Consider the following 54,123-nt stretch of genomic DNA (forward strand, 5'->3'; position numbering starts at 1 on the left):
GCCGCTCGAAGCCCGTGGCGATGGCCTGCCCGGTGAACGCCGTCGACATCACGGCCAGCGCGAGGACACCGGGCGCCAGGAAGTCCACCGGCTCGCCACCGCCCGTGTCGACGATGTCGACCGTCGAGAACAGCACCAGCAGCAGCGAGGGGATGATCACGGTGAGCAGTAGCTGCTCGCCGTTGCGCAGCAGCATCTTCGTCTCGAAGACGGCCTGGGCGGCGATCATCCGTCCGACCGGTGCCGCACCCGGCTCGGGCGTGTAGGTCCCGGCGCTCATGAACGCAGCTCCTTGCCGGTCAGTTCGAGGAAGACGTCTTCGAGGGTGTGGCGCTCGACCGCGATCCCGTCGGGCATCACCCCGTGCTGGGCGCACCAGCTCGTGACCGTGGCGAGCAGCTGGGGGTCGACGGTGCCGCTGATGCGGTACGCGCCCGGCGTCAGCTCGGCGGCCGCGGTGCCGTCCGGGAGGGCCTTCAGCAGCGAGCCGAGGTCGAGACCGGGGCGGCCGGTGAAGCGGAGGGTGTTCTCCGCGCCGCCCCGGCAGAGTTCCTCGGGGCTGCCCTGGGCGGCGACCCGGCCCGCGTCGATGATCGCGACGTCGTCGGCGAGCTCCTCGGCCTCGTCCATGTAGTGCGTGGTCAGGACGGTGGTGACACCGTCGGCACGCAGTTCGCGGACCAGCTCCCAGGTGGAGCGGCGGGCCTGCGGGTCGAGCCCGGCGGTCGGCTCGTCGAGGAAGACCAGCTCGGGGCGGCCGACGACGGCCATCGCCAGCGCCAGGCGCTGCTGCTGGCCGCCGGACAGCCGCCGGTAGGTCGTCCGGCCGCAGGAGCCGAGGCCCAGGCGCTCGATCAGTGCGTCCACGTCGAGCGGGCGGGCGTGCAGCCTGGCCATGTGGCGGAGCATCTCGTCGGCGCGGGCGCCGGAGTAGACGCCGCCGGACTGGAGCATCACGCCGATGCGGGGCCGCAGCCGGGCGGCGTCGGCGACCGGGTCGAGGCCCAGCACCCGGACGGTGCCGGCGTCGGGGCGGCGGTAGCCCTCGCAGGTCTCGACGGTGGTGGTCTTGCCGGCCCCGTTCGGCCCCAGGACGGCGGTGACGGTGCCCGCCCGGACGTCGAGGTCGAGGCCGTCCACCGCGGTCTTGGTCCCGTACCGCTTGACCAGGCCCCGGACCTGGACGACGGACTCGTTTCGCATGGGCGGAAGTCTAGAGAGCTGCTCGGGACCACCCGTCCGGCGGGTGGACCCCGGGACGGGTGGGACTCGGGCGCGGGCCGGGCGGAGTCCTTCGCCCGGTCTCCCGCCCGGGGGCCCGACGCCGCCGCGGCCGGGCAAAACGGGCAGGTCAGACCGGGGGTGCGGGGCCCGAAGTGGTCGGTTCCCTGCTCGTTTCCCCAGGTCAGGTTAGGTTTCCCTTAGTGATGCACGGCACCGTCCACCCCTCAGGACGTCGCTTGTCAGGTTCTGAGGAATTACGCAACAATGGCGTTGTGAAAAACGTCGGTGAGGCTCCCGCGGCTCCAGCGGAGGAACTCGCGACCGGGGAGCGCTCCACGCGCAACCGGGTCGCGCGGTCCATCCTGGATCACGGCCCGTCCACCGTGGCCGAGCTCGCCAAGCGGCTCGGCCTCACTCAGGCCGCCGTCCGCCGCCATCTCGACGCCCTGGTCGCCGACGACGTCGTCGCCCCGCGCGAGCAGCGCGTCTACGGGGCCCGCACCCGTGGCCGCCCGGCCAAGGTGTTCGCCCTGACGGACTGCGGCCGGGACGCCTTCGACCAGTCGTACGACACGCTCGCCGTCGACGCCCTGCGCTGGATCGAGCGGTCGGCCGGCGGCGGTGCCGCCGGGGAAGCCGCCGTCGCCGCGTTCGCCCGGGACCGCATGGAGAACCAGGCGGAGGTGTACCGCGAGGCCGTCGAGGCCGCGGCGCCCGAGGAGCGGGCCGAGGCACTCGCCAGGGCCCTGAGCGCGGACGGGTACGCTGCCACGGCGCGCAACGCGCCGGTCGGACAGCAGCTCTGCCAGCACCACTGCCCGGTCGCCCACGTCGCCGAGCGGTACCCGCAGCTGTGCGAGGCTGAGACGGAATTCTTCAGCCGCCTGCTCGGCACCCATGTGCAGCGACTGGCCACCATCGCCCACGGCGACGGGGTCTGCACGACGTACATCCCGCACACCACACCCACAGCATCCGCAAGCACGGCCGGGAGGAACCCCGCATGACCACCGAGATCAGCCACCCCGAGCTCGAGGGCCTGGGTCGGTACGAGTACGGCTGGGCCGACTCGGACGCGGCCGGTGCCGCCGCCAAGCGAGGTCTCTCCGAGGACGTCGTCCGCGACATCTCCGCGAAGAAGAACGAGCCGGAGTGGATGCTGAAGCTGCGGCTGAAGGGTCTGCGCCTCTTCGACAAGAAGCCCATGCCGAACTGGGGCTCCGACCTGTCGGGCATCGACTTCGACAACATCAAGTACTTCGTCCGCTCCACCGAGAAGCAGGCCGGTTCCTGGGAGGACCTGCCCGAGGACATCAAGAACACGTACGACAAGCTCGGCATCCCCGAGGCGGAGAAGCAGCGCCTCGTCGCCGGTGTCGCGGCCCAGTACGAGTCCGAGGTCGTCTACCACCAGATCCGCGAGGACCTGGAGGAGCAGGGCGTCATCTTCCTGGACACCGACACCGCGCTCAAGGAGCACCCGGAGCTCTTCCAGGAGTACTTCGGCACGGTCATCCCGGTCGGCGACAACAAGTTCGCGTCGCTGAACACCGCGGTGTGGTCCGGCGGCTCGTTCATCTACGTCCCCAAGGGCGTGCACGTCGAGATCCCGCTCCAGGCCTACTTCCGCATCAACACCGAGAACATGGGCCAGTTCGAGCGGACGCTGATCATCGTCGACGAGGACGCCTACGTCCACTACGTCGAGGGCTGCACCGCCCCCATCTACTCCTCGGACTCGCTGCACAGCGCCGTCGTCGAGATCATCGTCAAGAAGGGCGGCCGCTGCCGCTACACGACGATCCAGAACTGGTCGAACAACGTCTACAACCTGGTCACCAAGCGCGCCGTGGCCTACGAGGGCGCGACCATGGAGTGGGTCGACGGCAACATCGGCTCCAAGGTGACGATGAAGTACCCGGCCGTCTACCTGATGGGCGAGCACGCCAAGGGCGAGACCCTGTCCATCGCCTTCGCGGGCGAGGGCCAGCACCAGGACGCCGGCGCCAAGATGGTCCACATGGCCCCGAACACCTCCTCCAACATCGTCTCCAAGTCGGTGGCGCGAGGCGGCGGCCGCACCTCCTACCGCGGTCTCATCGAGATCGGCGAGGGTGCCCCGGGCTCCAAGTCGAACGTCCTGTGCGACGCGCTGCTCGTCGACACGATCTCCCGCTCCGACACGTACCCGTACGTCGACGTCCGCGAGGACGACGTGTCCATGGGCCACGAGGCGACCGTCTCCAAGGTCTCCGAGGACCAGCTCTTCTACCTCATGAGCCGCGGTCTGTCGGAGGACGAGGCCATGGCGATGATCGTGCGCGGCTTCGTCGAGCCGATCGCCAAGGAGCTGCCCATGGAGTACGCGCTCGAGCTCAACCGGCTGATCGAGCTCCAGATGGAAGGCGCGGTGGGCTGACCCGCCCCGCCCCTGTCGATCACGTCCCCCGGCTCACCCGGTGTGAGCCCCGTGAGCCGCCCGCAGGGCGACCGGCCGACGGCCGGAGCCGCCCCGCGGGCAGCGAACGCACCGAACGCAGAAAGCGAGCAGACCGACAGCCATGGCTGAGGCCCAGAACATCCCGGTGGGCTCCACCACCGCCGGCTCCATCGCGGTGGCCGCCGAGTCCACCGTCGCGACCCGCATGAGCGCGCCCCCCTCCTTCGACGTCGCGGACTTCCCCGTCCCGCACGGCCGTGAGGAGGAGTGGCGGTTCACGCCGCTGGAGCGGCTCCGCGGGCTGCACGACGGCACCGCGGTCGCCACCGGCGACGGCGTGCGCGTCGAGGTGGAGGCGCCCGAGGGCGTCACCGTCGAGACCGTCGGCCGCGACGACGAGCGGCTCGGCAAGGCCGGCACCCCGGTGGACCGGGTAGCCGCCCAGGCGTACTCCGCCTTCGAGAAGGCCTCGGTCGTCACCGTCCCCAAGGAGACCGTGCTCACCGAGCCGGTCCGGATCTCCGTGCACGGCCAGGGCGGCACCGCCTTCGGCCACCAGGTGATCGAGCTCGGCGCGTTCGCCGAGGCCGTCGTGGTCATCGACCACACCGGTGACGCGGTCCTCGCCGCCAACGTCGACTTCGTGCTCGGTGACGGCGCCAAGCTGACCGTCGTCTCCATCCAGGACTGGGACGAGAAGGCCGTCCACGTCGCCCAGCACAACGCGCTGGTCGGCCGGGACGCCTCCTTCAAGTCGGTCGTCGTCACCTTCGGCGGTGACGTCGTGCGTCTGCACCCGCGCGTGAGGTACGCCGGCACCGGCGGCGGGGCCGAGCTCTTCGGCCTGTACTTCACGGAGAAGGGCCAGCACCAGGAGCACCGCCTCCTCGTCGACCACAACACCCCGCACTGCACGTCGAACGTCGCCTACAAGGGCGCGCTCCAGGGCGAGAACGCCCACGCGGTGTGGATCGGTGACGTCCTCATCCAGGCCGCGGCCGAGGGCACCGACACGTACGAGATGAACCGCAACCTGGTGCTGACCGACGGCGCCCGCGTCGACTCCGTGCCGAACCTGGAGATCGAGACCGGCGAGATCGCCGGCGCCGGCCACGCCTCGGCCACCGGCCGCTTCGACGACGAACAGCTCTTCTACCTCATGGCCCGTGGCATCCCGGAGACCGAGGCCCGCCGCCTCGTCGTTCGCGGCTTCTTCGCCGAGCTGGTCCAGCAGATCGGTCTGCCGGACGTCGAGGAGCGGCTGATCGCCAAGATCGAGGCCGAGCTGGAGGCGTCCCTCTGATGCCCTTCGTCCGAGCCTGCGGGCTGAGCGAGCTGGAGGAGGACACCCCGAAGCGGGTGGAACTCGACGGCACGCCCATCTCCGTCGTCCAGACCGAGGGCGAGGTGTTCGCGATCCACGACATCTGCTCGCACGCGAACGTCTCGCTGTCGGAGGGCGAGGTCGAGGACTGCCAGATCGAGTGCTGGCTGCACGGGTCGGCCTTCGACCTCCGCACCGGCAAGCCGTCCGGCCTTCCCGCGACGCGCCCCGTCCCCGTATACCCCGTCAAGATCGAAGGGGACGATGTGCTCGTCTCCGTCACCCAGGAGTCCTGAGTCACCCATGGCTACGCTTGAAATCCGCGACCTGCACGTCTCCGTCGAGGCCGACAACGCCACGAAGGAGATCCTCAAGGGCGTCGACCTGACCGTGAAGCAGGGCGAGACCCACGCCATCATGGGCCCCAACGGCTCCGGCAAGTCGACGCTCGCGTACTCCCTCGCGGGTCACCCCAAGTACACGATCACCGGCGGCACCGTCACCCTCGACGGCGAGGACGTCCTGGAGATGTCCGTCGACGAGCGCGCCCGCGCCGGCCTGTTCCTCGCCATGCAGTACCCGGTCGAGGTCCCCGGCGTCTCGGTGAGCAACTTCCTGCGCACCTCCGCCACCGCCGTCCGCGGCGAGGCCCCCAAGCTCCGCACCTGGGTGAAGGAGGTCAAGGAGGCCATGCAGCGCCTCAACATGGACCCCGCCTTCGCCGAGCGCAACGTCAACGAGGGCTTCTCCGGCGGTGAGAAGAAGCGGCACGAGATCCTCCAGCTCGAGCTCCTCAAGCCGAAGGTCGCGATCCTCGACGAGACCGACTCCGGCCTGGACGTCGACGCGCTGCGCATCGTCTCCGAGGGCGTCAACCGCGTCCGCGAGACCGGCGAGGTCGGCACCCTGCTGATCACGCACTACACGCGGATCCTGCGGTACATCAAGCCGGACCACGTCCATGTCTTCGCCGGCGGCAAGATCGTCGAGTCCGGTGGCCCCGAGCTCGCCGACAAGCTGGAGGCCGAGGGCTACGAGTCCTACACGAAGGGTGGCGCATCCGCGTGACACAGCTGCCGGGCCTCCTCGACACCGAGGCGCTCCGCAAGGACTTCCCCATCCTCGACCGGGTGCTCCACGACGGCAAGAAGCTCGTGTACCTGGACAACGCGGCGACCTCCCAGACGCCGCGCCAGGTCATCGACGTGCTCAGTGAGTACTACGAACAGCACAACGCCAATGTGCACCGCGGCGTGCACGTGCTGGCCGAGGAGGCCACGGCGCTGTACGAGGGGGCGCGCGACAAGGTCGCCGCCTTCATCAACGCGCCGAGCCGCAACGAGGTGATCTTCACCAAGAACGCCTCGGAGTCGCTCAACCTGGTCGCCAACATGCTCGGATGGGCCGACGAGCCCTACCGGGTCGACCACGAGACCGAGATCGTCATCACGGAGATGGAGCACCACTCCAACATCGTTCCGTGGCAGCTGCTGTCGCAGCGCACCGGCGCGAAGCTGAAGTGGTTCGGCCTGACCGACGACGGCCGCCTCGACCTGTCGAACATCGACCAGGTCATCACCGAGAAGACGAAGATCGTCTCCTTCGTGCTGGTCTCCAACATCCTCGGCACCCTCAACCCGGTCGAGGCGATAGTGCGACGCGCCCAGGAGGTCGGCGCGCTGGTGCTGATCGACGCCTCGCAGGCCGCCCCGCACATGGTGCTGGACGTCCAGGCCCTCCAGGCCGACTTCGTCGCCTTCACCGGCCACAAGATGTGCGGCCCGACCGGCATCGGCGTCCTGTGGGGCCGCCAGGAACTGCTGGAGGACCTCCCGCCGTTCCTCGGCGGCGGCGAGATGATCGAGACCGTGTCGATGAACTCGTCGACCTACGCCCCCGCGCCGCACAAGTTCGAGGCGGGCACGCCCCCGGTCGCCCAGGCCGTCGGCCTCGGCGCCGCCGTGGACTACCTCACCTCCATCGGCATGGACAACATCGCGCGCCATGAGCACGCGATCACCGAGTACGCGGTCCGCCGCCTCCAGGAGGTCCCGGACCTGCGGATCATCGGCCCGGTGACGGCCGAGGACCGCGGCGCGGCGATCTCCTTCGTCCTCGGGGACATCCACCCGCACGACGTGGGCCAGGTCCTGGACGAGCAGGGCATCGCCGTCCGGGTCGGCCACCACTGCGCGCGGCCGGTCTGCCTCCGGTACGGAATTCCTGCGACCACGCGGGCGTCGTTCTATCTGTACTCCACCCCGGCCGAGGTCGACGCCTTGGTCGAGGGCCTGGAGCACGTCCGGAACTTCTTCGGCTAGGAGCGGGTGTGAAGCTGGATTCGATGTACCAGGACGTCATCCTGGACCACTACAAGCATCCGCACGGGCGGGGCTTGCGGGACGGCGACGCCGAGGTGCACCACGTCAACCCGACGTGCGGCGACGAGATCACGCTGCGCGTGAAGTACGACGGATCGCGGATCGCGGACGTGTCGTACGAGGGCCAGGGCTGCTCGATCAGCCAGGCGTCCGCCTCCGTCCTGAACGAACTCCTCGTCGGCAAGGAGCTCGCCGAGGCGCAGCGGATCCAGGCCACCTTCCTGGAGCTGATGCAGTCCAAGGGCAGGATCGAGCCCGACGACGCGATGGAGGAGGTGCTGGAGGACGCGGTCGCGTTCGCCGGCGTCTCCAAGTACCCGGCCCGGGTGAAGTGCGCCCTGCTGAGCTGGATGGCCTGGAAGGACGCGACCGCCCAGGCGATGGGTGACGGCGCGGAGAGGAAGACGGCATGAGCGAGAACCAGACGGCCCAGATGAAGCCCGCGTCCGAGGAGGAGGTCCGCGAGGCGCTGTACGACGTCGTCGACCCCGAGCTGGGCATCGACGTCGTCAACCTCGGCCTCATCTACGGCATCCACATCGACGACTCCAACATCGCGACCCTGGACATGACGCTGACGTCGGCGGCCTGCCCGCTGACCGACGTGATCGAGGACCAGGCGAAGGCCGCGACGGACGGCATCGTCAACGAGCTGAAGATCAACTGGGTCTGGATGCCGCCGTGGGGCCCGGACAAGATCACGGACGACGGCCGCGAGCAGCTCCGCGCGCTCGGCTTCAACGTCTGAGACCACCGGTACCGTCCGGCTGCGACGGCCATGCCCTCCCCCTGCTCGAAGAGCTTGGGCGGAGGGCATGGCCGTCTCTCCGTACGTCTCCCCGTACCCGATCGGGGAGCGGCCGGCCGGCGGACGCACCGGCGTCGAGCCGGCCTACGAACTCCCCCCTCGCCGCCCCGGAACGCCGGGCCGGCCGCTCGCGTGAACCCCCACCCGGCCTGCGGGGAACAGCGGGTGTGACCACACCCGCCGCAGACGGAGACCCCGTGACCGGACCGCCGGACGCCCACCACGACGACGCCCATGACGACTCGGCCGTCGTGACACGCTCCCTCGACCGCCCCGAGGCCTTCGCCGAGCTGTACCACCGGTACGCCGCCGACATCCACCGGTACGCCGCCCGGCGGCTGGGCGACGCGGCCGCCGACGACATCACGGCCGACACGTTCCTCGCCGCGTTCCGCGGCCGCGCCCGCTACGACCCGGCCCGCGCCAACGCCCGCCCCTGGCTCTACGGCATCGCCGCCAACCTGATCGGCAAACAGCGCCGCACCGAGGTCCGCGCCCTGAACGCGCTGGCCCGCACCGGGCACGACCCGGTCGCCGAGTCCTGGGTCGACCACGCCGACGACCGGCTCACCGCCCAGGCCGCCCACGGCCCCCTGGCCGGCGCCCTCGCGTCCCTGTCGGGCGGCGACCGGCACGTGCTGCTGCTGGTCGCCTGGGCGGACCTCACGTACCAGGAGGTCGCCGAGGCCCTCTCCATCCCGGTCGGCACGGTCCGCTCCCGGCTCAACCGGGCGCGCAAGAAGGTCCGGTCCGCCCTCGGCGACAGCGACCCCACCCTCGTACACGACTTCACCACGGAGGTCACCCATGGATGAGATGCGGACGCTCCAGGACTTCCGCGCGGACGCCCCGACGCCCGACCGGGCCCGCCTCGCCCCGGGCCACGCCCGCCTCCTCGACGAGGCCGCCCGTCCCCGGCGGCGCCTTTGGGGCGGGTGGCGGCTCGCGGTGGCGGGCGCCGCGGCGGCGGTCACCGCGGTGGCGACGCTCGCCACGCTGCTCCCGGCCGGTCACGAGCCGGCGGCGCCGGCGGCGCCGGCGGCCAAGCCGCGGGCGGACCAGTGGATCTACCGCAAGACCGAGTGGCGGATGGTGAACTGCGAGGCCGGGGGAAGCGGCGGCCGGGGCATGGAGATGCTCGGCTTCAACCTCTACTTCACGCAGGGAAGGCCCTGTGACCTGGGCAGCCTGCGGTCCCGCACCGACGAGGACTGGACCCGGTACGACGGATTCGACGAGCGGATGGGCGCCGAGACGCCTCCTCCGCAGACCCGCACGGGCGCCACGTACGGAGGGACGGGCAATGGTCACACCCTCACTCCCCGGCAGGCGGACGCCTTGGTGGAGGACCTGCCGGACGACACCGACGGCGCCCTCCGCCTGATCCGCAAGCGGTCCATCCCCAGCCGGGTGTCCAGCGCGTGGCGTCTGACCCAGGCGCAGCGCGACTTCGAGGAGATCGCGGAAGTGCTGGCGGTGACGCCCAGCATGCCGGAGGAGAAGGGGAAGCTGCTGATCCGGACCGCCGGAGAGCTACCGGGCGCGAAGCTGACGTCCACGGTCGTGCCGGACGGGAGGGAGACCCTCATGGCGCTGGGAGTCGAAGGCAACTACCGCGACTACTCCTACGAGCGGAACACCTTCGAGGTGCTGTTCGATCCCCGGACCCAGGCATTCCGGGGATTCCGGCTCGTGGCCGGGATCGGCTACTACGTCGGCGGCAAGAAGTCCGGTGGCCCCTTCGTGACCAAGGGCACCGTGCTGGCCACCGCCATGCGCGTCACGACCGAGGTCGTCGACGCGCCCGGCACGCGTCCCTGAACCGCCGCTCCGGTCGCCGCCCCGGCACGGGGGTGCGGGGCGGCGACCGGGAGGTGAGACCGGTTGGCCCGGGCGGCGGGCGGCCGGTTAGGTTTCTGGCATGACTTCTGCACCCCGTACCACCGGCGCCGTCGCCGCCGGCCTTGCCACCATCGCCGGCGACGGCACCGTTCTCGACACCTGGTTCCCGGCTCCCGAGCTCGTCGACGGGCCCGGGCCCGCGGGGACCGAGCGGCTCACCTCCGACCAGGCCGTCGACCTCCTCGGCGAGGGCGCCGCCAAGGCCCTCGGCGTCGACGCCCGCCGCGGCGTCGAGGTCGTCGCCGTGCGCACCGTCATCGCCTCGCTCGACGACAAGCCGCTCGACGCCCACGACGCCTACCTGCGCCTGCACCTGCTCAGCCACCGGCTCGTCAAGCCGCACGGGCAGAACCTGGACGGGATCTTCGGGCTGCTCGCCAACGTCGCCTGGACCTCCCTCGGTCCCGTCGCCGTCGACGACGTGGAGAAGGTCAGGCTCAACGCCCGCGCCGAGGGCCTGCACCTCCAGGTGACCAGCGTCGACAAGTTCCCCCGCATGACGGACTACGTCGCCCCCAAGGGCGTCCGCATCGCCGACGCCGACCGCGTGCGGCTCGGCGCGCACCTCGCCGCCGGGACCACCGTGATGCACGAGGGCTTCGTGAACTTCAACGCCGGCACGCTCGGCACCTCGATGGTCGAGGGCCGCATCTCCGCGGGCGTCGTCATCGGCGACGGCTCCGACATCGGCGGCGGCGCCTCCACCATGGGCACCCTCTCCGGCGGCGGCAACGTCATCATCTCCGTCGGTGAGCGCTGCCTGATCGGCGCCGAGGCGGGCGTCGGCATCGCCCTGGGCGACGAGTGCGTCGTCGAGGCGGGCCTCTACATCACCGCCGGTACGCGCGTCACGATGCCCGACGGGCAGATCGTCAAGGCCCGCGAGCTGTCCGGCGCCTCCCACATCCTCTTCCGCCGCAACTCGGTCACCGGCACCGTCGAGGCCCGGCCGAACAACGCGGTGTGGGGCGGCCTGAACGACATCCTCCACAGCCACAACTGATTCGTGTGATCGTGCGTGACCTTTCCGCCGGCCGGGTGGATAAGCAGGTCGTACACGGTCACACCCATCGGCAAGGCGAGGGACGGCTCATATGACAACCCGCAGACTCATCGTTCCGGTCGTGCTCGCGCTGGCGGCGCTGGTGCCGTCCGGCGTCGCCCACGCCGACGAGTCCGGCCGCGCCTCGGGCACCGGCCACCACCTCACGCTGGTGTCGATCGGCCAGATCGACGACCCCATGGAGGACGTGCTGGAGCACGTCGCCGTCCTCGGCCACAACGAGGTCGTCGGCTCCTGAGCGGTTCCCCGCCCCGTTTCCTCGTACGCCGCCCGCAGCCCGTCGACCGCCTCCCGGTCGGCGGGCTGCGGGCGGTTCACGGACCGGGCCCGCGTCCAGCACCGACCGTACAGGTCTGCTTAGAGGTCATCACCTTCGAGGGTAAGGGTTGCTGAAGCATCGGTCGGTTCCGGGACGGTACGACGGGGTACCCGGACCTTCCCGTACGAGATGGGAGGCGATCCGCGTGGCCGGAGAACCGTCGGTCGGCGAGCTGGTGAAGCAGGCGTCTGAGCAGCTCTCCGACCTGGTGAAGACCGAGATGCGCACCGCGCAGGCCGAAATGATGCAGAAGGGGAAACGAGCGGGCAAGGGTGGCGGGATGCTGGGGGCCGCCGCGGCCGTCGGCTACGTCGGGCTCATCGGCGTGTGGGCCACCGTGGCCGCCGCGCTGGCCGTCGTGCTCGATGTCTGGCTCGCGGTGCTCATCGCGACCGTCCTGTTCCTGGCGATCGCCGGGGTGCTCGCCGTGCTGGGCCGCGGCCAGCTGAAACGGGCGGTGCCGCCCAAGCCGGAGCGAGCGATCGACGGTGTGCGTTCGGACGTCCACGAGATCAAGGAGAGGGTCCACCGATGACACGGGACACGCACCACACCCCGGGCCCTGACGAACTCCGCCTCCAGGCGGCACGCAAGCGGCAGGAACTGGGCGAGACCATCGACCAGCTGATGGCCAAGACGGACGTGAAGGCGCGCGCCGCGCACCTGGTGCACGAGAAGACCCCGGAGCCGGTCCGGGAGAACTCGCGCACGATCCTCGCCGCGGTCGCCGCGGTGGTGGTCGCGGGCGTGGTGCTGTGGCAGCTTCGGCGCACTGGAAAGTGGGGATGAGGACGGGAATGGCGAAACAGAAGAAGAAGCGCAAGCAGAAGCTGCTCTACCGGCCGGTGGGCATCCTCCTCGGCATGGCCAGTGGTGCCGTGGCCAGCTCACTGTTCTCCCGTGCGTGGGCGGCCGTCGGCGACGGCGACGCCCCGGACGCGATGGACGAGGAACGCCGGTGGAAGGAGATCCTGCTGGCCGCCGCCCTGGAAGGGGCGATCTTCGCGGTGGTCAAGGCGGCGGTGGACCGCGGCGGCGCGGTCGGCGTCCGCCGGCTGACCGGCACCTGGCCGGGCTGACACCCGGCCGACGGCACGCGCCCGCGCTGAGCCTCAGCGCGGGCGCGTGACCGGAGCGGGCCCGGACGCCCGGCGGCCCCTACGGGCGGAAGCGCAGCACCTGCGGGTCGTGGTCGCTGTCCTGGTCGGCGAACTCGGCGTTGATGTGCACGCTGTCGTACTCGAAGCGCCGGATCGAGGGGCTGGTCAGGATCTGGTCCAGCACCTGGCTGTTGCCCTGGTACACGTACGAGTAGCGCTCGCTGCGCGGCAGCGAGGTGACCGCCGCGTGCAGCGCGCCCCCGTCCGTCAGGGCCTTCGTCGTCCCGGAGAACTCGAAGTCGTTGATGTCGCCGAGGACGACGACGTCGGCGGTGCGCTGCACCTCCAGGAGGTCCTTGACGAAGGTGTTCACGGCCTGGGCCTGCTGGAGGCGCTTGACCTCGGAGGAACGGTTCGGCGGCTGGTGGTGCGAGACGATCGATTCGTCACCGCCCTTGGAACCGAAGTGGTTCGCGATGACGAAGACCGTGCGGCCCCGGAAGGTGAACTCGCCCGCCAGCGGCTTGCGGCTGTTGTCCCACGCGGTGTTCGCCGGGTCGATCCGGCCGGGGGAGTGGGTCAGGGCCGCCCGGCCCTTCTCCCGTACGACACCGGTCGCCGTGGTCGCGTCGCCGCCCGCGCGGTCGGTGAACGACACGCGCTCGGGGTTGAAGAGGAACACCTGGCGGATGTTGCCGCCAGGCTCGCCGCCGTCCTTGTTGTTCACCGGGTCGACGGACCGCCACGCGTACGCGGGGCCGCCGGCCGCGACGATCGCGTCCGTGAACTTCTTCAGCGTCTCGTCGGCGGCGACCGTGCCGTCGTTCTTGGCGCCGTTGTTGTCCTGGATCTCCTCCAGGGCCACGACGTCCGGCGAGGACAGGTTCTCCACCACGGCCTTGGCCAGGGCGTCGAACTTCTCCTGCGGGTCGGTCGGGTCGAGGTTCTCGACGTTGTACGTGGCCACCGCCAGCTCACCGCGGTGCTGCCGCTCGGTCCGCTCACGCTCCAGGCCCCGGTCGGCCGGGGTGCCCAGGGTGCGGGCGGTGAGGGTGTAGCCGCCGAACTGGTTGAAGTCCAGCGGGCCTTCGGTGGTGCCGGTCAGCCAGTCGCCCACGTTCGCCTTGGGGAACGGCCGCTCGGCGACCGGGGTGAGCGACTGGACCTGGAGGCGGCCGGTGTTCTGCGAGGTGTACGAACCGTAGACCGTGCCGCCGCGGCGGTTGTCGTTCTCGTGCGGCTTGACCGTCACCCACAGCTCGTTGTACGGGTCGGTCGCGCCGACGACCCGCGAGGAGCCGATGCGGACGTTCGTGCCCTCCAGGGACTCGAAGTAGTCCAGGGCGTAACGGCCCGGCTGGAGCGTCAGGCCGTTGATCGAGCCGCCGGCCGCCGGGTCGCCCTCGGGGGTGTACGCGGAGGGTACGGAACGAGCCGTCAGGACGGTGGGCGCGGGCAGCGCGTTGCCGGAGGAGACGACCGTGACGGTGGGCTTGGTGATCTGGGTGAGCGACTGGTTCCCGGACGACGTGCCGCCGGGGACGTACTCGGTGACCGTGCCGGACACGGTGACCGCGTCGCCGACGGCGACGGTCGGGGCGGAGCCGGTGTAGACGAACACGCCCTCGCTGGTGGCCGGGTCCTCATCGGCCTGCGGGTCCTGGATCCAGAAACCGCGCGAACCGTACGTACGGACGCCGATGACGATGCCGGACACCCCACTGACCTGCTGCCCGGCGAGCGGGGATATGCGGGTGGTGCCCTGGATGTCGTGGACGCGCACCGCGTCGGCCGTGCCGGCGGCGGTGGCCGAACCCGTGGCGAGCAGGCCCGCGGCCAGGGCGGCGGCGACCACGGCCGAGACGGCGACGGGGCGCGGCGAGGTCGACGGGGTTCTCCGCGCGGCTCTCGGCAGGGAGGAAGGCATCACAAGGCTCCGATGGGTTCGTGGGAGGTACTGAGCGGTAGCTCTACGCGCGTCAATCTCTGGTCTGGGGCCGGTACTTGTCAAGGGTTCGCGGGTGGACGGGCCTTGACCGGTACATGAACTGCCGGGCGGGGGGCCGAATACGTCTACGCTGGGGGCCGCCCGACCCCCCACGTACGTGCCGAGGAGAAACCGCTGATGTCGTCGGATCGCCCCACCCTGCCGCCGGTGCGGCTGCCCTCGGACGCGGAACTGGCCCGGGACGCGCTCGGCGCCCCGCTGCTGGCCCGGGCCGTCCGGCTCGCCCGCTGGGCCGGTCCCGACACCCGGGTGGGCCCCGGCGGCGAACTCGTCGAGGAGCAGCTCCCGGCCGCCGCCGAGGCGCTCGGGCTGGGTCCCGACGACGACGGCGCCGCCTACGCCAGCGAGGCGTGGCGGGTCGCCGTCGACACCGGACTCGTGGTGGCCGACGACCCCCAGGAGGACGAGGAGGGCGGCGAGGGCGGGGCCGTCGAGGCGGGCGGACAGCTCGCGCTCGTCACCGGCGGGGCGCCCCAGGACGTCCTGGCGCTGTGGCTGGACGCCCTGGACACCGCGTTCGCCGACGCCACCGCGCCGCTGCTCGACGACCTCGCCGACGCGCTCGGCGAGGACGGCGACCTCGACCTCGACGCACTGGACTGGGACCCGCAGCACGAGGCGGAGTTCCTCGACGGCGTCCTCGCCAACCTGTACCTCCTGACCGTCGCCGAGGGCGGCTCCGGGGATGCGCCGGTGCCGCTGCCGGCGCTCGCCGCGTCGATGATCGTCCCCGACGACATGGGCGAACCCACCGACGACGTGCTGGAGCAGGTGTCGGACGCCATGATGCGGCTGGACGACCAGTTCCGGGTGCTGGAGCCCGTCGGGCTCGTTGAGTACCAGCCCGTCGACGAGGCGCTGATGGCCGAGGAGGGCGAGGAGCCCGCCTCCATGGGCGACGACGAGGACGTGACACGGTACGGCATGGTGCGGCTGACCCCGCTCGGGCTGTACGGCGTCCGCGCCCGGATGCTCGAGGCGGGCGTGGACGCCCCCGCGGTCGGCGACCTCGCCGACAAGGGCGCGGACGTGCTGCTCGACGGGGTGGCCCACTACCCGCAGGCCGCGGCGCGGGCCGAGACGCAGGCGTGGCTGGCCCGTCGCGAGGCGCTCCCGGCGGCGCGCGAGCTGCTCGCGGCGGCCCGGGGCGCGGACGCCGGCTCGCCCCTGCGGCGGCTCCACTGCCAGCAGGCGCTGACCCTCGTGGGCGCCGGGGCGGAACCGGCGGTCCGCGAGGTTCTCGACGACCCCGAACTCGGCGGCCTCGCCCGGGTCTGGCTGGCGGAGCGGGGCGCGGCGGACGTGCCCGCGCCGCCGGAGTCCATGGTCTTCTGGCTGGCCATCGACACGATCGCGGCGCAACTGGACGCGGTGGGCGGCGGGGACCTGGAGGAGCTGCGGGAGCTTGTCGAGGGCCTGACGAGCCGGCACAGCGGGTTCTTCGACGCCGTGTGGCGGGTGGAGCACCCGGCCACGGCGGACGTGCTGGAGGCGATGGGGCGGCTGCACGGGGACAAGGCGGCGGCGAAGGACGCCCGCAAGGCCGCGTTCAAGGCCCGCTCCCGGCCCGGCGCCTGACGCCCGGCGCGGGGTGGGGCCGTGGCCCCGCCCCGTACCGGTGGTTGCCCCGTCCCGCCCGCACGTGGGCGCACCGGGAAGCGCGCCGCCCCGGGGGGACCGGGAGAGGGTGCCGCCCGGGTTCCGTTGTGCCCACCCTCCCCCAAGCTCTCGGCTTCGCTCGAGCAGGGGGGACCCCCATCGCCCTGCGGAACGACTGCCCACAACGGGGCAGCCGGAGCGCGGGGTGGGGCGAGGCACCGGCGGAACGACTGCCCACAACGGCGGGGCGAGGCGCCGGCGCGGTGCGGTCAGGTGCGGAGGTGGGAGGCGCCGTTGACGTCGAGGACCGTGCCGGAGGACCACTCCGCCGCGGGCGAGGCGAGCCACAGCACCGCCGCCGCGATCTCCTCGGGCGTGCCGACCCGTCCGAAGGGGCTCTGCGCCCGGATGGCGTCGCCCTCGGGGCCGGCCAGCCGGGGGCCGACGCGTTCCGTGGCGAAGAACCCGGGCGCGACCGACGCGACGGCGATGCCGTACGGGGCGAGGGAGACCGCCAGGGACTGGCCCAGGGCGTGGACGGCCGCCTTGGTCGCGCCGTAGGCGGGGTGGTCCGGCTCGCCCCGGAACGCGCCGCGCGAACCGATGTTGACGATCCGTCCGCCCGTGCCCTGGTCCATCATGCGGCGCCCGGCCAGGTGGCTCAGGTTCGCGGTGGCCAGCAGGTTGACGGCGACGTGCCGTTGCCAGACCGTCACCCACTCCTCGTACGGCGTCTCGGGGAGCGGGTGACGGGTGTTGACGGCCGCATTGTTGACGAGGACGTCCAGGCCGCCGAGCGCCGAGGCGGCGGCGTCGGCGACACGCGCCGCCTCCGAGGGGTCCGCGAGGTCGCCGCCGACCAGGGCGTGGCCCGTGCCCGGGAGGGCGCCGAGCGTGGCGCGGGCCTCGTCGGCGCGCGAGCCGTAGTGCACGGCGACCCGGTCGCCGTTCTCCGCGAAGGCACGGGCGACCGCGCGGCCGAGGCCCCGGGAGGCGCCGGTGACGAGGACGCGACGGCCGGTGGCGGGGAGGGACATGGGGCGAACGCCTTTCGGGGGTGCCGGGGGCCGGGCGTGGGCCGCCGCCCGTCCGGTGAGGCCGGCCGGACCGGGGCCCGCCCGGGTCGGGAGGGGCGGGGGTGGTCCTACAGGGCCTGCGCCGCCGGCTTGACCATGCCGCGCACGGTCCGCGACTTCACGAACTCGCCCATCGCCGTCATCTCCCACTCGCCGGAGAACTGCTTGATGAGCTTGGCCATCATCACGCCGGTCTGCGGCTCGGCGGTGGTCAGGTCGAAGCGGACCAGTTCCTCGCCGGTCGCCGCGTCCATCAGCCGGCAGTACGCCTTGGCGACCTCGGTGAACTTCTGGCCGGAGAAGGAGTTGACGGTGAACACCAGGCCGGTGGCGTCCGCGGGCAGCCTGCCCAGGTCGACGACGATCACCTCGTCGTCGCCGGCCCCCTCGCCGGTGAGGTTGTCGCCGGAGTGCTTGACGGCGCCGTTCAGGATGGTCAGCTTGCCGAAGTAGCAGCTGTCCAGATGGTTGCGCTGGGGCCCGTACGCGATGACGGAGGCGTCCAGGTCGATGTCCTTGCCCCGGAAGGCGGGCTCCCAGCCGAGGCCCATCTTGACCTGGGAGAGCAGGGGGCGGCCGCCCTTGACCAGGGACACGGTCTGGTTCTTCTGGAGGTTGACCCGGCCCTTGTCCAGGTTGATCTTCCCGGTGGACGCGGCGGGCGGAGCCGGGGGAGCCGGGGGAGCGGGCGGCGCGGCGGCGGGCGCGGGTGCCACCGGGGCGGGGGTCACGGGGGCGGCGGGAGCCGGGGCGGGGGCGGGCGCGGCCTGTGCGGGCTCCTCGTCGACCGAGACGCCGAAGTCGGTGGCGATGCCGGCCAGCCCGTCGGCGTAGCCCTGGCCCACGGCGCGGGCCTTCCAGGCGCCGTTGCGGAGGTAGACCTCGACCACGACCAGCGCCGTCTCCGTGCCCAGCCGCGGCGGGGTGAAGGTGGCGAGGACGGTGCCGTCGTCCGCGCCGCGGATCGTGGCGGTGGGTTCGACGCCCTGGAACGTCTGCCCGGCGGCGTCCGGGCTGGCGGTGACGACGATCTTCTCGATGCCGGGCGGGACGGCGGCGGTGTCCACGATGATCGCATCGGGCGCCGTGCCGCCGCCGGACCGGTACGTCACACCGGGGCCGGACGGCTGGTTGTAGAAGATGAAGTCGTCGTCGGAGCGCACCTTGCCGTCGGCGGTGAGCAGCAGGCCCGATACGTCGAGCCGCACGGGCGCGGCGACGTCCACCACCACGCGGGTGACGGGAAGCGGGATGTTCGAGCCGGGGGTCATAGCTGTCATGCCGGGGTAACGAGCGGGGCGGCTTTGCCGTTCCCTTACCTTGGGCCACTCCGGTTACGGGCCTGTCCGCGCGGGGCCGAGCGGGCGCCCGGACATCACCCGCGCGGGCGCCCGGACATCAGTAGGGCCAGCGGGGCGGCCGCGTACAGAAGTGGCCGCCGAGGTGGGCGTGGTCGGGGTTGGCGTCGTCCAGCTCGCCCTGCTCAGCGATCAGCCCGGGGGCGTACTGCTCGGAGTCGTCCTGCGGTTCGTAGCCCAGGGCGCGGGCGGAGGAGAGGTCCCACCACAGACGGGTGTTGGCGGACGAGCCGTGGACCACGGTGTGCCGGACGTCCTCGGCGGTGAGGGCGGCGTGGAAGAGGCGGGCGCAGTCGCCGGGGCTCAGCCAGACCGACAGCATCCGCACCGAGGTGGGTTCCATGCAGCAGGCACCGATCCGTACGGAGACGGTCTCGACGCCGTGGAGGTCCCAGTAGAGCTGGGCCAGGTCCTCGCCGAAGCATTTGGACAGCCCGTAGTACGTGTCGGGGCGGCGGGGGGTGTCGACCGGGATCAGCGGGTCGCCCTCGCGGGGGCGCGGGGTGAACCCGACGGCGTGGTTGCTGGACGCGAACAGGATCCGGCCCACGCCCTCGGCGCGGGCGGCCTCGTAGAGGTTGTACGTGCCCTCGATGTTGGCGCGCAGCAGCTTGTCGAAGGACGCCTCCAGGGAGATGCCCGCCAGGTGCACGATCGCGTCGACGCCCCGTACGGCCTCGCGCAGGGCCTCCTTGTCGGCGAGGTCGGCGGCGACCGCGCCGGGTTCGCCCTCGATGGGGGTGGCGTCGAAGAGGCGCAGCTCGTAGCCGTACGCCGGCAGCAGCCCCCGCATCAGGGTGCCGAGGCCGCCGGCGCCTCCGGTGAGCAGGAGCGTGCGGGGAGCGGGCATGGGCGGGCCTCCTGGGGGGCGGCCGTGCGAACGGGCCGAGGGGTTCCGGTCCGGCTCCTGTCCGTGTGCGCCACGCGCACGCGGGGACCGGACACCGTCAAGTGTGGCGGCAACGACGCGGCCTCGCCCCTGAGTTGCGGTTTTCCGTCCGCTGCCGCCGGGCCCGGGCCGGTGGGGACCGTCCCGCGTCAGCCGGGGAGGTTGACAGCTCCGGTGGGGCCTGGCTTGATGAACACGACACGACTTGGGAGCGCTCCCACACTTCCCTCGTCAGAAGGGCACACAGTGGGACCGTCACGAACAGCGAGCAGGCTCCGCCGCGTCCGGGCGCTGGTCGCCGCGGTGCTGACCGCCGTCTTACTGGCAGCCGGCACCCCGGCCGCCGCCTCCGCCCCGGCCACCACCTTTGGGGCGGCCGCCCCGGGCGACGACTGGCTGCACACCCGGGGCAACCGGATCGTCGACGCCAACGGCGACGAGGTGCGGCTCACCGGCACCAACTGGTTCGGCTTCAACGCCTCCGAGCGGGTCTTCCACGGCCTGTGGTCCGGCAACATCACCCGGATCACCGCGTCCATGGCCGCCCGGGGCATCAACATCGTCCGCGTACCGATCTCGACGCAACTGCTGCTGGAGTGGAGGGACGGCCGGGCGACCGTCCCGAACGTCAACGCGCAGGCCAACCCGGAGATCGCCGGGAAGACCTCACTGGAGGTCTTCGACTTCTGGCTCGCCCTGTGCAAGCGGTACGGCATCAAGGTCATGCTCGACGTGCACAGCGCCGAGGCCGACAACTCCGGCCACGTGCACCCGGTCTGGTGGAAGGGCGCCCTCACGCCCGAGCACTTCTACACCGCCTGGGAATGGGTGACCGCCCGCTACCGGAACGACGACACCATCGTCGCGATGGACGTCAAGAACGAGCCGCACGGCAGGGCCAACGAGACACCGCGCGCCAAGTGGGACGGCTCCGGCGACCAGGACGACTTCCGGCACGCCTGTGAGACCGCCGGCCGCCGCATCCTCGCCGTCAACCCACGGGTGCTGGTGCTGTGCGAGGGCACCGAGGTGTACCCCAGGGCGGGCGCGGGCTGGACGTCCACCGACCCCGCCGACTACCACTCCACCTGGTGGGGCGGCAATCTGCGCGGCGTCCGCGACCACCCCGTCGACCTCGGCGCCCAGCTCGTCTACTCGCCGCACGACTACGGGCCGCTGGTCTTCGCCCAGCCCTGGTTCACCGGGGACTGGAACCGCACGACCCTCGAACGGGACGTCTGGGACCCCAACTGGCTCTACCTGCACAAGGAGAACAAGGCCCCGCTCCTCATCGGTGAATGGGGCGGCTTCCTCGACGGCGGCCCCAACGAGAAGTGGATGACCGCGCTGCGCGACCTCATCACCGAGCACCGCCTCCACCACACCTTCTGGTGCCTCAACCCCAACTCCGGTGACACCGGCGGCCTGCTGCTCGACGACTGGGCGACCTGGGACGAGCGGAAGTACGCCCTGCTGAAACCCGCCCTGTGGCAGCACGGCGGCCGGTTCGTCGGCCTCGACCACGAGGTCCCGCTGGGCGGCGCCGGAAGCACCACGGGCATCAGCGTGCGCCAGGTGTACGGAGGTCCCGGCGGCCCGGCGGACACCACCGCGCCCACCGCCCCGACCGGCCTGACCAGCACGGCGAGGACCGCCACCAGCGTCTCGCTGTCCTGGACGGCGGCGACCGACGACGTGGCGGTGACCGGCTACGACGTGTACCGGGGCGCGGTCCGGGTGAACACGGCGCCGGTGACCGCCACCACGTACACCGACACCGGGCTCGCCCCCGCGACCCCCTACCGCTGGTCGGTGCGCGCCCGGGACGCGGCGGGCAATGTGTCGGCGCCCTCGCCCGTGCTGGACGTGACGACGACCGGACCGGGCGACGGCCCGCCGGGCGCGGTGAAGGTCCGCTACCGGAACAACGACGGGTCGGCGACGGACAACGCCGTCCGGCCCGGGCTCCAGGTGGTCAACACCGGTGCCTCCGCGCTCGACCTGGGCACCGTGTCCGCGCGGTACTACTTCACCCGTGACGGCGGGTCGCCCTCGGTCAACGCCTGGTGCGACTACGCGGCGGTGGGCTGCGACCGGGTACGGCTGCGGGTCGTGCCCCTCGTCCCGCCGGCCGCGGGGGCGGACGCCTACCTGGAGGTGGCGTTCACCGGCGGCTCCCTGGCGGCCGGGCGGGACACCGGTGACATCCAGCTCCGGATGAGCAAGGCCGACTGGTCCGCCTTCGACGAGACCGACGACCACAGCCGTTCGGCACCGGCCGCGTACGCCGACGCCCCGGCCGTCCCCGCGTACACCGGCACCGCCCTCGTCTGGGGCGCACCACCGGCCGGCTCCTGACGGCCCCCTCCCGCGGGGCCGTCACCCGGCGCGCGGACGCTCGTACCGCAGCGCCAGCCCCGTCACCACCGCCCCCAGGCCCTCCCACAGGCCCACGCCCAGGAACCCGGCCGGGGCGCGGCCGGAGACGACCGCCAGCGTGAACACCGCACAGGTGAGGAGGCGGAAGGGAACCGTCCAGCGGAAGAACGCCTTCCAGTCGGACAGCGCCGCCAGCACGTAGTAGACGCCCATGTTGACCGCCGCCATCGAGGAGGCGGTCAGGAACAGCAGCGTGTGGTCCCCGTCCGCGCGCCGGGCGTCCGGTACGGGCCCGAAGCCCATGACCGTCAGCAGCGCGTCCGGGGCGATCAGGCCCACCGCGCCCAGGGCGGCGGCCAGCAGCCCGAAGACCGCCATCGTCCAGCCGGACGGGGAACGGGGGAGCAGACGGGGCGGCGGTCGCACGGATGGTCCTCCTACGCACAGGGGTACGGGAAGGACCTGCATACCGTGCGGCCGCCGGCCCCCGCGCGCCCGGGTCCGTCCGGGCGCCGGCTACCGCAGCGCCGCCGCCATCATCTTCCGGGCCACCGGCGCGGCCAGCCCGTTGCCGCTGACCTCCGCCCGCCGGGCCGCGGCGTCCTCGATCAGCACCGCGACCGCGACCTCCTCGCCGGTGTCCGCGTCCCTGGCGTACGAGGTGAACCAGGCGTACGGCTTCCCGCTGTTGTCGACACCGCGCTGCGCCGTGCCCGTCCTGCCGCCGACCTCCGCGCCCTGTCCATGCCGGAGGGGTAGACGCTCGGGTAGGTGCGCACCGGCACGTCCTGCTCGGCGTCGTCGAAGCCGAACTTCTCCGCCAGGGAAACGTTCATCCACGGGAGCCGGCCGCGGTGATGAACCCCGATTCGTACGCCGCGATCACCGCCTGCGTACGGTCCCGCGCCCCCGTCTTGGCCAGCACCGCCGCCACATGCGTCTTCACCGTCGCCGGGCCGACCCCCATCCGCCGGGCGATCTCCGCGTTGGTCAGGCCCGTCGTCATCAGCCGCAGCACCTCCGCCTCCCGCTCGGTCAGCCGCGCCACCCAGGGCGGGGCGGACGCCGGGCGGCGGCGCGCGTACTCGGCCGCCAGGCCCCGCAGGGCCGCCGGGTACAGCAGCGAGTCGCTGCGGGCGACCAGCCGGACCGCGGCCACGAGGTCCTCCGCCGCCGACCGCTTCAGCAGGAACCCCGCGGCCCCGGCGCGCAGCGCGTCGTACACGTAGCTGTCGTTCTCGAACGTCGTCACCACCACGATCCGGGGGTGCGGCTCGGGCAGGGAGGCCAGGATCCGCTCGGTGGCGCGGATCCCGTCGGTCCCGGGCATCCGCACGTCCATCAGGACGACGTCCGGCCGCAGCTCGCGCACCACGGACACCGCCTCGGCGCCGGTCGACGCCTCGCCGGCCACCTCCAGGTCCGGCTCGGCGTCCAGGATGACCCGCAGGGCGGTACGCACCATCCGCTCGTCGTCCGCCAGGACGATCCGGATCACCGGACGGCCTCCCTCAGCGGCAGACGCGCGGCCAGCCGCCATACGCCGTCCACCGGGCGGGCCTCGGCGGTGCCGCCCAGCAGGCGGGCCCGTTCGCCGATGCCCCGCAGACCGCGGCCGCCGCCGGGGCGGGCCACCGGGGGCCGGGCGGGCAGGGGGTTCTCCACGGTGATCTCCAACTCGTCCTCGTACCGCTCGATGGTCACCGACACCGGCTCGGCGCCCGCGTGCCGGGCCGCGTTGGTCAGCCCCTCCTGGACGATCCGGTACGCCTCGCGGGACACCGCCTCCGGTACGCCGGCCACGTCACCGCCCCTGACGGTCAGCGACACATGCCGGCCGGCCGCCGACAGCAAGGTGTCCAGCGCCTCCAGGCCCGGCCGCCCCGGCAGCTCCCCGTCGTCCTCGCCCTGCCGCAACAGGCCCAGCACCGCGTCCAGTTCACCGACCGTGCGGCGCGTCGTCTCCTCGATGGCCGCCAGCGCCTCCCGTACGAACGCCGGGTCGCTGTCGAGCACCGTGCGTGCCGCGCCCGCCTGGAGCGTGACCGCGCTCAGCGCGTGCCCCACCGAGTCGTGCAGCTCCCGGGCGAGGCGATTGCGTACGGCCAGTTCGGCGGCGCGCCGCTCCGCCGCCGCCAGCCGGTCCGAGGGCGTCGGCCCCAGCAGCGGCGGCGCCTGCCGGGCCAGCAGCGCCCCGGCCCCGGCGGACGCCGCCGCGAGGGCGACCAGCATCGCGAGCCCCGCGGGCACCCCGCCGTACACCAGCCACCGCTGGTCCAGCGCCCAGAACCGCCCGAACGCCGACTCCCGCAGCCCGGCCGAGAACGGCAGCGCCATCACCGTCACCGCGAACGGCGGCAGCGCCAGCGACGCCCCGCTGACCAGCCCGCCGAGCCCCACGTGCAGCGTGAACCAGCCGGCCGTGCGCACCCGCGCCTCCCGGGAATGCGCCGGCCCGTCCGCGAACTGCTCCGCCGGAACCCCGCACAGCGTCCGCGCCACCGCCACCGACATGGGCCGGGCCAGCGGGAACAGCGCCGTCACGGCGGCGAGCGGCAGGGCCGACCCGTACGCTCCGAACTGCACCGCGAGGGAGCCGGAGAACAGCCCGCCCGCCCCCACGAGAGGCGCGACGACGAGCGTGCCCAGCAGCCAGTACGGCATCAACAGCGCGCCGCCCACGACCAGATGGACCCACCGCAGTCGCGCGCGCCGCCCCAGCAGCGCCCTGCCCAGTGCTCTCACGCCGTGCGCCGCCGCAGCAGGACGGCCACGCAGGCGCCCAGCAGCATCCCCGTGATCATTTCGCCAGCGTAGGCCAGCTCCATGGCCACCGTGGGCTCCTTGGCGGGATCGCTCTGCGGCATCACGGCGGTGAGCAGCAGCCAGCCACCCCAGCAGCCCACCCCGCCCGAGCCGGTCCAGGCGAGCGCCAGCGGCGCCTTCAGGGGCAGTGCACGCCCCAGGCGGAACACCAGCATCAGCACACCCGACACCGCGGCGGCCACGAAAAGCAGACGTACGCCCTCCAGGACGTGGAAGTCGCTGCCGCGTTCCGCGATCCGCCCCGCCGGCAACCCACGGGTCGAGCCGGCGAGCCACAGGACGTGCAGCGCCGACGGCACCAGCAGGAGCACCGAGGCCGCCACGGCGGTCACCCGGACGACGGGCGGGAACAGCGACGGGGACAGCTCACCGACCCTGCCCCGCCACACCCGGCTCCAGCGGTCCCGGGCGTACAGCACGAACAGCGCGCCGAGCGTGAGTCCCTGAACGATGAACCCGCTGTAGACGAGGGCGAAGACCCATTCGTCGAGGAACGGCTCCTTGGGGCCGCCGGTGTCCTGTCCGGCCGCCAACTGGGCGGGGAAGCCCACCATGATCGGCCCGAGCAGCCCGGTCGCCGCCCACATCGGGAAGGCCGACAGCCACGCCTTCACGCGCAGACCCCAGCGCTGGGTGAACAGCAGCGCGAGGACGACCACGGCCGCGTCCATCAGCACGGTCACCAGATTGACCGCCGCCATCAGGCCCGTGTCCCTCAGCAGCACGCTGCCGTCCGGAATACCGACACGGCTGCCGGCCACCCACGCGATCTTGAGCGAGACGTAGGGGACGCACGAGGTGATGGCGAGGGCACGCAGCACCCGGCGCGCCGGGCCGGGCCGGGTCGTGCCGGTGAGGGCGGACGAGGTCGTTGTCATGCCCCTACGCTCCCGCCCGCGCCCGGTCCCGCGCCTCATGCCCGGCGGTGAACCCTCTCCGCCGCGCGGCGGAGGACGGTCAGCCGCCCAGGAGGACGACCACCGCGCTGGTGCCCTCGCCCCGCGCGGGCGCGAAGCCCCGGTCGTGGCCGGCGACGGGGGAGCCGCGCACCTCCCGGAGGACGGCGTCCGTCACAGCCGCCGGGTGGCCAGCGTCAGCCGGTCACGGGCGTCGAACAGGGCGTGCTTGACCAGTTGCTCGTGCGCCGGGGTGAGCCGGGCGACCGGGACCGAGCAGCTGATGGCGTCCCGCGCCGGGGTGCGGTAGGGGATGGCGATGCCGAAGCAGCGCAGGCCCAGGGTGTTCTCCTCGCGGTCCACGGCGTACCCCTGCTCGCGGACGGAGTGCAGCTCCTCGATGAGCCGCTCCCGGTCGGTGGTGGTGTGCTCGGTCAGCGCCGGCAGCGTCTCCGGCAGCATCGCGCGGACCCGTTCGTCGCTGTACGTGGCCAGCAGCGCCTTGCCCAGCGCGGTGGAGTGGGCGGGCAGCCGGCGTCCGACGCGGGTGAAGGGGCGGAGATGGTGCTGCGACTGGCGGATGGCGAGGTGGACGACGTCGGTGCCGTCGAGCCGGGCCAGGTGGATCGTCTCGGCGGTGTCGTCGGACAGCCGGTCGAGGGTGGGGCGGGCCGCGGCGACGACCTCGTCACCGTCGATGTACGACGTGCCCACCAGCAGGGCGCGCACGCCGATGCCGTAGCGGGTGCCTGTGGCGTCCGTCTCGACCCAGCCGAGCTCCACCAGGGTGCGCAGCAGCATGTAGAGGCTCGACTTGGGGTAGCCCACGGCCTCCTGGACGGCGGCCAGGGAGTGCATGCCGGGGCTGCCGGCGAGGTGTTCGAGGAGTTCCACCGTGCGGACGGCGGACTTGACCTGCGCCCCGCCGGATTCAGCTGCCATTCGACTCGCCCCTCTTGTGACCCACCGCGCCCGTCAATAGAGTCCCATTCATCATCAGGAACGCTGTTCAGAATACCGAACAACCTCGGTGGACTGGAAGGACGTAGCGGTGTCAGCAGCAGAAGTGTGGAGTGTCGACCCCCGAACCGGGAAGCGGCGTGAAGCGGTCGCCGTCGAGGCCACGGCCGAGGACGTCGACCGCGCCGTACGCGCGGCGCACGCGGCCCGCGGCGGGCTCGCCGACCGCGCGGTGCGCGCCGCGTTCCTGCGCACCGCCGCCGACGTCCTCGGCGGCGCCGAGGACCGGCTGGTCACGGTGGCCGACGCCGAGACCGCCCTCGGCCGCGCCCGGCTCACCGGCGAACTGGCCCGCACCTGCTACCAGTTGCGGGCCTTCGCGGACATCGTCGACGAGGGTGCCTTCCTCGACGTGATCATCGACCACCCGGACGCCACGGCCACCCCGCCCGTCCCGGACCTCCGCCGCCACAAGGTGCCGCTCGGCGTCGTCGCCGTCTACTCCGCCTCCAACTTCCCCTTCGCCTTCTCGGTGCCCGGCGGCGACACCGCCAGCGCGCTCGCCGCCGGCTGCCCCGTCGTCGTCAAGGCCCACCCCGACCACCCGGCCACCTCCGAACTGGCCGCCGCCCTCCTCGGCCGGGCCGCCGCGCTGGCCGGCGTCCCGCAGGCCGTCGTCGGCCTGGTGCACGGCTTCGACGCGGGCGTCGCGCTGGTCCGCCACCCGCTGGTCGCGGCCGCCGGGTTCACCGGCTCGGTGCGCGGCGGGCGGGCGCTCTTCGACGCCGCGGCCGCCCGCCCCGTACCCATCCCCTTCCACGGCGAACTCGGCTCCCTCAACCCCGTCGTGATCACCGAGGAGGCCGCCGCCGAGCGCGCCGAGCAGATCGGGACCGGGCTGGCCGGGTCGATGACGCTCGGGGTGGGCCAGTTCTGCGTCAAGCCCGGCCTGGTGCTGGCGCCCACCGGCGCGGGCGGCGACGAACTGGTCGCCTCCCTGGCCGGCGCGGTCAAGGGCGTGGGCGAGGGCGTGCTCCTCGACCACCGCATGCGGGACAACTTCGTCGAGGGCGTCGCCGAACGCGCCGCGCTCCCGGACGTCGAGGCCCCCGTCACCCCCGGCGCCGGTGACGAGCACACCGTCAGCCCCGGGTTCCTGACCGTGCCCGCCGCCAAGCTGGCCACCGAGGGCACCCACGACCTGCTGCTGGAGGAGTGCTTCGGCCCCGTCACCGTCGTCGCCCGGTACGACGGCGACGACGAGGTCACCGCCGTGCTGTCCCGCCTGCCCGGCAACCTCACGGCCACTCTGCACCTCTCGTCGCGGGAGGCGGCCGGCGAGGGACGGGGCGCCGAACTCCTCGCCGCGCTCACCCCGCTCGCCGGCCGGGTGCTCGTCAACGGCTGGCCCACCGGCGTCGCCGTCGCCCCCGCCCAGCACCACGGCGGCCCCTACCCGGCCACCACCTCCACCTCCACCTCCGTCGGCGGCACCGCCGTCGAACGCTGGCTGCGCCCCGTCACCTACCAGTCGACCCCCGAGCCGCTCCTCCCGCCCGAGCTGCGCGACGACAACCCGCTCGGCCTGCCGCGCCGCGTGGACGGACGGATGGAGCACCCGTCCCGCGCCTGAGCGCCCGCGCCCGGCCGCCGCGCGAACGACGCCGCCCCGCTCCGCCCGGTCGCCCAACGGTGCGCCGGCGCCCGGCGCGAGCGGAACCGGAACCGGAAGCGGAACCGGAAGCGGACCGGGGCCACCGCCGGAACCGGCGCCGGCGGCCGGTCGTCCTTCCCCGCATGATCCGATACGCCACCCCCCAGGACCTCGACACCATCACCGCCCTCCACCGGGAGGCCCGCGCCACGTACTACCGCGGCCACATCCCGGACGCCGACTTCGAGGGCCCCGCCGAACTCGCCCGCGGCCGGGCCGGCTGGGCCGCGGCCATCGACCGCGGCGACGCCGTGCTGTGCGCCGAGCGGGCGGGGGAGGTGGTGGGCGTCGCGGCCTTCCGGCCCGTCGACGGCGTGCTGACCCTGACCCAGTTCCACGTGGCCCCCGCGCACTGGCGCCGGGGCATCGGCACCCGGCTGCACACCGCCTGCGTCGAGGCCTGGCGCGCGGCCGGCGCCACCACGGCCCGCCTGGAGGTCTTCGAGCACAACCGGCGTGCCCAGGCCTTCTACGCCCGTCACGGCTGGTACCCGGACCCGGACGCACCCAGGTCCGGCGACCACCTGGTGCTGCGGTTCGCCGTCGCCTCTCCGAAGGACCGGGACCGCGATCACGGCGTAACGTGACGAAGAGGAGCAAACCGGCCCATGGAGGGATCATGGCAGTCCCGGACCCCACGGCCTTCCCGGCCGGCGAACGGCCCCCCGACCCGGCCCGCCGGGAAGCCTTCGCCGAGCTGATGGTCGACGTCTTCAACAAGGGCGCACTGGCCCTGCTCACCAGCGTCGGCCACCAGACCGGCCTCTTCGACACCATGAGCACCCTGCCGCCCGCCACGAGCGCCGAGATCGCCGGGGCGGCGGCCCTCGACGAGCGGTACGTCCGCGAATGGCTCGGCGGCATGGTGCTGGGCGGCATCCTGGAGTACGAGCCGGACGGTGCCACCTACGCGCTGCCGCCCGAGCACGCCGCCTCGCTCACCACCGCCGCCGGACCCGACAACCTGGCCGGGATGATGCCCTACGTCGCCCTGATGGGAGAGGTCGAACAGGGCGTCGTCAGGTCCTTCCGGGAGGGCGGCGGCGTCCCGTACACGGCGTACCCCCGCTTCCAGGCGCTCCAGGCCCAGGAGACGGCCAGGGTGTACGACGCCGCCCTGGTCGACGCGATCGTCCCGCTGGTCCCCGGTCTCACCGAGCGGCTGCACGACGGCATCGACGTCCTGGACGTCGGCACCGGCCAGGGACGCGCCCCGCTCGTCCTGGCCCGCGCCTTCCCGCGCAGCCGCTTCCACGGCCTCGACCGCTCCGAGGACGGCATCGCCACCGCCCGCCGCGAGGCCGAACGGCTCTCTCTGGACAACCTGCGCTACACGGTCGGCGACTCCACGGAGATCACCGGGCGGTACGACCTCGTCACCGCCTTCGACGTCATCCACGACCTGGCCCGGCCGCAGGAGACCCTCGACGCCGTCGCCGCGTCCCTCCGCGACGGCGGCACCTTCCTGATGGGCGACATCGCCGCCTCCAGCAACCTGGAGGAGAACCTCGGCCACCCCTTCGGCCCCGCGCTCTACGGCTTCTCGGTCTTCTACTGCATGACCACCTCGCTGAGCACCGGAGGCGCCGGGCTCGGCACGGTCTGGGGCGAACAGACCGCCCGGCGCATGCTGGCGGCCGCGGGCTTCACCGACGTACAGGTCCGCTCGATCGAGGGCGACCCGCTGAACGTCTACTACGTGGCGACGACCGCCTAGTGCCCCCCGCGGGGCTTCACGCACCCGCCCTCCATGTACGGCCCGTGTGCCTCCACCCTCACGGGCGGGCCCGTGAACCCGGTGACGCACGGGCCGGCCCCCGGCACCATCAGGCTGAAGGCGAGGGCCGGGCCCGAGCCGTACACCTCGGTGCCGTCCGCCGGGTAGCCCAGCTTGCTCAGCGCCGCCCGCAGACCGCCCTCGTCGCGCACCCCCGCCAGGGCCCCGGCGATCCGGTCGGCATGGGCCCGCCCCCGGCACTCGGCGTCGGCCTTCATCGGGAGCTGCTGCTGGAACGCGTGGTTCTCGGCGTACTTCGCCCGCTCCGGGTCGTACGGCTCCCCCGCGGGGAGCGGACCGGTGGGGGCAGCGGCGGACGGGCCGGGGCGGACGTCCGCACACCGGTCGGCGACGCCCGGGAACCTCCGGTCGTGCTCGGTGAGGCCGGCCTTCCGCCGAGCCGCGTAGTCCGGGTCCGGGGAGCCGGAGGGACCGGCCGGCACCACCCGTTCCGTGCCGCAGCCGGTCACCAGCACCAGCGCGGCGAGGGCGGCGGGCAGCAGGGGACGTCTCACTGTGTACTCCATTTCCGATGCGGCACGGCGGGCCGCAGCATCGTCCCGCACCACAGCGGCGATCGTCGTGAGTACCCGTACTCAGAGAGCGAGGCACCACCTGGGAAGGAGCCGCCGGGTCACCCACGAGCTGCGGGAATGTACCGGCCCGGCCGGCGGTTGAGGGGCTGAGCGGAGGAGGCCTCCGCACCGCCCGGCCCCACGACCTGGAGAGAACGGACACATGCGCGTCGAGATCTGGAGCGACATCGCCTGCCCTTGGACTAACGAGACAAGAGCTTAGCGGACCGGGTCTGACCTGCGGGTTCTTTCTGGAAACGAAAAGGGGCCCGTCTGCGTCGGCACAGACGGACCCCGGTCTCAAGGTCTCCACTTCTCTCTGGTACCCCCAGCGCAGATGGGGCAGGGGACACGGTAGGTACGGCAACACGTCTTGCAACCAGCGAACCCGCCACAGTCCGGGCACCACACCGCGCGCTGATTGGCGCAGTACCCGCAGATGGTTCCTTGGGCCGTCAGAAGGGCTAGCGAACGCCCCGCACCGGCCGCTCCCGATGGTGCAGCCTCGGGAGAACCGAACGGACTGTCAGGGAGTCGGGTAGGTTGCCACGCTTGCCGTTTGGGCCCCGTCACCTCACCGCAGCGAGATCACGGGCAACAGCCATGCGCACCCCGAGAGCGCAGACCCGCCCCGTTCGGCAGACGGAGCACGTAGACGAGTGCTCACCGGCCGCTCGGGCGAGGGTTTGAAGATCCTCCGGGCGCGGGTGCTCGGACATCTCAGGGGCGGGCGCTAGGGCGTCTGTACGCCCGTCTCCCGGCCTCACGCACGCCGCCGGGGGATTCGGGCCCGCCGGGGCTTTGCAACGCTCTCAGGGAGCGCACAGGGGATGCAGCGGTACACGGGGGCAGGTGACCCCGAGGTCCGTTCGATGTCCGTTCGTCGGGCAAGCCCCCGGATCTCTTTGCGGCAGTCCGCGCAGATGGTCACGGGCGGGGGCGTCGTGGTGTAGCTCAGGTCCACTACATCCATGCCGAACCCCCGCCCCGGGTGCCGGTCACTGATGCTTGACCGACCCCGGAACGGGGGTGCGAGTCAAGCGACATTCGCCGTGCCGATGCACGGTCCGCTTGGGTCGTCATTCGGTTGTCCTCACGGGAAGTTGATCATCCGTCAGTTAGAGGATGATTCCCGAACGGTACGCCTACGAAACGGGATTGTCTGCCGTTTCGTCACCGGTTGCGCGAGGTTCCGGCACGTCAGCGGGTGCGTCCGTGTTGACCGAGTTGTCAACGCTGTAGATCACTCGCCCCACCTTGACGCTGAAAGAGCCCTCACGGACCCCCTGAGCGGCTTCTCGGTACCGAGCTACCCTCTCCTCGCTCTGCCCCATGCAGAACGCCCCCTGTGCCCGGTCCTCAAGCTCGGCGATCACCTGTTCAGCGGTGCCGGTGAAGCGGGCGTAGTCCTCGCTGTATCCAGTCATGGGGCGCAGCGTAGGGCCCCGAACCCTCAACTACCGGGCGCGGGGCCGAATGTGACGCTGCGTATATGCCAGGAAAACGCCGGCTGGAGCGTAGAGCTAGGGTAATTCGGACATAGCGGCTGGGCACCGCTTACGGGCAGTGAGGTTCACAGCTTGGCCGACACCCTCACCCGCATGAGATCAGCGATCCAGGCGAAATAGGCGTCCGGGTAGTCCGTGATCACCCAGTCACCGCCCGTTGGGTCGTAGGTCTGCGTTAGGTCGTTCCAATGACGGGGGACCATGGCCAACACCCGGCCCGTTTCGGTCCCTTGGACGACGATGCGGAACCAGCACGACACGGGGTCGTACATGGGCCCGATCGTCTCTATCAGGCGCGTGTACGTCCGCAGGATCGCGTACAGCTCCCGACAGTCCCGGCCGGTCTCCTGAGCCCCTGGTACGCGCTCTGAGCGCTTCCAAGTACGTCCGTCCGCCGAGGTCTCCACCCAAAGATCAACTGTCACATCCAATCGCGCGGTCACATCCACCGTGACGCCCCCCTGTGTCTTGCGTATGGGAACGATTGTTCGACAGATGTTCACCTCCGAACAACTGGTTTAAGCCAACCATGTCCGATACAGCCCGACATACGGACGATCATCACAGTGTGGTCACATCTAAAAGGTTGTGCAGGTGGGAGGCGCAAGGTTGTTTCGTAAATGGCCGTTCCGGCATGTTTGACAACGCTGTCACGAGGGGATGGGCACAGGCCATTACTTAGCCTAAACAACTTGTTGAAGTTTCAAGCATCATTTGTTTACGGGTACGACAAAAGGCCCCCCGGTTTCCCAGGGGGCCCCTCGTTCTTAGGTACTAGCGGACGGGGCGCAGATACCCGTCAGACAGCGTGTAGAGCATGTCCCAGACGCATACGTCCTCGTCCCACACGCGCAGCTCGTACGTGTCGCCCTCGTACATGTCGTAAGAGAGGATACCCGCATCCGAGGCCGCGTGAGCCTCCCAGCGCATCGTCTCGGCGGTCATCTCCTGACCCTCGCCAAGCTCCACGCCGCCCATGTCGCGGTTGGTGTTCTCGTGGCAAATCTGAAGGAACATCAGGTTTCCTCTCGTTCCCGCCTCGGGCTTGTTCCCTCGGCGACAAGAGAAAGATACCACGAGAAAGGGCCACCTAGCAACGTTACTAGGTGGCCCCTCGCAGATTAGGCGGCGTTCTGCTCGATCAGTTCGCCCCACCCGCCGCCGGTAGCCCGGTAGAGGGAGACGAACTGCGCGCTATCGGCCTCGGCGCTGTAGGTGATCCACGCGTCAGCCACGTTGCGGAACGCGAACTTGTAGACACCGACGTTCACCCAGTAGTTCACCTGACCACCGGCGAGGGCCCGGTAGGCTCGCTCCTCCCAGGTGCGGGGGAGGTCACCCGGCATGGCGTAGGTCTCGCGGTCGGTGTCGGTAAGCGTGATCATCTCGGTTCCTCTCGTTTCCCCTCGGGCTAGTTCCCTCGGGCACAAGAGAAATCTACCACGGCACCGGACCACCTAGCAACGTTACTAGGTGATCCGGCATGTGGGTTAGATCACGCGGCCGACAGGCAGGAAACCTCACGGTTCAGGAGCTTGCCCCACTCGGCCGACAGGGCCTCGGCGTTCTCGATGTCCGCGAGGGTGGCGGTACCCATCTTGACCAGCGCAGCGAACGCGTCCAGCTCGCGCCGGTAGAAGTGGAGACCAGCGTCCCGGCGGTCAGCGGGGCACAGGTCGGACATGCGGCCGTTGTTGCAGATGCAGCCGGAGAAAGAGGTCTTGACGGTCATTGTGCGCTCCTCGCGTTCGCTGTCGGGGCTTGTTCCCCTCGGCGTTGACTCCATTAAAGCACAGGAACGGGGCGCAGTACAACCCACCTAGTAACGTTACTAGGTGACCCGAGCTTGTGAATGTGATCACGTGAAAGGGCCCGGATACGACAAAGGGCCCCCGAAGGGGCCCCCGTCTCTCAGGCTTAAGCGCCGTAGTGCATCACCATGCGCTTGGTGCTCTTGTACTCCCAGGGGAAGTATCCGAAGGTGATGTAGGTAACATCCCCGTCCACCTCAACCGCTCCCGCCTGCCAGGCGAGCCGACCGAAGCTCACCCAGTCGCCCGGCTTGATGTTCTTCGCTGCCTTGGTCTTGGGCTTGGCGTTCATGTCTTGGTCCTTCCCTTGGCCTTGGGCTTGTTCCCTTGGCGACAAGAGAAATATAGCACGGTGGGGGACCACCTAGCAACGTTACTAGGTGATCCCCCGTGTGGCTTAGGTCACGGCTGCGGCTGCGGCGGGGTCGGGCGGTTCGTGCTCTCGGTCGGGGTCGGGGTGCCGGTGCTCGCGGTCGGGATGACCGGGGGAGTGGTGGTCACGGTCGGGGACGCGGTGGCCGTGGGCTTGGTCGGCTCCGGGGTGGCCGGGACGGTGACGTAGACCGTGGGGCCCGGGACCGGAACCTCAACGTAGACCGTCTGGCCGGGCTGAGGGGCCGTGGTGGGCATCGTCATGGGCGGGATGGTCTGCGGGGCCTGCGGAGCCTGCGCGGGGGCCTGCGGGGCGTACTGCTGGACCGGGGCCTGAACCGGAGCAACCGGGCGCGGGGACAGCGTGGGCATCGGGGAAGGGCCAGTGACGGCGGGCATCGGGACGACAGTGTCAGCGCCACCGGTCGGAAGCTCGACGTTCGGGTTGATCAGCGCGCCGACCGCGAAGAGACCCGCACCCGCGCCGATCATGAGCTTGGTCTTACCGGCCATCTTGCGGGCCTCGGTGGTGTTCTGCTCGGTCATTTCTGACCCTTTCTCGTGTCCCTCGGGGCTTGTTCCCCTCGGTGTGAGCACTACATTACACGAGATCGGGCACCTAGCAACGTTACTAGGTGGTCTTTTCCGTGTGGCCTAACCCACATCGCGAAGGGGGTTGACGGGGTTGAGATCAGGGCCTAGATTGGTTCACGGTGGAAAAGGTGCCGCGCAGCAGACTACGGAGAGTGAGGCCGGCGGGCACCCTCCGTGATCATTGCAGGTCAGGGCATGGGAAAGCCCCGCCAGTCCGAAGACCAGCGGGGCCAATCCGTGTGCTACTTGGTTGCGCGCTCGGCGTTGCGGTAGCGGTCCCGCGTCAGACCGTACAGCGTCCGCGCCTCGTCCTCGCTGTCACAGCGGATGAACTGCGGCGACTGGTCGGCGTAGATGAACGCGACCCACCACGCCCCACCCTCGCTGAACAGGTAGACATCGTCCCCGCCCTTGGCGCTCAGGTGCTGCGCCTCGTTCTTCGCCTCGTGCTGCGCCATGTCCGGCCCCTCTCGTTCGCGTCGTGCTTACGAGTAGAACTCTAGCACAGGCGGGGGACCACCTAGCAACGTTACTAGGTGGGGTACCTCACACGACGAAACCCCCGCCATATTGACGGGGGTCTCATCCTCTAGGCGTAGCCGTTACGGCATGATCGCCTTAGTGGGGGACACGACCACGATGTCAGCGAAGCGAACACCGCGCGCAGCGGCGACACGCTCGACAGTGGCGCGAATGTCGGGGCGGAGCGCGTCCAGCGGGTTGGAGACGACCACACGGGAGGTACGGGAGCGACCGAGCGTGTTGGGCTTGCGGCGGTAGCGGGTAACCTCGGCGGTGTCGCCGGTGATGCGGACCTGATCCATGAAACCGTTTCGGCGGAGGTTCATTGCCTTGCCTTTCGTCGTGTCCCTCGGGCTTGTTCCCTCGGCGACAAGAGAACAGTAACACGCCCGGACCCCACCTAGTAACGTTACTAGGTGATTTCATCCGTATGACGTAGCCCACACACGACGAAACCCCCGACCAATCGGCCGGGGGTCTCATCTTCACTCACTCGCCATAGTGGCCAGTGCGGCACTGCTCGGAGTCACAGGTCACATTCTCGAACTGTCCGTCACAGTCCCATTCCCAGGTACGAGGGCGGGAGCCGCAGTGCACACACGCATTGGCCACGCGCTCGCGGACCTCGCGGACCACGACGAACACCTTGCCAATCTCGGGCTTGGCCTTGATCCGGCGGAGCATGTCACCCGCCTGACGCTCGCTCAGCGCCTTGGGGGTGAACCCGTCGCCCTCGTCCACCGTCTCAAGCCAGTAGCGAACGTCCACCTCTACGGCCGTCTTCCCCGGGAAGTACGTGCGGCCCTTGATCAGTGCCATTGTCGTTGCCTTTCGCTCCCGCCTCGGGCTCGTTCCCTCGGCGCTGAACCAATCTAAGCACAGGTGCCGGGGTCGGCGCAACACTGAACGGCCACGAGCGGGGGCGAATGTCCGGCATGGGCGGCGGGGGCGTCTTGTCCCAACCCTCGGAGCGCAGTTCCTTTGCCAGCGGACCCGTGATCGCGAACACGCCGTCAAGGTCCGGGAACATCTCGCGCGTCTCGGTCTCCTCGCCGTTGTGGGGCCGGTCAATCATGGTCAAGCTCATGCCCTGAAAGACCTTGTCCGGCCCTTTGACCACCCGGCGGATCTTGATTATGAACCAGTCCAGCGCGTCAGGATCGCCGTCTACGGGCCGGAACCATTCCCAATCCATGTCACTCCTAGGGGAGGGGCCCCCAGTCTCCCAGGGGCCCCGTAGCGGGTCGGTCAGCCCTTGTTGCGGTGGTCGGTGCAGGCGTAGACAGCGAGAGGCTTGTTAGAGCCGAACGGCCCCTTGCCGGGGATCTTGACGCTGTCGATGAACTCTCCGGTACGCCCACAGTCGGCGCACATGCCCGAACCCTTGTGGAGGATGCCGAACTTGTCCTTACGGTAAGCCATGATCTCTACCTCTCGTCTGTCCCTTGGGCTTGTCCCCTTGGCGACAACTGAAAGGTAGCACACCACCTAGCAACGTTGCTAGGTGGTCCCGTGTGGTGAACGCCACAACGCGAAAGGCCCCCGGTTTCCCAGGGGCCCAACACTGTGTCACGCTCTATCACTCGGCGTAAGCGCCGGTACCCTCGTACTCGTCGCGGCACTCGGGCTCACAGAAGAGATCGCCAGGGGCGGCGGGGGCATCCTCGCAGTTCGCGCACGGGCGACCGCTGATCTGATCAAAGAAGCTCATGTGTTCTCTCCTGTGTCCCACCGTCGGCGTGTTCCGTTCGGTGCAAGAGAAACGTACCACACCACCTAGTAACGTTGCTAGGTGGTCCAACGGGAAAGGCCCCGGTTTCCCGGGGCCCCTCTCACTTCTCGTCGGGAAGCTGTCCGATGATCTCCGCCGTTCCGGTGTCCGGCTCGACGTCCGCCCCGTCTCGGCAGAGCTTGAGCCAAACCTGATGCTTGACCGTGGTCTCTCCGGTCAGTTCATGGGCGTCAACCTCGGTGACCCACGTACCGCCGTCGTTGTCCGGGAAGAGAACCCGCCACACGTTCCGCATTACTTCGGCCCCTTTGCGCTGATCTCGCGGAGCTTGACACCCGCGAACCGCTCCCGTCCGATGGCCATTGCACCCCACACGGTGTGCGCCATGACCGTGAACTCTTCAACCTCGCCCGTGGTCAGTTCGACCCTGACCGGAATGTTTGTCATGCGAGAACTGTAGCAGGTGTGACGACCCGCGCAATACCCGCCGCGCGAATCAGCGTGAGGCACTGCGGGCAAGGACGGCGAGTCACGTACAGCGTGGACCCCGGCAGATCCTCGGGGCGAGCGCGCGTGATCGCGTTGTACTCCGCATGGTTCGCGGCGCAGTTGGCATAGTTGCTGTCCGGCGCACAGTCGGCCGAACTCAGGCGACCACGCGGGCAGTTACCGGCGGACGCGCAACCGGGGATGCCGGACGGGAGACCGTTGTAACCGATGCTCACACGGTGGTCACGAGACACGAGGACAGCGCCTACCTGAGCGCGGGTGCAGTCGGCACGGCTAGCCGCCCAAGCTGCACCCGCAAGGTAGTACGTGTCCCAATCGGGACGACTCAAGCGAGGAGCCCCCTAATCTGCGCCTCGGTCGCGCCGCCTCGGTGCTCCGCTATCGGCTCCTCGTACTCGCCGTAAACGCGCAGCGTGGGCACGGCAGTTACGTTGTTCGCGCGACTGTCGCCGTACTCCACATCGACGTACTCAAACGGCACGTCAAGCTCAACCGCCACGCGCTCAGCGATCGGGTACGTGGCTTTACAGGGGCGGCACCAAGAGGCACCGAAGAACACCAGGGTCTTAGTCATTGTCGTTGTCCTCGTGGCAGACGATCAGCGGGGTACGTGCGGCCGGGGGAGTGGTTTCCGGCTTGCTCGGCGGAGCGTTGAACTTGGGAGGGGTAACCGGCTTGTTCATGCTCGGCGGACGAGGAGCGGGGGCCGGTGCCGGACGAGGAGCAACCGCCGCAACCGTGCCGATCCGGTCACAGTCGGTGTCGTCGTCGTCAACGGAACAGCCGGTCAGAACGAACAGCGCGGTAAGCGCGGTGACGATGGTTACGCGTCTCACTTGTAAGGCTCCTCGGGGATGTCCTGAACACAGTTGGGGGCGTAGTTGCGAAGCTGCGTCAGCACCTTGCCCGCGAACTCCTGAATCTCAGCGTCAGCGGCGACGTGCCAACGCTTCCCGAGGACGTCACGCCATGCCCGCAGGTTGCCGGTAACGACCATGTCCACCGGTGCAGCATTCGGCAGCACACAACGTGCAGCCTCTCGCGCTGCCTTGCGCTTAAGCCCCTTGCCCACGAGGTGAGTTACAAGGGACTCGTACGCTTCAAGCGCTTGGTGATACGCGTTGTGAATCTCCCAATCGCCCACGTGATCCTGAGCGAGGGCCGGAGGAATGACCGGCTTAGTGTCGGCATAGTTCACGTACCGCTGAGACACGACCGAGAACGACAGGTGACGATGCCGGGACAGCTCGGCGAGGAGCGCACGCGAGACACCCCGAACCAGGAACGTCACGGATGCGTGTTCCATGACCGAGTAATGACCCTGATCAATGATGTTGCGGAGGTAGTCACCGTTCCGCGCGGTCTTGGGGTTCGGCCGGTTGAACGACTTGTAGCAGATGCGGCCCGCAGCTTCGGCGAGGGCGTCACCGTCTCGGCTACGGGTCTGCTCGTCTTCCGGCCAGACGTCGTATCCGTACGCGTTCCACAGCGCAAGATCACTCATCTCGGTAGCGGCAATGACGTCAACGTTCATGATCGTGTCTCCTCATGCAGGGGGACCACCTAGTAACGTTGCTAGGTGGTCCCCATGGTTGTGCTTCTAGCGGGTGATCTTGGGTCAGTACGCGCCATTGACGTTGTCGATGGACCCATACCGAGACGCTGCGTAGTTGCAAGCGGCTGCAATGTTGGCGACGGGGTCGAACACATCCCACGACGTACCGGCAACGTGGTACGCGCGGAACGTCGGGTCAATCGTCTGCAAGAGGCCCTTACTCGGGGTGCCCGCCGCAGCGTTGGAATCCCAGTTGTTCACCGCGCGAGGGTTGCCGCCAGACTCCCGCATGATGTTGCGGTGAATGCCGTTGTACGAACCGGGAATGCCCTTGGCGCGCATCACGGACAGCGCCTCACGAATCCAGCCGTCTAGGTTGTCGGCGTACTGTCGGGGTGCCTCGGCCGTGGGGGAGTAGGGGGCACGATGCTTGCCGTTGCCCTCGCTCGGCTTGATCTGCGGAGCCTCGCCCTCGCGTATCTCAAGCTCGGTACCGGGGCGGAGTAGGTCCGGGTCTTTGCCGACAGCGTCAACGTTTGCTCCCCACAGGTTCGGCCACTTGTCGGCGTCGCCTAGCCGCTCCTCGGCGATGCTGGACAGCGAGTCACCGGCACGGACCTTGTACCGCTCGGCGACCGCTGCGCGCTTCTCTGCGCCCCTGTCGGGGGTCGGCTGGGGTTCGGGTACCTCGGGCGGTTCCGAGGACGTCACAGGGCGAATGACGGGCATCTCCCCTGTCTCCTCGGGGTCACTCAGAGCGTTGGTTATGCCAGTCGCACCCGCAGCGAGGAGCGAGGCCATAGCGGCGGCGGTCATCCCTACCGCGAAACGGTCACGCAATGTCGTCACCCGCCAGGAACTTTGCAAGCTCTAGGTGATCCTCAACCGTCGCATCGAACGCGAGACCGTTAGCGCTGATCAGTCCACGGGCCGTAACCCATGCGTCGGCACGCTCGGCGTGAAACTCGGTGTGCGTCTGCGGGCCCTCGGCCTCGGCCGGTACAAGCTCGTTCACGTACGCGGCAAGCTCGGCGATTCGCTCGGCGGTCAGGAACACGGTACGGATGGACGACTTGTCACCGTAGGCAATGGTCACCTCAAGTTCGCCGTCCTCGTCCATGCGCACAAACAGCGCGTCCGAGGAGTCGTGAGCGTCAGCAAAACGCTTGGTCTCGGTGTTCACAGTTCGTCGTCCTCGGTGTCGTCGTAGGTCAGTTCCTCGCGGTCCCACTCGTCCCACACGGAAAGCGTCGGGGCCTCGCCCGCGTCGTACCCGTCAAGGCTGGGGATGTGCTTCTTGCCGTTCACGCGTGCAGCTCCTCGCCAAGCGTCTTGAAGTGGGCCCATGCTTCCCGCTCGGAGAGGATCACGGTTGCGATGGTCTCGCCCTCGGGGTTCTTCACCTCAAGGTCAATGCCGGTCAGCGTGCGCGTAGCGGTGATGGTCCCGTTGTCGGGGGTCATGATGGTTTGCATTCCGTCTCTCCTCAGAATGTCGCGGCCCACTCGGCGAGTGATCGCGCTGCCTTGTCCAAGTTGCATGGGGCGCAAGCGGGGACGACGTTGTCTAGCGTGTCGCCCCCGCCCTTGCTTATCGGGGTTACGTGGTCTAGGTGTTCGGCCGGTCGGTCGCAGTAGCAGCAGAGACCAGACCAGCGGGGGAACACGTCTTCTTGCCGCACACCGGGCGGAGATTCGCGATCGTGTGTTCCCCGCCCTCGTAGAGCGGTGTTGAGTGCACGATTGCGCGCCATCCTCGGCCGCATCCGTTCCCGCATGTGTTCGCCACGCTGACGGCTTCCCAGTGCGTGACCAGCGCGCGAGCGTCGATAGGTGCGGCGCGTTCGCCGGTTCCGTTCAGGTTGTGCCACAGCGCGTATACCGCCTCGGTTTCCTCAAGGTGTCGGGCCACCCGCACCCGGTACCGGTAAGCGGCTTGTCGTACGGCTGCAAGGGATCGTGTGCGGCCCCGGTACTCCGAGACGTGGTCAGCGTTGGCGGTCCGCCATGCTCGCCCGTAGGCGGCCGTACGGAGCCGTTCCGCAGCCTTGTACCTCTCGGCGTATCCGGGACGCTGGCACTCCTTGCAGCGGGTTTGAAGCCCATCCGTCGAGTACGAACGGGCCCAAAACTCTGTCTGCGGCAACTGACGCTGACAGCCCTTGCAGAACTTCACGCGCTCATCCCCGTGACCTTGCGGTATCGGTTCTCAAAGCTCAGGTGAGCCTGACGGCGAACCGTCTTCACTGCCTTGGGCTGCATGTCCAGTTCGGCCGCAAGCTCGGCGTCCGCTTCCGCGCCGGTACCGAGGCAGGCAACCGGGTCAATGCCGTACGTGGCCTTGAGAACGTGAGCTTGCTTGGCCCCCATGCTGTCGATCACAGCGCGCACCGTCTTGATCTTCCGGTCACGGTCGCCCCGCGCAATGTCGCCAGACTCAACAAGGTCATCCGGCACGCCGTAGTCAGTGGCAAGCGTGTCGGCGAGGCTGAAACCGTCCTCGTCGCCAGTCGGCATGTCGAGCGAAACGGCACCTTCCCACGCCGTACGGGCGGCGTATGCGCGCTCGGGGGAGAGGCGGCGACCCTTGGGCGGAAGCGTGCAGCAAAGACGCTCAGCGACGTCAAGATCCCCGTTGGATTCCTTGAGCATCGCAGCAAAGACCTTGGCGGCCTCGTGGTCGGCACCGGTAGCACCGGCCACCCGCTCATCATGGGCAGCGTCTCGGATCTTGCCGTCAATGGTGCGGTGCATGAATGCGTAGAACGAGTCCACGTCTTCACCGTTGAAACGGGCGAGCCCTTCCCAAACCGCTATTCGGCCAACCTGGGTGAACTCGTCCCGCTGGTCAGCGCTCGCGCCCATCTTGAATGCGATGTTCGCAATTCGCTTTTCCATTGCGGTGATGATCTCGGCCGTAGCGGCAATGTCGTTGCCCTGTGCGGCGGTGATGGTCTCGAAGCTGAGCGCGTCCATTTGTTTTCCTCCGGTTTTCCGTCTCTCTGGAGTCCAGAGAGGGTGTGGGTTAAGCCCGGAGGGGCGGAGCGCGCAGCTTTCCCATGTGACCTGAGACACATTGGGTACGAGGGCACAAGTAGGCCCCGTCCGGGTGGTGCTAGACGGGGCTGCGCTTGCCGTTCGTCGTTGCCCCCACAACTCATCACGAGGCCACTGGCATATGCAACGGGCTTACCGTGATCATCCGGAGGCTTGAGGGGGCGTCAGAGATCGAATCAAAGGGGGAGACGGGGGGTCGGCCTGTGATCCGCAAGTTGCAGACGCGGGGTTTTTAGCCTTCACATGATCATGTCCGGAATGATCACGTTTGGTCTCGTGGCCGAAAGTCGTAGGTAAAAAAATGAGGGACCACCTAGTAACGTCGCTAGGTGGTCCCCCTTGGGAACGGTCAGTAGTCGGCCCCGTACAGAGAGCCCCAAGAACGTAGTCCCTTGGTCTCAGCACCGGCTGTGATGGGCACACCACCGAGGGTCATAGTCATGCAACGTTCCACCTCACGGGCGTACTCGTCAGCCTCACGGGCGGGAACACTGCACAGAACCTCATCGTGGATCGGCAAACGGAGGTAGGGCAGAAGTCCGTTTTCGTCCATGTTGATCAATGCCTGTCCGAGAACGTCACGCGCAGCGCTCTGAACCTGGTAATTGGTCACGGCGTATGCGCGCTCCCGGTCCAGCGGAAGACGTCGCCCGGTCAGCGTCACAGTCACCATGCGGTTCTCACGGGCTAGCCGCTGGTGTCGCGCACCGAACCGCTTGATCTCCGGGTACACCCGGTCATAGGTGGCAATCGCCCCCTGAACCTCGGCGAGACCCGCACCGGTCTGCCTGCTAATGGTGGCAGCGCCGCCCCCATATACCTTTCCGAAACCGACGCCCTTACAAATCTTGCGATGCTTCTTGGTGAATCCCGGTCCATAAACCAGGGACGCCGTAAAGTCGTGCAAGTCCTGTCCGGCGTTGATCGCTTCTTTCATGCGCTTAACGTCAGCGAGTGCGGCAAGTACGCGCATCTCTACGGCGTCAAAGTCACAGGACAACATGACGTGACCCTCCTCGGCGAGGAGTGCACGGCGAACCATCTGATCCGAGGACGGAAGCGTTTGCAGTGCGGGGCGCGTAATCGACATGCGGCCCGTCCGTGCCATGAGCGTATTTATCATCGGGTGCACGCGTCCGTCAGCGTCCACGGTCTCAAGGAACGTGTCCACGTACGCCGACCGCCACTTACCCGCACGCTTTGCACGAACTACCGCGTCAGCCAAGGGGTTTGCGTGACGAGTCCCGAGGGGTTCCCACGAGTGCAAGTCAAGGTCAGCGAGGGCGAGCAAGACAGACTTATCTACCTTGGTGTTGCCGGACGCCGTACGCTCGGTCAGCGTCTCGCCCATGGCGGTCAACGCTTCCACAATCTGAGCGTTTGAGTTGACGTTCTCGACCCCGTACCGGCGAGCCTTGGCCGCGAACGTCTCGGCCTCGTGGCGCAGTTGGGCGTCAAGCCTCTTGGTGTAGCCCTTGTCCAGAACCATCCCCGTGCGCTGCATGGTCGCGCAGATACGGGCTATCTCGTGTTCGTAGTCAAGGAGCATTTCCCGAACCTCAAGCCGGTCAAGGTCAGCCTTGAGGTACGGGTACAGCCGAGACGTGAGGATCACGTCAAGTCCCGCGTACAAGTTGTAGGTTGGGTGTTCCAGCGGGATACCTGCCCACCCCGTGGCCTTGGTCAGACCGAGGGAGCGGAACACCTGCGTAAGGTCCCCCTGAGTGTCCGGCGAGGACGGGTCCACGTACAGCGCAGACAACGGCTTAAGGGCCGTACCCTGCCCGCCCTCTTGCGGCTGTCGCGGGTCGATGAGCGTAGCCATGATCTTCGTATCACGGGTCAGCGGTGCGAGTTCTTCCAACGGGATGCCCGCCCGCTTGTCCAACACGAGCCAGTCATAAGGGGCGTTGTGGATGAGCACGCGGGGCCGCAGCGTGCGCAGTGCCCAGAGAACCATCTCAATGAACGGGCCGCCCCGTTCCCAGTGGATAACCCACCCCGTGAACGCGTCGCCAAACTGCACCGTGCGCAGACGGAACGTATCCGAGTAGATATCGAGACCGGTCGTCTCAGTGTCCAGCGCGATAGCTCCCCGAGCGTGGGCCCACAGCATCCATGCGCGGAAGTCGTCAAGGTCCGCCGGGGTCTCGGGGACGCGCACGGTTACCACGTCGCCCGCAACCTTGTGTTTGTAAACCTGCAAGGTCTCTCCTCCTTACAAGGGAGGGACCACCTAGCAACGTTACTAGGTGGTCCCTCGGATGGATGGGGCTACTTGGCGAAGATGCCGGGGCCCTCGGGTGCGGTCAGCTTGTCCGTCAACGTCACGCCGATGAGCGCTTGCCCTCGGGACGTCCGTACGCGCTGGATACCCCGTTCCTCAAGGGCCCGGTACAGCATCGTGCGCGACCAAACTTCCTTGGACTGCAACCCCTCGGCCTCGCACCAATCGCGGTAAGCGTTGTAGACCTCGGTCCCGTCGATGCGCTCAAGTCCGCCGGTCGGGCGCAGCACATCGGGGAAGAATCCGGCAAGGGTGTCCGAGGTCTCTCGGTACTCACGCGTTGCGTTACGGACAACGTCCGGGTCTTGCAGCCCACCCCGGTACCACTCCACAGCACCACGGACGGCCCAAGCGATGATGCCCGCAGACTCGGCCATCAGCTTTCGGTCAAGGTCGTAGTCCCGCTCATGGGGAGCGAAATACCGCTTGAACGGCAGGAGCTTGACGCGTCGCCACAGACCCTCGTCCTGCGAACGGAAAGAGGGCTTGTGGTTCGTGGCAAGCATGATCAGGAACGTAGGCGCGTAGGTAAAGAACTCCTTGTTCAGGAACCGCGCGGTGACCCGATCCTTACCGGTGAGCCGCTTCAACACCGCCTCGGACATGGGCTTACCGGACTCACCCTCAGACGCCATGACCAGACGCGAACCCCTCAGCGCTGCAATGTCGTTGGGGATACCGCCGCTTCCGCCCTTGCTCTCGAACGTGGCGAACGGCGTTGTCTTGGTGATCGCGCCAAAGATGCTGGACAGCGTCTCGGCGTACACGCTCTTACCGTTGGCACCCTTGCCCCAGAGAACGGCAAAGCACTGTTCGGACGTGTGGCCCGTGATGCCGTAGCCGGTGAGCCGCTGCAAGTACCCCGGCATGTCTGGCATGTTGGGCATGATCTCGCGTATGAACTCCTCCCACCTAGGGCACTTGGCGTGCGGGTCGTAGTCCAGCGGGAGAGAGGTAGTCAGCATGTCGCGCATGTCGTGCGGACGCATCGCGCCGGTACGCAGATCAACAACCCCGTTGGCAAAGCTCAGAAGGTCCGGGCGAGCGTCGAACGCGTCAGGCTCAACATGCACGTTGGGCACCGACTTGAGTTCCTTGGTCAGGTTGTCAATGTTCGTCGTCATGGTGAACCCTCGGGCCTCTTGGGTGTGCCCCGAGAGAACCAGCGCCGCCCCCATGCGGTGGATCTCCTGCCGTACGAGGGTGGCCGACTGAACCCACACCCGTCCGTCCCACACGTGGAACCCGAGGCCGGGCGCGTACTTGATCCGGCCGTTGGTCCACGCAACCAAGGCATGTGCGTTCATCGCGTCTGACTTGTCGTACTTCTTGAGCAAGCCAGCGATGATGCGCGCTGCCTCGGTGCCCTCGTCCGAACTCACAGACTCAGCGCCGGTACGAGTGGTGATCTCCGCCGATGCCTTGGCCATAGCCGCAGCTTGGGGGAGACGTGCCGACTGTACGGCCCGATGGAATTCCGACGGGAACGACAGCGGGTCACGCATACGCCACGCGTTCAGGTCGTCGCCCTCGCGCGGAATGGCGAGCGCGTACACCTGTATGCCGTGGTCACCGAGACCAGCGGAGAGACGTTCCGTGAACGTGTTCCCTGCCGAGTCATTGTCACCGGCCACGATGACTTGAGTACCGCGCAGACCGAACGCGAGGTCTCGCACAAGCTCAGGAGAACCAGCGAGCGAGGCACCCCGGACCATGACCACGTCATAGCCAAGCGCAACCGCTGTGAGCGCGTCTGACGGCCCCTCGGTGACGATGGTTGCCCCGTACCCACCCGACCCGCGAAAGACCCCGTAGAGCCCCCAGCGGTAGCCGTCAGGGTTGCTCAGACCAACCCACCGACCCGGGCAAGTGCCGGAGAGGTCCCGACCCTGTAGCCCCCGCACCATTCCGTCAAAGTCCTTGAACGGAACCGTGAGGCGGGGAAAGCGAGTGAACGCACGCGAGCGATAAGCGAAGTTGGGAACCGACATACCGTCGTCCGCCCCAAGCTCAAGATCCCGCATCGAATCAGCGTCAAGGCCGAACCGCTCAGCGGCGTACTTGATCGCGCTGATTCCTACCTGACTGTTCGGCGCGTGCAGCATTTCCGTAGTCCGGTCAACGTACATGGCGAGCGCCGCAGTGTGGCCCACGCCGACAACGGCCGGGGGTTCCTTGGCTACGGTGTTGCCCTCGCCGGTAGCGTCGAACATGTCCACCTGTCGCAGACCAGCGGCCGAGACGATCTCAGGAAACTTGCAGCCGACACGGCACGTCACCCGTACCTTGTTGTCGTCGCCCCGCCAGATACGCAGCGAGGGGCGCGAGTCGTTGTGTGCCGGACAGAGCGCGAGGTAGCCCCCGTCCTGATGTTCCGAAACGTCAGTGAAGTGATCGAGCACCTTACGAAATTCCATGTATTTCCTTCCTTCACTGACCAGTGAGTGTGTGGGTTAAGCGCACACGGAAAGTCACCCTCCGTGAGGCCGGCGGCGACGGAGGGTGACAAACCGCAGGTCAGAAGGGGGGCACGTCGAAAGACTCGGACCACTCGGCCAGTGTCTTAGCCCCCTTGCTCAGATTGCACGGGGCGCACGCGGGCACGATGTTGGATTCCGTATCCGTCCCACCCTTGGACAGCGGGACCACATGGTCTAGATGCTCGGCGCGGTTCCCGCAGTACGCGCACTTGTTGCCCCAGCGAGCGAGGATGGCCGTACGGCTGTACTCCTCGTGTTCCACCCCGTACGCCTCGGCACGGCGCTTGTGAGTCAGGGTGTTGCGCTTGTCCGTGCTGAGACCCGCGTAATACTTCCGGCGGTGCTGAGCGGCTAGCTTGCCTCGGCACGTCCCGCAGGTCGATGACGGACGCTTAGCCTTACCGGCGAGAAACTGTGAAGCGGGCTTATCCCGCCCGCATAGTCGGCACGTCTTCACCGGCGACCACCCGCCCACGCTGCACCAAAGAAAAACCCCGCATTGAATGCGAGGAGAGAGGCAACCACAATCGTGGAAAGACCGATCATCGAACCCACCTGACCTCGGCACCACGGGTCACAGCGGAAGCGAGCGCGTCAAGGTATCGGCCCCAATCGTTCCGCTGATCAACACCGGGGGAGAGCCACACCGTGTCACCCGCACTCATTGCGCGGATATCCCCGAGGGCCGGGGCAGCGTCAGCGGTCATACGTCGTTCCATGCTTCACCTTTCGGGTACCCACCTAGTAACGTTGCTAGGTGGTGAAACGCAAAAAGCCCCGGACCACAGCCGTTAAGCCATGATCCGGGGCAACTCCTCGTTACTCGTCTTCCGTAGCGGGGAGGATGAGCCGCACGTGTTCAGCCGAAACCCACACGGGGCGATAGCTGCGGCGGCGAGTGAAACCCGACTCCATACCGGTCGGGTGAACCTTGAGCATCGGGCGAAGCCTGCCACCCTCAACACGGGCCGTGACCTCGGAGATAACCGCATCCGTCATGCGGACACGGTTACCCTGTCGAGCCGAGTAGGTCACGAGGTCACCCGCGTAAAGCTCCTCACCGGCATAGTCGGTGACAACTCCACGCTTGCCCATGTCAGATCACCGAGTAACGGGGAGCGTCCACGACCACGGCCGGGGAAACCTCTACGGTCTCGGTGATCTCGGTCTCGATGATCTCGGGCGCGTCCGGCAGAACCTCGGCGTACGGGTCCTCAAGGGTGTCAACGAGAGACGCCAGGATCACGCCGTTCGGAACGTCGCGGCCGTCGTCCAGCTTGACAACCTCGGCATCCTTCCGGTTGACCAGCGGAGCGAGCTTGGCAGCCTGCCGAGTACCGGACGCGCGGACAACGTAAGAGTCACCCTCGCCGAACTGGTTCTTGCGGCCGTCGGTGACAAGGTAGAACGCCATGGGTTTTCTCTCCTGTTTGTGAAAGGGGTTTGTGACTTGGGGGAGTGGCTTAGTAGTCGGTGTCCGCGTCATCGGCCACAGCCGACGCCCACGTCTTGAGAACCTTGATCACCGGCTTACGGTAGGAAACGTCCCGACCCGCCTTAGTGGTGAACTCGACAAGCTCAAGGGACAGTTCGGCCAGAACCTCGCCCTTGTGCATGGCAAGGTCAGATTCCGTCTCGTGCAGAACCTCGGCGAGCTTCCACGCAGTGGACTGGAAACGGAACTTGCCAAGGTCGTAGTCCTCGGCCAGACGGAACGTCAGGAAGGTGTAAGGGGACGGACCACGGCCAGACTTGGCCATTGCCTTACGGTCGTCCATGAGAGGCGGGCAACCGCACGGCTCGCCCCTGTCCTCGTCCATGAGGGACTGGACACCGTCACAGTGGTGAATGAGACCCTGACGGCCGTACAGACGCATGTCCGACTTGAGGGCCGCCGGTCCGTCGATGACGACAAGAACCTTGTCCGTGTCGGTGATGACCTCGTTGAAGTCCTCGCCCGTGGTCTCCCACTCGTTCGCGGTACCGCCCATGAGCTTAGTCACCGCATCGGCAACGGTCGGATCACCAGTCGTGACACGCCAAGTCGCCAGGGACTCGGGCCGGTTACCGACCAGACGCCCCGAACGGAATCGACCAACGACGTCATCGGCAAACTGACGGGGCTTGGGCTTAGCGGCCGGGTCGGTCTCGAAAATGCGGAGCGCCATACGTTCTACCTCTTGTCTGTGAGTCTTTAGTGACAAGAGGGAAGGGCAGGGATGCGGTCATGTCCCGTACCACCTAGCAACGTTACTAGGTGGTGATCCTCGCTGACCGTTCCGGCCGCCCTTCCCTCTCTACATACCAGAGAGCGTGTGGGTTAAGCGCGCTTATCACGCACGGCGCTGAGTGCCAGTCACAAGAGCGCCATAACCCTTGGGGCCGCCCGTGGCGAACGGCTTACCAATCACAGACTTGGAAACCTCGCGGTCCCAGTCGAACGTCTTCCGCAGCGTGAGGAAGTGCGAAAAGACTTCCTCATCAAAGCGCACCGGCTTGAACGACCACTGTTCGGGGGTGATGTGGAGAACCGCCGCAGCGTCAATGTGAGGCATCGGAGCCTCGTTACCCTCGGGGTCAATGAGCTTGTCGGCGAACCCGTATGCGGCCATCTGTAGGGCGACATCCGGGTAAGTGGCCTTGGACGTCTTCCAGTCGGCGATAACCGTTACAGCGGTGCCGTCCTCGTCCTTAACGCGCAGCAGAGCGTCAAAGCTACCGGCGTACTTGTGCGTGTCCGACCACGCCACATCTTCCGCGCGGATCAGTTCCGGCTTAACGACGTCTAGGAACTCGGCGAAGTTGGCCCGGTACGGCTCAAGGTCCGGGTGTACGCGGGTCGGGATGTACTGCCCGCGAATCATGCGCTCAAAGAGGTCATGCGCCTTAGAGCCGATCTCGGCGCGGCTCTTGGTGTACCGGTACGAGGCACCGGCAATGTACTTGCGTGCCCCCTCGCGGTCCCGCTCGGCCATGGCCTTTACGTAGTCCAGCGAGTCAAGGGCAAGATCGGCCGCCATGTTGGCAGACCAGCGGGTCAGGAACGGCTTAGGCAGCATTCCGACCACGGACGTAACGCCCGGTACCTTTTCCTGAGTATCGGCGTTGACGTAGAAGCGGGAACCCCCGCGCTGAACAGTGGAGACCTTAGCGGCCATGTGGGCACCCTCTCAGAGTTGCTGTGTCTTACAGCGCTCAGAGAGGGCGTGGGTTAAGCGTGTGTTGAGTGCTGATCGTCGGAACGTTTTTGGCTTGGCCCTTGGGTTCTCAGGAGATGACCTATTTTTGTGTAGAGAATCGACACTCAACACTTGGACATGAAAAAGCCCCGATCCTCTCCGCTGTGGGAGGGAACCGGGGCCGGTTGCCGGGCGGTCAGTGCTGACAGGTGGAATGTCCGTCAGAGTCGCAGCGCGAGCACGGGGGTACGTGCTCCTCGGTGGTCTCCTCGGGGTGTTCGTTCTTGCAGTTCAGGCAGTAGCTCACGACGTACCCTCTTCCCGGGCCTTGAGGGCCCCTAGGAACTCCTCAACTTCCGTGCCCGGCTTCCGGGTCGCATCCCCGGTCAGCGCGGCGTGTAGGGCCCACCTGAGCGTTTCGATCCGGTGCGTCTGCTGAGACCGGGTGGTCTTGCCCAACTTGTCGGCGTCCCGCTCTAGCGCTGCCTCGGCTCGCAGGATCTCGCGCCCGATGACCTCGGGTCCTTGCTCGCTCACTGGTCATCGTCCTTGGGCGGAAGGATCAGACGGCGGTCCCGCATGTCCGGGCGCATGGCCTCGGGGAGCTTGGCGAACAGACGGACGTAATGCGCGTACTGCCCCTCTTGGTGAGCCGTCGCGTTCGTGAGGCTCTGTCGGATGGCACCGGGCGCGCTCTTGCCTTCCTCGCTGGCAAGCATTTCCCGAGATTCGGTGATCTGCCGTACGAGGGTAGCCAGGGTGAACCATGCCGAGTACGCGAGCCCCTGTGTCAGTTCGTCGTCCCGCGTGACCATGAGGTCAGCAAGGTTGTTCAGTTCGTCGCTGATCCGCTGGAACCCCTCGGGGGTGACGTTGTAGTCCGGTGTGCCGTCCGTGTCCTCGTTGAGGATCATGTTTGCGATGGTGGGGCTTTTCTCTGCCTCCCACACTCGGCGCAGACCCTCGGGGGTGAAAACACTGTTCCAGCTAGCCGACATGATCCCTACTCTCATCCTGTGCGTCTAAGGGGCGGGGCCCCGCCCGATGGTCCGAGCGGGGCCCCTTGGGGAATGGTGCGGGTCAGAGCTTGGTAAGGGCCTCGGTCAGCGCGGTGATCGTGGCGTTGATCTTGTCGCGGATGGCCTTGGCCTCGTCCGGGGAGCGCTCATCCTTCCGGCCGACGATCTCGGCGAGTTCCTTGGGGAGCTTGTCCAGCTTGGCCGAGTCCTTTTCGAACTGCGACTTCTCGGCGCGGGTGGTGCTGCCCTCGCTGTCCAGCTTCTCGGCCTCGGCCTCGGCGTCTTCCTTGGTGATCTCGCCTGCCTCGACCTTGTTCTCAAGCTCCTTCTTGGCGCGGCGCTTCTCGGCGGCAAGCTCGGCCTTGGACTTGGGGTTGATGCTGTACTCGGCGAACACGACGTCAGACGGCTTCTGACCCTCCGGAACCTCCATGCCCGGGAACAGCTCGGCGAACTCCTCGGGCGAGTTGTCCAGCGCGCGGATGAACTCGGGGAGAACCGCGCTCATCTGGTAACCGACCTTGAACTTGAGCCCCTTCAACAGCTCGTCCACGTCGGCGACGTCCGAACCGTACTCCTCGGCGATGAGCTTTTCCGCCGCAGCGTCGTAGATGCGGGTGGACAGCTTCTTGGACGCGTCGCGGGTGCCCTTGAGGTCCGGGCGACCCTTCTTGTCGGTGACCCTCAGTCGGCCGTCCAGGATCGCGCTGGCAACCTTCTTGGCCGCTTCCTGAGCGTCAACCTCGGACTTGATCGAGTCGGCGACGACACCGGCCGTGTGGCTGATGACGTTCTCGTAGTCCTTGATCTGCTCGACCGTCTCGACCGCCTCGCGGACGGCAACCGCCGTGGTCGCGGTGCGGGTCTTGGCTTCCGCAATGGCGGCCTTGAGGCGCATGGAGAAACCGGCCCGCTTGTTCGCGCCGACCTTCATGAGTTCGGCCGTGGCCTGTGCCTCAAGGGCGGTGAGCTGCTCGCCGTCGTTCTTGGTCAGAGTGGAGATCACGTCAAGGATGTTTTCGACATCCTTCTTGACCTCGGCCGCGATCTCGTCGTTCGACTTCTCGGCGGTCTTGCTCTCGGTGGCCACGTCGTCACCCTTCGTGTTGTCGTTGTTGTTGGCGGAGTCGCCGTTGAACTGAGCCCACCACACCTCGGGGTCGGCCTCAATCTGAGCCTCAACCTTGGCGCAGTTCGCGCACTTCTTGTCACCCTCGCCCTCGGAGAGGTCCGCAACCGGCTTGCCGCAGAGGGTCAGGTAGTCGGTGCCGTCCTCAACGAGGATGCCCGCCGAACGGTGCTCGGTCTTGGCGGCCCCAACGAGGACCCAAACAAGCTCCTCGCCGTCCTTGGCGTCCGCAAGGATGTTTTCCTGAGTCTCGTTGAGCGCCATTCCCAAACCCCTTGTCTGATTCCGGCCGACTCCGTGTCGGCCTCACAAGAAGAACAGTAGCAGACCCTCGGGGGTGCTTGTCAACACGACCCACCTAGTAACGTCGCTAGGTGGTCTCGAACAGAGCGAGCGCAGCGCGGAGCCGTGCCGGGTCGTTGCCGAAACACCCGAGACCGCCGGTGCACTTCTGGCACAGCGTGGCAAGGACAGTTCCGGCGGGGCCGTAGGCACTGTTTCGGTCGTGGCTTCCGCAGATGTCACAGGGGAGAGCTGCAAGCCGGGTCAACTCCTCGGGGGTCACTCCGAGCTTGGCCGCGCGAGTCTTGCGGTTCAGGTCGGACGAGGACACCCCCTTAGCGCGTAGGGCCGCCTTACGGTCTCGCTCACGTCGCGCTCGCCGTGCCTTGCTGCAAGCGTCGTGAGTCGCCAAAGTGCCAGGGTTCCCGCACTCGGGGCAGATGGGGTTAGGTCCGTTATTGGGCATAAGCACATAGTACAGCCCATGTCAAACGCAGAAAGCCCCCACAGCCGAGGGGCCATGGGGGCTAACTGTTAGTGCATGAGGTAGCGGGTCACGCGGTACCCGAGGAATGCCGGGGTCATGTCGTTGCGGATCACAGCGTCACCGACGTAGTTGTCTAACGCTGTCTCGCTCTCGTGCGTACCCGCACCCTCGTTGCCGGGGCGGTAGATGCGAACGAGCTTGAAACCAGCGGCCCGCAGTGCCTCGGCCTCGTTGGGGTAGCGGACGTCCGAGACGACTACGGGATAGCCGAACTCTCGGGCACCCTCCACCTGAGCCATGAGGAGCCGTACCCAGTAGTCCGGGTCACGGTCACGGATGGTCTGCCCGATGTGCTGCAACACCCGCCGAACCTCGGGGTAGTTGTCTTTCGCGTACTCCCAACCGACGTCCCGGACAAGCGACTTGAGCCGCACGTGAACGCCAACGGCCGTAGGGATCAGCGGGTCTACCTCGTCCGCCATGTGCTTAAGGGGGTCGGCGAACGCGAGACGCTTGTACCCGTGGACGTCCACGAGGAAAGCCGCAGCAGTGTCCTTGCCGCTGCGAGCCTTCCCCATGAGTGCTACGTCGTGCATGTGCTCTCTCCTCTCGGGTGGTTCTCCGTGGCAGAGAGAGCGCCGGTTAAGCGTTACGCAAGCGGGCAGTCTGCACAGCCGGAAGCCGGGCAGTTCTGGCACGCAAGCGGGTTGGCCGCGAAAGCGGTAGCGGTCTTGGCGTTCTCGGTCCGCTGGACAGCCTCACCAAGACCGAGGGTCGCGGCAACGACACCTAGCAGTAGCTCAGTTGGTAGCTCGGGGACGTAGAACGCGACCAGCGCGAGGGCGGAAACAACCACGGCGTAGACACGGGCGGGGTTGGTCTTGACGAAATTCATGGGTACCTCTCGATAGTTACTCAGGGTGAAAACCGCGGGGCCCCGCCGGCTGGGGCACAGGGGGTAAAAACGGACATAGGGAGCCCC

66 protein-coding genes and 1 pseudogene (1 of these 67 running past the window's edge) are annotated in these 54,123 nt (G+C 68.6%); 20 read left to right on the plus strand and 47 right to left on the minus strand.

Annotated features, from left to right (window positions below; all coding sequences use genetic code 11):
• Both ACZ7LK_RS04970 and ACZ7LK_RS04975 read right to left on the minus strand, forming a co-directional pair.
• Positions 1–280 carry the start of an ABC transporter permease gene (locus ACZ7LK_RS04970; RefSeq protein WP_392276312.1) on the minus strand. Its footprint begins 488 nt before the window's first position, so only the first 280 of its 768 coding nucleotides appear in the window; its start codon is at positions 278–280; its stop codon lies off the left edge, out of view.
• Positions 277–1,203: an ABC transporter ATP-binding protein gene (locus ACZ7LK_RS04975; protein ID WP_392276313.1), complete on the minus strand. Its 927-nt coding sequence runs from the start codon at positions 1,201–1,203 to the stop codon at positions 277–279. Before ACZ7LK_RS04975 ends, ACZ7LK_RS04970 begins: the two co-directional genes overlap by 4 nt.
• A 293-nt stretch (positions 1,204–1,496) precedes the next feature.
• On the opposite strand from ACZ7LK_RS04975, the gene ACZ7LK_RS04980 reads away from it, so the two are divergent.
• The 15 genes from ACZ7LK_RS04980 to ACZ7LK_RS05050 all read left to right on the plus strand — a co-directional run bounded on the left by ACZ7LK_RS04980 (position 1,497) and on the right by ACZ7LK_RS05050 (position 12,540).
• The gene (locus tag ACZ7LK_RS04980) at positions 1,497–2,231 is read left to right on the plus strand and encodes a helix-turn-helix transcriptional regulator (RefSeq protein ID WP_471138400.1); all 735 of its coding nucleotides are present in this window, start codon (positions 1,497–1,499) and stop codon (positions 2,229–2,231) included.
• Positions 2,228–3,643 carry a Fe-S cluster assembly protein SufB gene (gene sufB / locus ACZ7LK_RS04985; protein WP_392276315.1) on the plus strand — a complete coding sequence of 472 codons (1,416 nt, stop codon included), beginning with the start codon at positions 2,228–2,230 and terminating at the stop codon, positions 3,641–3,643. The genes ACZ7LK_RS04980 and sufB overlap by 4 nt, the downstream gene beginning before the upstream one ends.
• Positions 3,644–3,785: 142 nt before the next feature.
• Positions 3,786–4,967: a Fe-S cluster assembly protein SufD gene (gene sufD / locus ACZ7LK_RS04990; RefSeq protein ID WP_471138402.1), complete on the plus strand. Its 1,182-nt coding sequence runs from the start codon at positions 3,786–3,788 to the stop codon at positions 4,965–4,967.
• Positions 4,967–5,284, plus strand: coding sequence for a non-heme iron oxygenase ferredoxin subunit (locus ACZ7LK_RS04995; RefSeq protein ID WP_126883593.1), 318 nt, complete (start codon positions 4,967–4,969; stop codon positions 5,282–5,284). The genes sufD and ACZ7LK_RS04995 overlap by 1 nt, the downstream gene beginning before the upstream one ends.
• A gap of 7 nt (positions 5,285–5,291) precedes the next feature.
• Complete coding sequence (gene sufC, locus ACZ7LK_RS05000; protein WP_392276317.1) at positions 5,292–6,056, plus strand: Fe-S cluster assembly ATPase SufC; 765 nt, start codon at positions 5,292–5,294, stop codon at positions 6,054–6,056.
• A complete protein-coding gene (locus ACZ7LK_RS05005) occupies positions 6,053–7,309 on the plus strand; it encodes a cysteine desulfurase (RefSeq protein ID WP_392276318.1) in 1,257 nt (418 codons plus the stop codon). The genes sufC and ACZ7LK_RS05005 overlap by 4 nt, the downstream gene beginning before the upstream one ends.
• Positions 7,310–7,317: 8 nt before the next feature.
• A complete protein-coding gene (sufU, locus tag ACZ7LK_RS05010) occupies positions 7,318–7,782 on the plus strand; it encodes a Fe-S cluster assembly sulfur transfer protein SufU (RefSeq protein ID WP_392276319.1) in 465 nt (154 codons plus the stop codon).
• Positions 7,779–8,117: a metal-sulfur cluster assembly factor gene (locus ACZ7LK_RS05015; protein ID WP_344364780.1), complete on the plus strand. Its 339-nt coding sequence runs from the start codon at positions 7,779–7,781 to the stop codon at positions 8,115–8,117. Before sufU ends, ACZ7LK_RS05015 begins: the two co-directional genes overlap by 4 nt.
• A gap of 257 nt (positions 8,118–8,374) precedes the next feature.
• Positions 8,375–8,992 carry an RNA polymerase sigma factor gene (locus ACZ7LK_RS05020; RefSeq protein ID WP_469464244.1) on the plus strand — a complete coding sequence of 206 codons (618 nt, stop codon included), beginning with the start codon at positions 8,375–8,377 and terminating at the stop codon, positions 8,990–8,992.
• Positions 8,985–9,998 carry a hypothetical protein gene (locus tag ACZ7LK_RS05025; protein ID WP_471138406.1) on the plus strand — a complete coding sequence of 338 codons (1,014 nt, stop codon included), beginning with the start codon at positions 8,985–8,987 and terminating at the stop codon, positions 9,996–9,998. Before ACZ7LK_RS05020 ends, ACZ7LK_RS05025 begins: the two co-directional genes overlap by 8 nt.
• Positions 9,999–10,098: 100 nt before the next feature.
• The gene (gene dapD / locus ACZ7LK_RS05030; protein WP_392276322.1) at positions 10,099–11,082 is read left to right on the plus strand and encodes a 2,3,4,5-tetrahydropyridine-2,6-dicarboxylate N-succinyltransferase; all 984 of its coding nucleotides are present in this window, start codon (positions 10,099–10,101) and stop codon (positions 11,080–11,082) included.
• A gap of 91 nt (positions 11,083–11,173) precedes the next feature.
• A complete protein-coding gene (locus tag ACZ7LK_RS05035) occupies positions 11,174–11,380 on the plus strand; it encodes a hypothetical protein (RefSeq protein ID WP_392276323.1) in 207 nt (68 codons plus the stop codon).
• A gap of 226 nt (positions 11,381–11,606) precedes the next feature.
• Positions 11,607–11,996, plus strand: coding sequence for a phage holin family protein (locus ACZ7LK_RS05040; RefSeq protein ID WP_392276324.1), 390 nt, complete (start codon positions 11,607–11,609; stop codon positions 11,994–11,996).
• On the plus strand, positions 11,993–12,250 hold the full coding sequence (locus tag ACZ7LK_RS05045) for a DUF3618 domain-containing protein (RefSeq protein WP_392276325.1): 258 nt from the start codon (positions 11,993–11,995) through the stop codon (positions 12,248–12,250). Before ACZ7LK_RS05040 ends, ACZ7LK_RS05045 begins: the two co-directional genes overlap by 4 nt.
• An 8-nt stretch (positions 12,251–12,258) precedes the next feature.
• A complete protein-coding gene (locus tag ACZ7LK_RS05050) occupies positions 12,259–12,540 on the plus strand; it encodes a DUF4235 domain-containing protein (RefSeq protein WP_392276326.1) in 282 nt (93 codons plus the stop codon).
• Between the two features lie 79 nt (positions 12,541–12,619).
• Here ACZ7LK_RS05050 and ACZ7LK_RS05055 read toward each other — a convergent pair whose 3' ends face one another.
• Positions 12,620–14,488, minus strand: coding sequence for an endonuclease/exonuclease/phosphatase family protein (locus ACZ7LK_RS05055; RefSeq protein WP_471138410.1), 1,869 nt, complete (start codon positions 14,486–14,488; stop codon positions 12,620–12,622).
• Between the two features lie 198 nt (positions 14,489–14,686).
• Between ACZ7LK_RS05055 and ACZ7LK_RS05060 the strand changes: the two genes are divergently transcribed.
• Entirely contained in the window at positions 14,687–16,147 is a 1,461-nt protein-coding gene (locus tag ACZ7LK_RS05060) for a hypothetical protein (RefSeq protein ID WP_392276328.1), read from the plus strand.
• A gap of 290 nt (positions 16,148–16,437) precedes the next feature.
• Here ACZ7LK_RS05060 and ACZ7LK_RS05065 read toward each other — a convergent pair whose 3' ends face one another.
• From ACZ7LK_RS05065 to ACZ7LK_RS05075, 3 genes are all read right to left on the minus strand, one after another.
• A complete protein-coding gene (locus tag ACZ7LK_RS05065; RefSeq protein ID WP_469464248.1) occupies positions 16,438–17,205 on the minus strand; it encodes an SDR family NAD(P)-dependent oxidoreductase in 768 nt (255 codons plus the stop codon).
• A gap of 107 nt (positions 17,206–17,312) precedes the next feature.
• On the minus strand, positions 17,313–18,524 hold the full coding sequence (locus ACZ7LK_RS05070; RefSeq protein WP_469464249.1) for a TerD family protein: 1,212 nt from the start codon (positions 18,522–18,524) through the stop codon (positions 17,313–17,315).
• A 118-nt stretch (positions 18,525–18,642) separates the two neighbouring features.
• Positions 18,643–19,452, minus strand: a complete 810-nt coding sequence (locus ACZ7LK_RS05075; protein ID WP_392276331.1) for an NAD-dependent epimerase/dehydratase family protein — start codon at positions 19,450–19,452, stop codon at positions 18,643–18,645.
• A gap of 285 nt (positions 19,453–19,737) precedes the next feature.
• Between ACZ7LK_RS05075 and ACZ7LK_RS05080 the strand changes: the two genes are divergently transcribed.
• Positions 19,738–21,849: a cellulase family glycosylhydrolase gene (locus ACZ7LK_RS05080; protein ID WP_471138413.1), complete on the plus strand. Its 2,112-nt coding sequence runs from the start codon at positions 19,738–19,740 to the stop codon at positions 21,847–21,849.
• A gap of 21 nt (positions 21,850–21,870) precedes the next feature.
• Here ACZ7LK_RS05080 and ACZ7LK_RS05085 read toward each other — a convergent pair whose 3' ends face one another.
• The 6 genes and pseudogenes from ACZ7LK_RS05085 to ACZ7LK_RS05110 form a co-directional block, all read right to left on the minus strand.
• Positions 21,871–22,248 carry a hypothetical protein gene (locus ACZ7LK_RS05085; RefSeq protein WP_392276428.1) on the minus strand — a complete coding sequence of 126 codons (378 nt, stop codon included), beginning with the start codon at positions 22,246–22,248 and terminating at the stop codon, positions 21,871–21,873.
• A 138-nt stretch (positions 22,249–22,386) separates the two neighbouring features.
• Positions 22,387–22,608, minus strand: a pseudogene (locus ACZ7LK_RS05090) (penicillin-binding transpeptidase domain-containing protein); the annotation flags it as partial.
• 94 nt (positions 22,609–22,702) lie between these two features.
• On the minus strand, positions 22,703–23,410 hold the full coding sequence (locus ACZ7LK_RS05095) for a response regulator transcription factor (RefSeq protein WP_471138415.1): 708 nt from the start codon (positions 23,408–23,410) through the stop codon (positions 22,703–22,705).
• Positions 23,365–24,615 (minus strand): sensor histidine kinase, encoded by a 1,251-nt coding sequence (locus ACZ7LK_RS05100; protein WP_471138417.1) that lies wholly within the window; start codon positions 24,613–24,615, stop codon positions 23,365–23,367. Before ACZ7LK_RS05100 ends, ACZ7LK_RS05095 begins: the two co-directional genes overlap by 46 nt.
• The gene (locus ACZ7LK_RS05105) at positions 24,612–25,574 is read right to left on the minus strand and encodes a hypothetical protein (RefSeq protein ID WP_471138419.1); all 963 of its coding nucleotides are present in this window, start codon (positions 25,572–25,574) and stop codon (positions 24,612–24,614) included. The genes ACZ7LK_RS05100 and ACZ7LK_RS05105 overlap by 4 nt, the downstream gene beginning before the upstream one ends.
• 192 nt (positions 25,575–25,766) lie before the next feature.
• Entirely contained in the window at positions 25,767–26,534 is a 768-nt protein-coding gene (locus tag ACZ7LK_RS05110; protein WP_392276336.1) for an IclR family transcriptional regulator, read from the minus strand.
• A 109-nt stretch (positions 26,535–26,643) separates the two neighbouring features.
• On the opposite strand from ACZ7LK_RS05110, the gene ACZ7LK_RS05115 reads away from it, so the two are divergent.
• From ACZ7LK_RS05115 to ACZ7LK_RS05125, 3 genes are all read left to right on the plus strand, one after another.
• A complete protein-coding gene (locus ACZ7LK_RS05115) occupies positions 26,644–28,185 on the plus strand; it encodes an aldehyde dehydrogenase (NADP(+)) (RefSeq protein ID WP_392276337.1) in 1,542 nt (513 codons plus the stop codon).
• A gap of 164 nt (positions 28,186–28,349) precedes the next feature.
• Positions 28,350–28,853 (plus strand): GNAT family N-acetyltransferase, encoded by a 504-nt coding sequence (locus ACZ7LK_RS05120; protein ID WP_392276338.1) that lies wholly within the window; start codon positions 28,350–28,352, stop codon positions 28,851–28,853.
• A 32-nt stretch (positions 28,854–28,885) separates the two neighbouring features.
• A complete protein-coding gene (locus ACZ7LK_RS05125) occupies positions 28,886–29,983 on the plus strand; it encodes a class I SAM-dependent methyltransferase (protein ID WP_469464256.1) in 1,098 nt (365 codons plus the stop codon).
• Here the strand turns inward: ACZ7LK_RS05125 and ACZ7LK_RS05130 are convergent.
• The 35 genes from ACZ7LK_RS05130 to ACZ7LK_RS05300 form a co-directional block, all read right to left on the minus strand.
• Complete coding sequence (locus ACZ7LK_RS05130) at positions 29,980–30,558, minus strand: hypothetical protein (protein WP_392276340.1); 579 nt, start codon at positions 30,556–30,558, stop codon at positions 29,980–29,982. The two genes, ACZ7LK_RS05125 and ACZ7LK_RS05130, sit on opposite strands and share 4 nt — an antisense overlap.
• 1,205 nt (positions 30,559–31,763) lie before the next feature.
• Positions 31,764–32,045, minus strand: coding sequence for a hypothetical protein (locus ACZ7LK_RS05135; protein WP_471138423.1), 282 nt, complete (start codon positions 32,043–32,045; stop codon positions 31,764–31,766).
• 146 nt (positions 32,046–32,191) lie between these two features.
• Positions 32,192–32,398 carry a hypothetical protein gene (locus ACZ7LK_RS05140; RefSeq protein WP_471138425.1) on the minus strand — a complete coding sequence of 69 codons (207 nt, stop codon included), beginning with the start codon at positions 32,396–32,398 and terminating at the stop codon, positions 32,192–32,194.
• Between the two features lie 502 nt (positions 32,399–32,900).
• A complete protein-coding gene (locus tag ACZ7LK_RS05145; protein WP_471138427.1) occupies positions 32,901–33,143 on the minus strand; it encodes a hypothetical protein in 243 nt (80 codons plus the stop codon).
• A gap of 104 nt (positions 33,144–33,247) precedes the next feature.
• Positions 33,248–33,511 carry a hypothetical protein gene (locus ACZ7LK_RS05150; protein ID WP_471138430.1) on the minus strand — a complete coding sequence of 88 codons (264 nt, stop codon included), beginning with the start codon at positions 33,509–33,511 and terminating at the stop codon, positions 33,248–33,250.
• 110 nt (positions 33,512–33,621) lie between these two features.
• Positions 33,622–33,858 carry a hypothetical protein gene (locus tag ACZ7LK_RS05155; protein ID WP_471138432.1) on the minus strand — a complete coding sequence of 79 codons (237 nt, stop codon included), beginning with the start codon at positions 33,856–33,858 and terminating at the stop codon, positions 33,622–33,624.
• Between the two features lie 185 nt (positions 33,859–34,043).
• Positions 34,044–34,229, minus strand: coding sequence for a hypothetical protein (locus tag ACZ7LK_RS05160; RefSeq protein ID WP_471138433.1), 186 nt, complete (start codon positions 34,227–34,229; stop codon positions 34,044–34,046).
• Positions 34,230–34,339: 110 nt separating this feature from the next.
• Positions 34,340–34,855, minus strand: a complete 516-nt coding sequence (locus ACZ7LK_RS05165; protein WP_471138435.1) for a hypothetical protein — start codon at positions 34,853–34,855, stop codon at positions 34,340–34,342.
• A gap of 290 nt (positions 34,856–35,145) precedes the next feature.
• Positions 35,146–35,361 (minus strand): hypothetical protein, encoded by a 216-nt coding sequence (locus ACZ7LK_RS05170; RefSeq protein WP_471138437.1) that lies wholly within the window; start codon positions 35,359–35,361, stop codon positions 35,146–35,148.
• A 144-nt stretch (positions 35,362–35,505) separates the two neighbouring features.
• Positions 35,506–35,751 (minus strand): hypothetical protein, encoded by a 246-nt coding sequence (locus ACZ7LK_RS05175; protein ID WP_471138439.1) that lies wholly within the window; start codon positions 35,749–35,751, stop codon positions 35,506–35,508.
• 163 nt (positions 35,752–35,914) lie between these two features.
• Positions 35,915–36,244: a hypothetical protein gene (locus tag ACZ7LK_RS05180; protein WP_471138441.1), complete on the minus strand. Its 330-nt coding sequence runs from the start codon at positions 36,242–36,244 to the stop codon at positions 35,915–35,917.
• A 429-nt stretch (positions 36,245–36,673) separates the two neighbouring features.
• Positions 36,674–36,847: a hypothetical protein gene (locus ACZ7LK_RS05185; protein ID WP_471138443.1), complete on the minus strand. Its 174-nt coding sequence runs from the start codon at positions 36,845–36,847 to the stop codon at positions 36,674–36,676.
• Between the two features lie 410 nt (positions 36,848–37,257).
• Positions 37,258–37,452 (minus strand): hypothetical protein, encoded by a 195-nt coding sequence (locus tag ACZ7LK_RS05190; RefSeq protein ID WP_471138445.1) that lies wholly within the window; start codon positions 37,450–37,452, stop codon positions 37,258–37,260.
• On the minus strand, positions 37,452–37,604 hold the full coding sequence (locus ACZ7LK_RS05195) for a hypothetical protein (RefSeq protein ID WP_471138447.1): 153 nt from the start codon (positions 37,602–37,604) through the stop codon (positions 37,452–37,454). The genes ACZ7LK_RS05190 and ACZ7LK_RS05195 overlap by 1 nt, the downstream gene beginning before the upstream one ends.
• The gene (locus ACZ7LK_RS05200) at positions 37,601–37,996 is read right to left on the minus strand and encodes a deoxycytidylate deaminase (protein ID WP_471138449.1); all 396 of its coding nucleotides are present in this window, start codon (positions 37,994–37,996) and stop codon (positions 37,601–37,603) included. The genes ACZ7LK_RS05195 and ACZ7LK_RS05200 overlap by 4 nt, the downstream gene beginning before the upstream one ends.
• Positions 37,993–38,241: a thioredoxin family protein gene (locus tag ACZ7LK_RS05205; protein ID WP_471138451.1), complete on the minus strand. Its 249-nt coding sequence runs from the start codon at positions 38,239–38,241 to the stop codon at positions 37,993–37,995. Before ACZ7LK_RS05205 ends, ACZ7LK_RS05200 begins: the two co-directional genes overlap by 4 nt.
• The gene (locus ACZ7LK_RS05210) at positions 38,234–38,503 is read right to left on the minus strand and encodes a hypothetical protein (protein ID WP_471138453.1); all 270 of its coding nucleotides are present in this window, start codon (positions 38,501–38,503) and stop codon (positions 38,234–38,236) included. Before ACZ7LK_RS05210 ends, ACZ7LK_RS05205 begins: the two co-directional genes overlap by 8 nt.
• Positions 38,500–39,201, minus strand: a complete 702-nt coding sequence (gene thyX, locus ACZ7LK_RS05215; protein WP_471138455.1) for an FAD-dependent thymidylate synthase — start codon at positions 39,199–39,201, stop codon at positions 38,500–38,502. Before thyX ends, ACZ7LK_RS05210 begins: the two co-directional genes overlap by 4 nt.
• Before the next feature lie 84 nt (positions 39,202–39,285).
• Positions 39,286–40,038 carry a transglycosylase SLT domain-containing protein gene (locus ACZ7LK_RS05220; protein WP_471138457.1) on the minus strand — a complete coding sequence of 251 codons (753 nt, stop codon included), beginning with the start codon at positions 40,036–40,038 and terminating at the stop codon, positions 39,286–39,288.
• 16 nt (positions 40,039–40,054) lie between these two features.
• A complete protein-coding gene (locus ACZ7LK_RS05225) occupies positions 40,055–40,405 on the minus strand; it encodes a hypothetical protein (RefSeq protein ID WP_471138459.1) in 351 nt (116 codons plus the stop codon).
• Positions 40,402–40,530 carry a hypothetical protein gene (locus tag ACZ7LK_RS05230; protein WP_471138461.1) on the minus strand — a complete coding sequence of 43 codons (129 nt, stop codon included), beginning with the start codon at positions 40,528–40,530 and terminating at the stop codon, positions 40,402–40,404. Before ACZ7LK_RS05230 ends, ACZ7LK_RS05225 begins: the two co-directional genes overlap by 4 nt.
• On the minus strand, positions 40,527–40,697 hold the full coding sequence (locus tag ACZ7LK_RS05235; RefSeq protein WP_471138463.1) for a hypothetical protein: 171 nt from the start codon (positions 40,695–40,697) through the stop codon (positions 40,527–40,529). The genes ACZ7LK_RS05230 and ACZ7LK_RS05235 overlap by 4 nt, the downstream gene beginning before the upstream one ends.
• 11 nt (positions 40,698–40,708) lie before the next feature.
• A complete protein-coding gene (locus tag ACZ7LK_RS05240) occupies positions 40,709–40,999 on the minus strand; it encodes an HNH endonuclease (protein ID WP_471138465.1) in 291 nt (96 codons plus the stop codon).
• A gap of 394 nt (positions 41,000–41,393) precedes the next feature.
• On the minus strand, positions 41,394–42,197 hold the full coding sequence (locus tag ACZ7LK_RS05245) for a sigma factor (RefSeq protein ID WP_471138467.1): 804 nt from the start codon (positions 42,195–42,197) through the stop codon (positions 41,394–41,396).
• A 430-nt stretch (positions 42,198–42,627) separates the two neighbouring features.
• Positions 42,628–44,484 carry a DNA polymerase gene (locus ACZ7LK_RS05250; RefSeq protein ID WP_471138469.1) on the minus strand — a complete coding sequence of 619 codons (1,857 nt, stop codon included), beginning with the start codon at positions 44,482–44,484 and terminating at the stop codon, positions 42,628–42,630.
• A 68-nt stretch (positions 44,485–44,552) separates the two neighbouring features.
• Positions 44,553–46,982 carry a phage/plasmid primase, P4 family gene (locus tag ACZ7LK_RS05255; protein WP_471138471.1) on the minus strand — a complete coding sequence of 810 codons (2,430 nt, stop codon included), beginning with the start codon at positions 46,980–46,982 and terminating at the stop codon, positions 44,553–44,555.
• A gap of 100 nt (positions 46,983–47,082) precedes the next feature.
• On the minus strand, positions 47,083–47,616 hold the full coding sequence (locus tag ACZ7LK_RS05260) for an HNH endonuclease (RefSeq protein ID WP_471138473.1): 534 nt from the start codon (positions 47,614–47,616) through the stop codon (positions 47,083–47,085).
• Between the two features lie 525 nt (positions 47,617–48,141).
• Positions 48,142–48,459, minus strand: coding sequence for a hypothetical protein (locus ACZ7LK_RS05265; protein ID WP_471138475.1), 318 nt, complete (start codon positions 48,457–48,459; stop codon positions 48,142–48,144).
• 49 nt (positions 48,460–48,508) lie between these two features.
• Complete coding sequence (locus tag ACZ7LK_RS05270; RefSeq protein ID WP_471138477.1) at positions 48,509–49,213, minus strand: recombination directionality factor; 705 nt, start codon at positions 49,211–49,213, stop codon at positions 48,509–48,511.
• Between the two features lie 165 nt (positions 49,214–49,378).
• On the minus strand, positions 49,379–50,203 hold the full coding sequence (locus tag ACZ7LK_RS05275) for a hypothetical protein (protein ID WP_471138478.1): 825 nt from the start codon (positions 50,201–50,203) through the stop codon (positions 49,379–49,381).
• Positions 50,204–50,527: 324 nt separating this feature from the next.
• Positions 50,528–50,761, minus strand: coding sequence for a hypothetical protein (locus tag ACZ7LK_RS05280; RefSeq protein ID WP_471138480.1), 234 nt, complete (start codon positions 50,759–50,761; stop codon positions 50,528–50,530).
• Complete coding sequence (locus tag ACZ7LK_RS05285) at positions 50,758–51,138, minus strand: hypothetical protein (protein WP_471138482.1); 381 nt, start codon at positions 51,136–51,138, stop codon at positions 50,758–50,760. Before ACZ7LK_RS05285 ends, ACZ7LK_RS05280 begins: the two co-directional genes overlap by 4 nt.
• A gap of 166 nt (positions 51,139–51,304) precedes the next feature.
• Positions 51,305–52,636 carry a hypothetical protein gene (locus ACZ7LK_RS05290; protein ID WP_471138484.1) on the minus strand — a complete coding sequence of 444 codons (1,332 nt, stop codon included), beginning with the start codon at positions 52,634–52,636 and terminating at the stop codon, positions 51,305–51,307.
• Between the two features lie 552 nt (positions 52,637–53,188).
• Positions 53,189–53,737, minus strand: a complete 549-nt coding sequence (locus ACZ7LK_RS05295; RefSeq protein WP_471138486.1) for a deoxynucleotide monophosphate kinase family protein — start codon at positions 53,735–53,737, stop codon at positions 53,189–53,191.
• Between the two features lie 53 nt (positions 53,738–53,790).
• The gene (locus ACZ7LK_RS05300; protein ID WP_471138488.1) at positions 53,791–54,036 is read right to left on the minus strand and encodes a hypothetical protein; all 246 of its coding nucleotides are present in this window, start codon (positions 54,034–54,036) and stop codon (positions 53,791–53,793) included.
• Positions 54,037–54,123: the final 87 nt, after the last annotated feature.

This window comes from Streptomyces sp. NPDC039423 (genome assembly GCF_055598725.1).

Coding starts and splice junctions, on each gene's coding strand:
- ACZ7LK_RS05255 (WP_471138471.1), bottom strand. CDS start 46,982: ATGGAATTTCGTAAGGTGCTCGATCACTTCACTGACGTTTCGGAACAT.
- ACZ7LK_RS05275 (WP_471138478.1), bottom strand. CDS start 50,203: ATGGCCGCTAAGGTCTCCACTGTTCAGCGCGGGGGTTCCCGCTTCTAC.
- ACZ7LK_RS05165 (WP_471138435.1), bottom strand. CDS start 34,855: ATGACCGAGCAGAACACCACCGAGGCCCGCAAGATGGCCGGTAAGACC.
- ACZ7LK_RS05300 (WP_471138488.1), bottom strand. CDS start 54,036: ATGAATTTCGTCAAGACCAACCCCGCCCGTGTCTACGCCGTGGTTGTT.
- ACZ7LK_RS05290 (WP_471138484.1), bottom strand. CDS start 52,636: ATGGCGCTCAACGAGACTCAGGAAAACATCCTTGCGGACGCCAAGGAC.
- ACZ7LK_RS05120 (WP_392276338.1), top strand. CDS start 28,350: ATGATCCGATACGCCACCCCCCAGGACCTCGACACCATCACCGCCCTC.
- ACZ7LK_RS05060 (WP_392276328.1), top strand. CDS start 14,687: ATGTCGTCGGATCGCCCCACCCTGCCGCCGGTGCGGCTGCCCTCGGAC.
- ACZ7LK_RS05285 (WP_471138482.1), bottom strand. CDS start 51,138: ATGATCCTCAACGAGGACACGGACGGCACACCGGACTACAACGTCACC.
- ACZ7LK_RS05055 (WP_471138410.1), bottom strand. CDS start 14,488: ATGCCTTCCTCCCTGCCGAGAGCCGCGCGGAGAACCCCGTCGACCTCG.
- ACZ7LK_RS05185 (WP_471138443.1), bottom strand. CDS start 36,847: ATGGCTTACCGTAAGGACAAGTTCGGCATCCTCCACAAGGGTTCGGGC.
- ACZ7LK_RS05025 (WP_471138406.1), top strand. CDS start 8,985: ATGGATGAGATGCGGACGCTCCAGGACTTCCGCGCGGACGCCCCGACG.
- ACZ7LK_RS05245 (WP_471138467.1), bottom strand. CDS start 42,197: ATGGACGCGCTCAGCTTCGAGACCATCACCGCCGCACAGGGCAACGAC.
- ACZ7LK_RS05190 (WP_471138445.1), bottom strand. CDS start 37,452: ATGCGGAACGTGTGGCGGGTTCTCTTCCCGGACAACGACGGCGGTACG.
- dapD (WP_392276322.1), top strand. CDS start 10,099: ATGACTTCTGCACCCCGTACCACCGGCGCCGTCGCCGCCGGCCTTGCC.
- ACZ7LK_RS05180 (WP_471138441.1), bottom strand. CDS start 36,244: ATGGCACTGATCAAGGGCCGCACGTACTTCCCGGGGAAGACGGCCGTA.
- ACZ7LK_RS05145 (WP_471138427.1), bottom strand. CDS start 33,143: ATGTTCCTTCAGATTTGCCACGAGAACACCAACCGCGACATGGGCGGC.
- ACZ7LK_RS05240 (WP_471138465.1), bottom strand. CDS start 40,999: ATGCGGGAACGGATGCGGCCGAGGATGGCGCGCAATCGTGCACTCAAC.
- ACZ7LK_RS05155 (WP_471138432.1), bottom strand. CDS start 33,858: ATGACCGTCAAGACCTCTTTCTCCGGCTGCATCTGCAACAACGGCCGC.
- ACZ7LK_RS05175 (WP_471138439.1), bottom strand. CDS start 35,751: ATGAACCTCCGCCGAAACGGTTTCATGGATCAGGTCCGCATCACCGGC.
- ACZ7LK_RS05220 (WP_471138457.1), bottom strand. CDS start 40,038: ATGACCGCCGCCGCTATGGCCTCGCTCCTCGCTGCGGGTGCGACTGGC.
- ACZ7LK_RS05195 (WP_471138447.1), bottom strand. CDS start 37,604: ATGACAAACATTCCGGTCAGGGTCGAACTGACCACGGGCGAGGTTGAA.
- ACZ7LK_RS05295 (WP_471138486.1), bottom strand. CDS start 53,737: ATGCACGACGTAGCACTCATGGGGAAGGCTCGCAGCGGCAAGGACACT.
- ACZ7LK_RS05270 (WP_471138477.1), bottom strand. CDS start 49,213: ATGGCGCTCCGCATTTTCGAGACCGACCCGGCCGCTAAGCCCAAGCCC.
- ACZ7LK_RS05070 (WP_469464249.1), bottom strand. CDS start 18,524: ATGACAGCTATGACCCCCGGCTCGAACATCCCGCTTCCCGTCACCCGC.
- sufD (WP_471138402.1), top strand. CDS start 3,786: ATGGCTGAGGCCCAGAACATCCCGGTGGGCTCCACCACCGCCGGCTCC.
- ACZ7LK_RS04975 (WP_392276313.1), bottom strand. CDS start 1,203: ATGCGAAACGAGTCCGTCGTCCAGGTCCGGGGCCTGGTCAAGCGGTAC.
- ACZ7LK_RS05095 (WP_471138415.1), bottom strand. CDS start 23,410: ATGGCGGCTGGCCGCGCGTCTGCCGCTGAGGGAGGCCGTCCGGTGATC.
- ACZ7LK_RS05235 (WP_471138463.1), bottom strand. CDS start 40,697: ATGCAAACCATCATGACCCCCGACAACGGGACCATCACCGCTACGCGC.
- ACZ7LK_RS05140 (WP_471138425.1), bottom strand. CDS start 32,398: ATGTACGACCCCGTGTCGTGCTGGTTCCGCATCGTCGTCCAAGGGACC.
- ACZ7LK_RS05170 (WP_471138437.1), bottom strand. CDS start 35,361: ATGGCGCAGCACGAGGCGAAGAACGAGGCGCAGCACCTGAGCGCCAAG.
- ACZ7LK_RS05135 (WP_471138423.1), bottom strand. CDS start 32,045: ATGACTGGATACAGCGAGGACTACGCCCGCTTCACCGGCACCGCTGAA.
- ACZ7LK_RS05205 (WP_471138451.1), bottom strand. CDS start 38,241: ATGACTAAGACCCTGGTGTTCTTCGGTGCCTCTTGGTGCCGCCCCTGT.
- ACZ7LK_RS05015 (WP_344364780.1), top strand. CDS start 7,779: ATGAGCGAGAACCAGACGGCCCAGATGAAGCCCGCGTCCGAGGAGGAG.
- ACZ7LK_RS05045 (WP_392276325.1), top strand. CDS start 11,993: ATGACACGGGACACGCACCACACCCCGGGCCCTGACGAACTCCGCCTC.
- sufB (WP_392276315.1), top strand. CDS start 2,228: ATGACCACCGAGATCAGCCACCCCGAGCTCGAGGGCCTGGGTCGGTAC.
- ACZ7LK_RS05075 (WP_392276331.1), bottom strand. CDS start 19,452: ATGCCCGCTCCCCGCACGCTCCTGCTCACCGGAGGCGCCGGCGGCCTC.
- ACZ7LK_RS05050 (WP_392276326.1), top strand. CDS start 12,259: ATGGCGAAACAGAAGAAGAAGCGCAAGCAGAAGCTGCTCTACCGGCCG.
- ACZ7LK_RS05125 (WP_469464256.1), top strand. CDS start 28,886: ATGGCAGTCCCGGACCCCACGGCCTTCCCGGCCGGCGAACGGCCCCCC.
- ACZ7LK_RS05150 (WP_471138430.1), bottom strand. CDS start 33,511: ATGATCACGCTTACCGACACCGACCGCGAGACCTACGCCATGCCGGGT.
- ACZ7LK_RS05065 (WP_469464248.1), bottom strand. CDS start 17,205: ATGTCCCTCCCCGCCACCGGCCGTCGCGTCCTCGTCACCGGCGCCTCC.
- ACZ7LK_RS05160 (WP_471138433.1), bottom strand. CDS start 34,229: ATGAACGCCAAGCCCAAGACCAAGGCAGCGAAGAACATCAAGCCGGGC.
- ACZ7LK_RS05085 (WP_392276428.1), bottom strand. CDS start 22,248: ATGGCGGTCTTCGGGCTGCTGGCCGCCGCCCTGGGCGCGGTGGGCCTG.
- ACZ7LK_RS05265 (WP_471138475.1), bottom strand. CDS start 48,459: ATGGCGTTCTACCTTGTCACCGACGGCCGCAAGAACCAGTTCGGCGAG.
- ACZ7LK_RS04995 (WP_126883593.1), top strand. CDS start 4,967: ATGCCCTTCGTCCGAGCCTGCGGGCTGAGCGAGCTGGAGGAGGACACC.
- thyX (WP_471138455.1), bottom strand. CDS start 39,201: ATGAACGTTGACGTCATTGCCGCTACCGAGATGAGTGATCTTGCGCTG.
- ACZ7LK_RS05105 (WP_471138419.1), bottom strand. CDS start 25,574: ATGACAACGACCTCGTCCGCCCTCACCGGCACGACCCGGCCCGGCCCG.
- ACZ7LK_RS05035 (WP_392276323.1), top strand. CDS start 11,174: ATGACAACCCGCAGACTCATCGTTCCGGTCGTGCTCGCGCTGGCGGCG.
- sufC (WP_392276317.1), top strand. CDS start 5,292: ATGGCTACGCTTGAAATCCGCGACCTGCACGTCTCCGTCGAGGCCGAC.
- ACZ7LK_RS05110 (WP_392276336.1), bottom strand. CDS start 26,534: ATGGCAGCTGAATCCGGCGGGGCGCAGGTCAAGTCCGCCGTCCGCACG.